The organism is Microbacterium sp. Leaf159, assembly GCF_001423615.1.
In the GTDB taxonomy this organism is placed as follows: Bacteria; Actinomycetota; Actinomycetes; order Actinomycetales; family Microbacteriaceae; genus Microbacterium.
In genome coordinates, this window is record NZ_LMOU01000001.1 from 267,435 (window position 1) to 321,572 (window position 54,138).

The following is a 54,138-nucleotide window of genomic DNA, read 5'->3' on the forward strand; positions in this document are numbered from 1 at the left end:
TCGAGGCGGGCTGCGAGGGTGACGGCTTCGGCGCCGTTCGCCGCCTGACCCGCCACGCGGATGCCCTCGTGAGCGTCGAGGAGAGCCGCGAATCCTGCTCTGACCATGGCCTGGTCGTCGGCGATGAGGACGCTGATGGTCACGGGGTCTCCTCCAGGGATGCAGCGGTGTCGGTGCGTGGATCCGGATCGCGGAGTGGCAGAGTGGCCGCCATCTCCCAGCCGCCGTCGGCGGACGGCCCCGCCGTGAAGGCGCCTCCGAGCAGCTCGACGCGCTCGCGCATACCGCGGAGTCCGTATCCGCCGCCGGTCGGCGCAGGAGGAGCGGCGGCGCGACCGTTGCGCACGCGGATGAGGACCGCGTCCGCATCCGCCTGCACCCGCACGGTCACCGGCGCGCCGGATGCGTGCCGCACCGCGTTGCTCAGAGCCTCCTGTGCGATCCGGAACGCGGCGATCTGCACAGCCTGCGGGGCGTCCGCGACGGCGCCGGTGATCTCGAGCCCGACCGTGACTCCCGCTCGTCGGATGGTGTCGACGAGTGCGGGGATGTCGTCGATGCGCTGTTGCGGAGCGAGCTCGGCAGTCTGATCCTCGGTGCGCAGGACGCCGAGCATCCGTCGCATCTCGGTGAGGGACTCCCGTGCGGTTGCAGCGATGCTGTCGAACTCGGCGGACGCGGCGTCGCCGATCTCGGGAAGCCGGTATCGCGCGGTGGAGGCCTGCACCTGGATCACCGACATGCTGTGTGCGATCACGTCGTGGAGCTCACGGGCGATGCGCGTGCGCTCCTCGACGAGTCCGCGGCGGGATTCCTCGAGGGCGGAGTGCTCGCGCTCACGAGTGAGTTCGGCAGACACGCGCACCCGGCCGGCGACCAGGATGGCGACCAGGAACATCGCCGCGGCCACGGAAGTGGTGACGATCAGGTCGGCGGTCGCGCTCCCGGCCGTGGGTGCGGTGGCGACGATCTCGGGGCGCAGCAGGGGAGCCGTGAGAGCGAGGACGACGCCGATCACGAGCGGGAACGCGCCGAGCCTGGCGCCGTGAATGAAGGTCACGACGCCGACGAAGAGCACGAAGGTCAAGAGTGCAGGCACCGACCACGGCCACGGCGACTCGGTCGCGAGCGTGGGGACGACGAGCAGGGGAAGCGCGAAGGCGGACGCGCAGAACGCCGCGATCGCCCATCGGGGGTGCGTCAGCGCCAACAGCGGCGATCCGCAGAGGGCAGCGCCGAGGATGAACGACAGGGGAAGGGATGTGCCGTAGAGAACGGTCTGGATCGGCACCAGCACGGCGAACAGCACGAGGCACGCAGCGCCGAGAGCCGCCAGACCGGCGGTGCGGCGGCTGATGCGGGGAGCGCGCTCGGTGCGCGGCCGACGACGTGCCATGACTGTCATCCTGCCAGCTGAGCCACGGGTGCACGTCGCCGACGGGCGGCGGTGACCCGGTCGATGACGAGTCCGATGACGAGCGCGACGACGATCCCGATACCGGCGCTGAGCAGCGGCTGCTCCTTGACCCACGAGCCGGCGAGCAGTCCGATGGTGAGGCTCAGCGCACTCCAGCTGATGCCGGCCACGACGCTCAGGGGCAGGAACCGCCGCCACGAGAATCGGAGAGCGCCGGCGGACATGTTCACTGCGACCCGACCGACCGGGATGTAGCGGGCGCCGAGGATGAGGGCGGCGCTGCGCTGGTCGAGTGCGTGTTCTGCATGAGTGAAGGCGGCCGCCACGCGTGGGCGACGCATCCAGGCCCACCGTGTGGTGCCCAGGCGCCGTCCGAGTGCGAAGGCGATGTTGTCGCCGATCGCGGCGCCCAGCGCGGCGATCAGGCCCAGGGGGATCAGTGCCCAGAACTCACCCGTCGACGCCAGCACCGCCGCCGCGGCGACGAGGACGGTCTCGCTCGGCACCGGCGGGAAGAACCCGTCGATGACGGTCACCGCGAGCAGCACGACGTACAGCCAGGGCGATGCGACGGTCTGCATGATGAGCTCGTTGATAACATCCACCCCAGAAGGCTAGGAAGCAGGTGACACGTGGGGCATCACCCTGAGGTATCGACCGCATCCACCCTGAGAGGTAGATCGGCTGACCGTCCGACACGCGTCGGTGAGATCACGGTCCACGGACTCGTGGTCGACGGCGAGACGCGCTGCGAGCACTACCGCGGTGCTCTCGACGTCATCGCGATCGCGTTCGCCTGCTGCGGTGACTGGTACCCGTGCCACCTGTGCCACGAGGAGATCGCCGGTCATGAGGCGCGGCGATGGGGGCGGGACGAGCGGACGACGCAGGCGGTCCTGTGCGGTGTGTGCGGGTCGCTGCTGAGCATCCACGCCTACCTCGATGCACAGGGCTGTCCCGAGTGCTCGGCCGGTTTCAATCCGGGATGCCGGCTGCACCACCATCTCTACTTCGACTGAACACTGCACGTCGACTGAACACACAGCCGATCGATCTATACTGGGAGTTTGGCCGCTCGGCCGATTCCCCTTGAACGAACGGATATCCCGCTGTGCTTGCCGTGCACGAACTCGAGATCCGCGTGGGCGCACGCCTCCTTATGGAGAACGTGTCGTTCCGTGTGAGCGACGGAGACAAGATCGGTCTCGTCGGCCGCAACGGTGCAGGCAAGACCACGCTCACCAAGGTGCTCGCCGGTGACGTCCTCCCCTCGGGCGGCAGCGTGACCCGGTCTGGCGAGCTCGGCTACCTGCCGCAGGATCCCCGTTCGGGCAACCCCGAAGACCTCGCACGCACCCGCATCCTCGACGCGCGCGGACTCGGTCAGCTCAACCTCGGGATGACCGAAGCGGCACTCGCGATGGGATCGGACGACCCCGCGGTAGCCGAGAAGGCGATGAAGCGCTACGCGCGCCTGACCGAGGAGTTCGAAGGGCAGGGTGGGTACGCCGCTGAGGCTGAGGCGGCATCCATCGCGAACAACCTGTCGCTGCCCGACCGCATCCTCGACCAGCCGCTGTCGACGCTGTCCGGTGGTCAGCGCCGTCGCATCGAGCTGGCCCGTATTCTGTTCTCCGATGCCGAGACGATGATCCTCGACGAGCCGACCAACCACCTCGACGCCGACAGCGTGGTGTGGCTGCGTGAGTTCCTCAAGAACTACAAGGGCGGGCTGATCGTGATCAGTCACGATGTCGAGCTCGTCGGCGAGACCGTCAACCGCGTCTTCTACCTCGACGCGAACCGCCAGATCATCGACACCTACAACATGAACTGGAAGAACTACCTGCGTCAGCGGGTGGCCGACGAGGAGCGCCGCAAGAAGGAGCGCGCCAACGCCGAGAAGAAGGCCACGACCCTGCAGCTGCAGGCCGCCCGCTTCGGGGCGAAGGCGTCGAAGGCGGCTGCCGCTCATCAGATGATCGCGCGTGCCGACAAGCTGCTCGCGGGCCTCGATGACGTCCGCCAGGAAGAACGCGTCGCCAAGCTGCGCTTCCCGAAGCCGGCTCCCTGCGGCAAGACTCCGATGATGGCGACCGGACTCTCGAAGTCCTACGGCTCGCTCGAGATCTTCACAGACGTCGACCTCGCGATCGACCGCGGTTCGAAGGTGGTCGTGCTCGGGCTGAACGGCGCGGGCAAGACGACGCTGCTGCGCATGCTCGCGGGGGTCGACCAGCCCGACACCGGCCAGCTCGAGCCGGGACACGGCCTGAAGGTCGGGTACTACGCGCAGGAGCACGAGAACCTCGATGTGAATCGATCGGTCCTCGAGAACATGGTGTCGGCCGCACCGCACATCACCGAGATGGAAGCGCGCAGGGTGCTCGGCTCGTTCCTGTTCACGGGAGATGACGTGCTGAAGCCCGCCGGAGTGCTCTCCGGAGGCGAGAAGACCCGTCTCTCTCTGGCGACGCTCGTGGTGTCGTCGGCCAACCTGCTGCTGCTCGACGAGCCCACGAACAACCTCGACCCCGCCTCGCGCGAGGAGATCCTCGGCGCTCTCGCGCATTACGAGGGCGCCGTCGTGCTCGTCTCGCACGACCCGGGAGCGGTGCAGTCGCTCAATCCCGAGCGCGTGCTGATCCTGCCGGACGGCGTCGAGGATCTCTGGAGCCAGGAGTACCAGGACCTCATCGAGCTCGCCTGACCTGCGCCGTCCGCGGTCGGTGGCATAGTCGATAGCGTGACGGATGAACAGGAACTGGACCTTCTCTCGCTCAACGAGTGGTTGAAGGGCAGGCACGCGCTCACCGGGGTCGCCCCGGTCTGGGACCTCGGTGCGCTGCCCGATGAACCGAGCGCGCTCTTCGCCGGCTGGCTGCGCGAGGCATCCGACGCCGGAGTGGCTGAGCCGCACACCGTCACCCTCGCGACCGTGGACGCGGACGGCGTTCCCGATGCCCGCACGCTCATCCTGAAGAGGATCGACGAGCGCGGGTGGGCGTTCGCGAGCACGAGATCCTCTCGCAAGGGCGCGCAGCTCGCCGCCGTACCCGCGGCGGCGTTGAACTTCTGGTGGCAGCCCCAGGTGCGTGCCGTGAGAGTGCGCGGACGCGTCGAAGAGGCCACGGCGGAGGAGAGCGCCGCCGACCTCGCCGGGCGCTCTGCGGCTGCGCGTGCCGACATAGCGGCCGGTGACTGGACGCTCTGGCGACTGATCCCGACCCGGGTCGAATTCTGGCAGGGATCGAGAGACCGACGTCATACGCGTGTGGTCTACGACGCGGTGGATGAGAGCTGGACCCGAACGCTCATCGGCGGAGCCGCGGAACAGCTGACGCAAGGTCGGGGAGCGTGAAGGGCTTCCAGGTCGTCGAGATCGGTGCGCTCGACGAGTGGCGCGAGCATCATGGCGGGTTCGATGCGGCGCGTTCGCGCGACGGACGCCGGGTCATCGATCACGAGCTGACGATGCAGTACATCGGTCTCACCGCAAATGCTCTGGCCCCTGGCGAGGAAGCCGGCTATTGGCACGTCCACTCGCGCGTCGAGGAACTGTACGTCTTCCTCGACGGTCGAGGACAGATGGCGCTGGACGATGAGGTCGTCGAGGTCGGTCCGGGCACAGTGATCCGCGTCGGACAGGACGTCGCCCGCACCTGGCGCGCTCGACCTGACAGCACCGGCGAACTGCGCTGGCTCTGCGTCCGAGCCGGCGGCACGGAGCTCCCGCACCTCCCCGACGACAGCTCCCGTCTTCCCGAGAAGCCGATGCCGTGGGTGGACTGACCGATGGATGAGGCTCTCGCGCCTCCGCCGCACCGTGCACCGGTTTTCACCGACGACTTCTCTCGAGGGCTCGACGAGGAGAGATGGATCGCTCATTACCTCCCGCAATGGACCGTGCCGGAGCGGTCGCAGGCGCGTTACGCGATCGTCGATGCGGGGCTGGAACTGCGTATCGAAAGCGACCAACTCGATTGGCGGGAAGAGGATGCGCCCCTGCGCGTCTCGAATGTGCAGACCGCGGTCTTCTCCGGAGCCGTCGGGTCGACCCGCGGGACTCATCGGCATCGTCCAGACGGTCTCGAGGTGCGCACAGAGATGCCGTCGCGCCAGCTGTTCGCTCCGCCGCGCGGGCGGATCGATCTGACGGTCGCTGCCACCACCGACGAGGGATGCATGCTCGCCGCCTGGCTCGTGGGCACCGAGCAGCGCTCCGAGGAAGACGCGGGTGAGATCTGCATCTTCGAGATCGATGCCGACGCCATCTCGACGACGACACGAGCGCGGACCGGTATCAAGGCCCACCATGACCCGAGCCTCATGACCGACATGGCCGAGGTGGTGCTCCCGTTCGACGCAAGCGAGTTGCACACCTGGACCGTCATCTGGGGCGACGGCGAGACGGTGATCGGCTGCGAGGGGCGCGTACTGCGACGCATCGCGCAGTCTCCGGACTATCCGATGATGCTTCTGATCGATCTCTTCGAGATCGGCGCTCCGTCTGGTGGATATCCCAAGAGCGCCGTCATCTCTGAGGTGAGGGGCTGGGACTGAGGCGCGTCAGCGCGCGTCGAGGAGCTCGTCCTCGACATCCGCATCCTTGTCGCGGCGCCGAGACTTCTTGACCGGAGCGGGCACGCCCTCGACCTCTTCACGGTGCTTCACGATCTCGGTGCGGATGATGTAGCCGATGAAGATGAATCCCATGAGCGCGAACAGGATCCACTGGATCGCGTACGACAGATGCGGGCCAGGGTCGTCGGTGGGGGAGTCGAATCCGCCCAGCGTGCCTTCTCCTGACGGCTCCTCGCTGACGATCTGCCCGTAAGCGCTCGTGATCACGTCGCCGTCGACCAGCTCGGCGATCGAGGGGAGGTTGATCGTCGGCACCTGGCCTTCGGGTGCGCCTCGTCCGGATGCCGGAAGCTGCTCGCCCGGACGCAGCCGCACGGTGACCTCGACCTCGCCCGCCGGGGGAGCGGGAACCGCATCGGGGGAATCCCCGTCTCCTGGTGGGACCCACCCGCGGTCGACGATGAACACCCGGCCGTCGACGTCGCGGAACGGAACCAGCACCTCGAAGGCGCTCGTGCCGCCGTGCGGGCGGTTGCGCACGAGGAGCTGCTCGTCGGCGACGTACTCGCCGGTGAGCACGACCGGATGCCACACATCACCGGGATCGAGTGATCCGTCGGCGCCGATGAGATCGGCGAGCGGCACGGCATCCGCGTCGTAGTTCTTCTCGACCAGAGCGATCTGCTCGGATCTGGTCTCGTTCCGATCGAACTGCCAGTTGGACAGGAAGGCGCAGGCGATCGCGAAGCCGATCGCGATCAGCACGTACACGGTCCATCGACCCATTCGGGCGCTCATGAGGGGACACCATCTCTCACGGTCACGGGAAAGTCCCTTGCTGCCAGGTAGTCGCGAAGGAAGCCGACGTGCTCAGCGCAGGCGAGCCAGATCTTCTCGCGGTCGGCGGCATGGATGCGCGGATTGCGCCACACCACCTGCATGGTCGCGACATTCCGGCATCCGGCCCGCGAGCACTCCAGTCCAGTCACTCGCGATCCTGGCGGCTTTCGTGGATGGTGAACACGCCGGGGGCTGCCTCCGGCACGACAGGGAGCGTCTCGGCCGGCGCGGGAGCTTCGAGCTCCTGCACGGGCGACTCCGCGATGGTCTCGGTGCTGTCGCTGCCGGCATTCGCGAACACGACCGCGATATAAGGCAGCACGGCTGCAGCGAGAGCGAAGACCCAGGTGTACCAGCCGTAGGGCTGGATGAACATCATCAACGCGAAGCACACGATTCTGATCGCCATCGTGAGGACGTACCGGCGCACGCGATGGTCTGCCTCGTCCTGCGGCGACTGCGGCAGGGAGGTGACAGCAGGAACCGGGTGCTTGCTCTTCACGATGACTCCAGCCTACGCCGGTGCGGGCACGACGGCGCGCCCTGCCGCGCGTCGAGCGAGGGAGTCAGGACGAGAAGATGAACGGCAGCGTGAAGGCGCCGAAGAACACGAAGCTGATGATTGTCATGACGATGGTGATCACCAGCAAGCCGACCATGATGTAGCCCATGATCAGGCCGGCGAAGGCCATGCCGCGACCACCGATCGCCGGATTCGCCTTCGTCTGGCGCAGCGCCATGTGGCCGGTGATGACGGCGACGATCGACGCGAGCAGTGGGATGAGCGCCCAGAAGAGCACGATGCCCGCGATGCCGCAGATGAGCGAGGTGACGGCGAGTCCGCTCGCCGGGCGCGCAGGCGGATAGATCGGAGCGGCGTAGGTCGGGTATCCCGCACCGGGCTGGCCCGGACCGGGCGCGCCGTACTGCTGCGGGGCTGCGCCGTAGGGCTGGATGGCGGCGGCGCCGTAGGGCTGCTGTGCCGGTGCTGCGCCGTAGGGCTGCTGTCCGGGCGCGAACGACGGCGCTGCACCGGGGTAGGACTGCGTCGGTGCTGCACCGGGGTACGACGGTGCGGGAGCGGCGGCGGGGTACGACGGTGCGGGTGCGGCGGCGGGGTACGACGGTGCGGGTGCGGCGGCAGGGTACGACGGACTCTGCGGAGCCGACGGAGCCGACTGGTAGGGCGCTGCCGGCGGCGCCGGGGCGAGCGGCGGCGCCGGGGGCGGCGTCGGCTGCTGTCCGCCCGGAGGGGTGGGGATGCTGTTGTCGCTCACGGTGATGCCTTTCGTCGAGATCAGCGTCCCAGTCGGGGCAGGGGCTGTCAAACGCGGACCCGATCGAGTCACGGCATCATCGGTAGGATCGATGACGACCCGGCCCCGACCCCCACCGGCCAGATCAGGAGTGGAAAATGAGTTCTCGCGTCGTCCTCGTCACCGGCGGCAACCGCGGCATCGGCCGTGCGATCGCCGAACGATTCGTCCGCGACGGATACCGCGTCGCCGTCACGGCGCGCAGCGGTGAAGGTCCCGAAGGGACACTGACCGTCCGCGCCGATGTCACGGACGCCGCTGCGCTCGATGCCGCGTTCACCGAGGTCGAGCAGCAGCTCGGACCGGTCGAGGTCGTCGTCGCGAACGCGGGCATCACCAAGGACACTCTTCTGCTGCGGATGAGCGAGGACGACTTCGACAGCGTCGTCGCGACGAATCTCGGCGGCACCTTCCGCGTCGTCAAGCGTGCCTCGAAGGGGATGCTCCGCGCGCGCTTCGGCCGTGTGATCCTGATCTCCAGCGTCGTCGGCCTGTACGGCTCGGCCGGGCAGGTGAACTACTCGGCGTCGAAGAGCGCGCTCGTGGGCTTCGCCAGATCGCTGACGCGGGAGCTCGGCGGGCGTGGCATCACGGCCAACGTCGTCGCGCCCGGCTTCATCGAGACCGACATGACGGCGGAGCTCCCCGAAGAGACGCAGAAGCAGTACAAGGCGAACATCCCGGCGGGGCGCTTCGCGACTCCCGACGAGGTCGCCGGCGTCGTCACGTGGCTCGCCGGGGACGACGCGGGCTACATCTCCGGCGCCGTCATCCCGGTGGACGGCGGACTCGGGATGGGTCACTGAGTCGAGCGCAGGGCTGAGTCGAGCGCAGGGCTGAGTCGAGCGCAGGGCGCTCCCTCAGCGGCGGGCGACCGCTGCGTCGATGAGGTCGGCCAGCCTGCTCGGCACCGAGAACTGCGGCCAGTGACCTGAGCCGATGCGCACGACCTCGGCGTCGGCGATCGCCCGGAACTCGTCGGCGTACGGGCCCCACTGCTCGAGCTCGGACTCGAGCGTCTCTCGGTCCATGCCGCCCATGAGCAGCGTCACAGGGACGGAATGCCGAGCCCCGGGGCCGAGCGTGATCTCGTCTGTGGGCACTCTGGCGGGCACGCTTCGTGCGAGTGGCGCGGTGCGCGCGCGCGTCACCTCGTCGAGATCGTCGACGTCTTCGGCGGGGAAGTAGTCCCAGCCGGGGAAGGGCACGACGCCATCGACCACTTCGAACTCGCTGATGCCGAAGCCGGAGGGCGGGGGCACGGTGTCGACGAAGACGGCTCGGGTCACGACGTCGGGGCGCGCATCGGCGACGCCCCAGGCGACGTTGCCACCGCCGCTGTGCCCGACCACCACGACGGGCCCGCCGACCGCGTCGACCGCGGCCACGGCGGCGTCGACCCACTCGGAGATGCCGATCTCGGATGAGTCGGCGGCAGTGGCTCCGACGCCGGGCATCGTCAACGGATGCACGGTGTGGCCGGCGCGCTGGAGATCTGCGGCGACGTCGTTCCAGCTGGAGGCATCGAGCCAGAGGCCCGGGATGAGGATGATGTCCATGGCCCGACGATAGACCGGGCCACCGACATGCGCTACGGGAGCAGCGCGATGATCTCTGACAGGTCCTGGGGGCCGACGACCAGGCTCGCGGCGGCGCGTACGGCAGGCTTCGCGTTGAACGCGAGACCGAGTCCGGCGACCGACATCATCTGCAGATCGTTGGCGCCGTCGCCGATCGCGATCGTCGCGTGGCGCGCCACTCCCAGCTCATCAGCCCAGGACAGCAGCGACGAGGCCTTGGCGGCCGCATCGACGATCTCGCCGTCGACTCGGCCGGTGAGGGTGCCGTCTGCGACCTCGAGGCGGTTCGCGCGCCAGCGGTCGACGCCGAGCCCTGGGGCGACGTCGTCGAGGATCTCGTGGAAGCCGCCCGAGACGACGCCGACGACACCGCCGCGCTCATGGACGGCGGACGTGAGCTCGCGCACCCCGGGGGTCGGCTCGATGCGGGCCAGCACCCGGGCGAAACCGGACACAGGAACCCCGGCGAGAGCGGCCACGCGTGAGCGCAGGCTCGTCGCGAAGTCGATCTCGCCGCGCATGGCTGCCTCGGTCGCGGCCTGGACCTCGGCACGGCGTCCGGCCTCGTCGGCGATCAGCTCGATCACCTCGTTGCGGATGAGGGTGGAATCGGCATCGAGTACGACGAGGAAGCGCGCGGAGGTCACGCCTCAGAGCCTATCGACAGCCGCGATGGTCGACGCGCGGCCCGACTCACGACGACGCGGTCACCGTTCGATGAACAGGCCCTTGCCGACCACGGTGATGCCGGACTCCGTGACGGTGAAGCCTCGGGCGAGATCTCGCTCTCGATCGACGCCCACGGTCGCGCCGTCGGCGAGGACCACGTTCTTGTCGAGGATCGCGCGATGCACGCGTGACCCCGCGCCGACTCTCACCCCGTCGAAGACCACCGAGTCGGTGATCGTCGAGCCGCCGCCCGCGAGCGTCCACGGGCCGACGACGCTGCGTTCCAGGTGGGTGCCTGAGAGCACGGATCCGAGCGACACGATCGAGTCGATCGCGTTTCCGATGCGGCCCACCGAATCCCGCACGAACTTGGCGGGCGGCGAGTTCACCGCCTGCGAGTGGATCGGCCATTCCATGTTGTAGAGGTTGAAGATCGGGAGCGTCGAGATCAGGTCCATGTGGGCGTCGAAGAAGGAGTCGATCGTACCCACGTCGCGCCAGTACGAGCGGTCGCGCGGAGAGGACCCCGGGACGTCGTTCTGCTTCATGTCGTAGTAGCCGGCCTCGCCGCGATCGACGAAGTACGGCACGATGTCGCCGCCCATGTCGTGCCCGGAGGTCGGCGATTCGCCGTCGGCCTCGACAGCCGCGATCAGAGCATCGGCGTCGAAGATGTAGTTGCCCATCGATGCGAGCACCTCGTGAGGCGAGTCTTCGAGGCCGGCGATGTCGGTCGGCTTCTCGAGGAACTGCTTGATGCGTCCGGTCTCTGTGTCGGCATCGATCACACCGAACTGCGAGGCCATCGCGAGGGGCTGGCGGATGCCGGCGACGGTGGCCTTCGCGCCTGATTCGATATGCGCCTCGAGCATCTGGCGGAAGTCCATGCGGTAGACGTGATCGGCGCCGATCACGACCACGATGTCGGGCTTCTCGTCGTTGATCAGGTTGAGGCTCTGGAGGATCGCGTCGGCGGAGCCGGAGAACCAGCGCTTGCCGAGTCGCTGCTGCGCCGGGACGGACGTGACGTACGAGTCGAGCAGGGCGGACATGCGCCACGTCTGCGAGATGTGGCGGTCGAGGCTGTGCGACTTGTACTGCGTGAGGACGACGATCTGGCGAAGGCCGGAGTTTATGAGGTTCGAGATCGCGAAATCGATCAATCGGTACTGTCCGCCGAAGGGCACTGCAGGTTTCGCGCGATCAGCCGTGAGAGGCATGAGACGCTTTCCCTCGCCGCCGGCGAGGATGATGCCGAAGATCTTCTTTGGTGCGGACATGCACCAACCATAGAGGCGAATCGGCCCGGCGAACTAGCATCTGGACAAGTGAGTCACTACCGTCTAGACATGCGCGTCGAGATGATCACGAAGGAATACCCGCCGGAGATCTACGGGGGTGCGGGCGTCCACGTCGCCGAGCTCGTCACGGCGCTCCGGCAGAATATCGATGTACAGGTTCGAGCCTTCGGTTCTCCTCGCGACGAGGCGGGCACTTTCGCCTATCGGACGCCCTCCGAACTCGCCTCCGCGAACGCCGCGCTGCAGACGCTCGGCACCGATCTCGAGATCGTCGCGGCGATCTCCGACGCCGACCTCGTGCACAGCCACACCTGGTACGCGAACTTCGCCGGACACATCGCCTCGCAGTTGCATGGGATCCCTCACGTGCTCACCGCGCACAGCCTCGAGCCGCTGCGTCCGTGGAAAGCCGAGCAGCTCGGGGGCGGATACGCGGTGTCGAGCGGCATCGAGAAGCTCGCCTACGAGAACGCGGCAGCGGTCATCGCGGTCAGTGCAGGAATGCGCGCCGACATCCTTCGCAGCTACCCGTCGGTCGACCCGGCCAAGGTGCGCGTGATCCACAACGGGATCGACGTCGAACGCTGGCGCCCGGTGCAGAACCCCGCCTTCCTGGAATCCGTCGGGATCGACCCGGCCCGACCGTCGGTCGTCTTCGTCGGGCGCATCACCCGGCAGAAGGGGCTCCCCTATCTGCTGCAGGCGGCTCGCCTGCTCCCGCCCGAGGTGCAGCTCGTCCTCTGCGCCGGAGCCCCGGACACCCCCGAGATCATGGCGGAGGTGCAGGAGGGCGTGAAGCTCCTCCAGCAGACCCGCGACGGTGTCGTCTGGATCGAGCGGATGCTGCCGCGCGACGAACTCTCGGCGATACTCACCGCCGCCACCACCTTCGTGTGCCCGTCGGTCTACGAGCCGCTCGGCATCGTGAACCTCGAGGCGATGGCCTGCGGGGCCGCAGTCGTCGGCACGGCGACCGGCGGGATCCCCGAGGTCGTGGCCGACGGCGTCACCGGACGACTCGTGCCGATCGAGCAGCTGCAGGACGGCACGGGCACGCCCGTCGATCCCGAGCGCTACATCGCCGATCTGGCGGGGGTGCTGACGGAGGTGACCTCCGACCCGGAGCGCGCGCGGGCATACGGCGAAGCCGGGCGGGAGCGTGCACGGGACGAGTTCAGCTGGGGTGCGATCGCCGACACCACGCGCGCGCTGTACGCGGAGCTGACCTCCTGAGCCGATAGGCTGGAGGCATGTCGAGCGCTCTGGAATTCACCGACGTCGTCGTGCGCCGCGAGGGCCGCAACATCATCGATCACGTGACCTGGCAGGTCGACGACGATCAGCGATGGGTGATCCTCGGACCGAACGGCGCCGGCAAGACCACGCTGCTCCAGCTGGCCGACACGCTCATGCACCCGACCTCCGGGACCGTGACGGTGCTGGGGGAGACCCTCGGCCGAACCGACGTGTTCGAGGTGCGTCCGCGCATCGGCTTCGCGTCCTCGGCGATGGCGAAGCGCGTGCCCCGCGACGAGACTGTGCTGAACACCGTCCTCACCGCCGCGTACTCGGTGCTCGGCCGTTGGAACGAGAACTACGAGGACATCGACGAGCGCCGCGCACTGCGCGTGCTGGGCGACTGGCGTCTCGAGCACCTGGCAGACCGCACGTTCGGCACGCTGAGCGACGGAGAGCAGAAGCGCGTCCAGATCGCCAGGGCAGTCATGACCGACCCCGAGCTGCTCCTTCTCGATGAGCCGACCGCGTCGCTCGACCTGGGGTCGCGCGAAGAGCTGCTGGCCCTGCTCAGCGGCTACGCCTCGTCGCCGACGACCCCCGCGATGCTGATGGTCACCCATCACGTCGAGGAGATCCCCGTGGGCTTCACGCACGTGCTGCTGATGCGTGAGGGGCGCATCGTCGCGGCCGGCCCCGTCGCCGAGACGCTCACGGCCGAGACGCTGACGGAGACATTCGGCATGCCGATCGTGCTCACCAGCGAAGACGGCCGCTACGCCGCGCGCGCGGCATCCTGATCACGATCTGATAGAATCGATCCTTGGTGCTCTCTGCACCGCAGACTTCCCTCGTCCCTGGCACAATCCAGGGCAGCAACTAAGGAATCCCATGAAGACTGACATTCACCCCGAGTACAAGGCTGTCGTGTTCCGCGACCTGGGCTCGGGAGAGACGTTCCTCACCCGTTCGACCGTGACGGGCGACAAGACCATCGAGCTCGACGGCGTCGAGTACCCCGTCATCGACGTCGAGATCTCGTCGGCATCGCACCCGTTCTACACGGGCAAGCAGCGCATCATGGACTCGGCCGGCCGCGTCGAGAAGTTCAACCAGCGCTTCAAGGGCTTCGGCGGATCGACCAAGTAACGATCGCCGCACTCGAAGGCCCCGTGTTCCTCGGAACACGGGGCCTTCGTCGTACCCGTGGCGAGCGTCAGATGTCGATCACGATGCGTTCGCCGTCGATCCTGCTGGGCGGGTCGCCGGCAGAGGGTGCGGGAGCCGTGCGCGTGGTCTGCCGGTCGCGTTCCATGCCGGCCTCATGCGCCGAGGGCATCCAGACCGCCTCGAACGATCCGCCCATCCCGCCGCCGGCACTCTCGTACTTCTTCTCGAGAGGTGCTTTCGCGTAGGTCGCCACGATCACGACGACGATCGCGATCACGACGACGAGCAGGATCGCGATCGTGAGGAGCATCCCGAGGGTGTCGGCCATGAGTCCAGGCTATTCGGCGCGGGCCGTACCGGCATCCGCCTGCAGGATGATTCGGGACGGGGAGTCTCAGCGGATGCGGCGACCGTGCGCGAGGTCGAAGAGGCGGGTCAGCACAGGACCGGAGCGCACACCGTTGTGCTCGTGCTCGCTGGTCACCCAGAGCTTCACGCCCGGCAGCAGCCGGGCAGTCTCGAGAGAGAACTCCATCGGCACGTAGACGTCGTTCACATATACCGCCGCAGCACCCGTCGCACCGGAGGTGGCGATGGCGACGTCGTCGTAGATCCGCGGCCACTCGAACTCCGCCAGTGCGAGTGTGACGTCACGCCATGGCCGGAATGCCGGCACCGTCTCGGTCCACTCGCGTCGGATGTGCTCGCCCGTGAACAGGGTGACGTCGTCGCGGAAGTCCTGGGGCTCGGTGCGTTCCGCCGACCACCGTGTCGCGTGCCCGCTCGCGTAGCTCGACTCGTGGAACGCGAAGTAGAGAGGGTTGCGGCCGCCGTAGGGCATCGCGTGCATCAGGTCGTGGCGGAACGCGTTCGAGTGGGGGTCGCGCTCGAGCAGCGACCACACGGTCTGCCATCCGTCGTTCGTGCCGAGCGCAGAACCCACCGAACGCAGTCGTGACGGGGAGACCACTTCACCGTCCGGGAGCACGATGTCGCCGGCCTCGGCCCGATCGACCAGCCGGCGCATGGCGTCGCGGTGCTCGGGGAAACGACGGTAGTACTGTTCGGAGGCCGAGCGCATCTTGTCGTAGCAGAGCGCGTAGACCTCGTCGGGATGCCGGTCGATGGTGCTGAGCCCACCCGTGATGAAGACGTCGGCGATCGAGTCCGCGTCGGTCGACAGGTACGCCAGGGTCGTGAAGCCACCGAAGGACTGACCCAGCACGCTCCACGTCTCGGCCGCGAGGTGCTCGCGCATCGCCTCGCAGTCGCGGACGATCGAGTCCGCACGCAGATGGGTGAGGTATTCGGCGACCTCGGCCGAGCCGCGTTCGAGGTCGGCGTCGCCGACAGGCGTCGAGAGTCCGGTGCCTCGCTGATCGAGCATCACGACCCGATAATGCGCGAGAGCCTCGTCGAGCCAGGCCGGGGAGGTGGACGAGTGGAACGGGCGCGGCGCCTCGTGCCCGGGGCCTCCCTGCAGGAAGACGAGGTAGGGAAGCCTCTCGCCTCCTTCGCGCGTGACGACACGGGCGAAGATGTCGATCGTACGGGTGTCGGCCGGGTCCCCCCAGACGAGCGGTACGGTGAGCGTGTGCTCCTCGACGGTGAGGTCGAGCAGGCGGCGGATGGTGGTGGTCATGTCACATCACATTCCCGATATAGGAGTACTTGACGAACACCTCGGAGGCGATCCCCGCCTCCTGGAGCACGCCCTGCACCGCGTTCATCATGTAGTTCGAGTCCCACCCCATGTACAGGTGGTGCGAGTCGTCGAGCCGGTCCCACTGGCCCTTCCACGCCATCCCGTCGTAGATCGGTCCGCCGTGGGCGGCGCAGTACGAGACGGCGGCGGGACGGGTGTCGGTCCACGCGCGACGGAAGACGCGATTGAAGAGATACCGGACGTCGAAGACCTCCCACCGCTCGCCGCGGTACTCGACGTACTCGAACTCCCGTTCCCAGCCCGCCGGCCAGCCGCGCCGACGGACGGCATCGAGGATGGGAGTCAGTCCGTCGTCGTCGATCTCTGGCAGGGCCGGGCGCGCCCAGATGCGCAGCAGATCGGCGGTGAGGCGGACCGTGCGCTCCGAGATGGCGGCAGTGCCCCAGGTCTCGATCTGCTCGAGGGCTCTCGTCTCGGAGACCGTGCTGCGCGCATACGCCGAGTCCCGCTTGACCGCGAACGACTCGCCGAACACGCGCTCCGCGAGGTGCTGCTCGAGCAGGGTGAGATTTCCGAGAGTGGGGGCGAGAGCCCTGTGAGCGTTGCGCTCGTCATCCGAGTAGTCGATCCAGGGGCGCACGCCGTCGCCCGACCAGCTGTCGCTCGGGACGGTCGGAACGATGTGCTCGACGTCGAAGTCGGCGGCGTCATGGACACCCTCCAGGCGCCCGAGCACATAGGCGGGATGCGGCAGCTCGCTGTACTTCAGCACCGCGCTCACGCGCTCATCAGACGGAGTGATACGCGCGAAGGCCCTGGCCAGCGCGTCTCGGCCGTCGGAGCGGGCGCGGCAGAGACGCGCGACGAGCCGCTCGTTGGGAAGGTTCACCAGCGTGCGGCGCAGATACATGGTCTGGATCCACTCGAGCGTCTCGATGAGCTCGTCGCGGCCGATGAGTCCGCGCGAGTGGTCGCTGTACACGCTCAGCACCAGCGGATAGGACGCACGGCCGAATGTGTTCACGAACCGCAGCTGCTGCCCGATTTCGGCGTCCTTCTCGAGAGAGGGATCGAGCAGGATGCCGTAGATCTCGGCATAGTGCCGCCACACCTCGGCATCCGCCTGCAAGTGGTCGAGGTCGACACGGGGGAAGGAGTGCCGGAACGCGCTGTACACGCCGTGCTCGCCGTTGGCGGCGACCTCGCGGCCCGTGGTCATGACGAGGTAGTGCCGCCAGAACGCGCCGATGGTCTCACCGGTGTGCTGTTCGATCGGCAGCCAGAATCGTTCTTCGACATCGAGCTGCTCGGTGTGGGTGAGCCCCATCAGGATGTAGTTGTGGATCAGCTCGTGATCACGCAGGGGTTCGCCGGTGGAGTTCAGGCTCTCGAAGATCTGCTGCGCGTTGGCCTCGGCGCCCAGGGTGATCGAGACGTGCTCGAGCTTCTGCAACCCCCGCCAGATCATCGGAGCCTCGTCGGTGTGCACCTGGCTGCGGAAGAAGGCGTAGTTGTCGTCGAAACGCGACTCCCGGTCAGCCTGGTCGCCGCGCTCGAGCACCACCGACTCGTACAGCTCCGCCCAGGCGTCGTGGGGACGCAGCTTGGTACGGGTGGCGTCGTCCGGGCGCACGAGAACACGATCGAGTTCGGCGGCGAGCTCGGGGGAGGAGTCCTGCACCGCGTGCCGCAGCGCCGCGACGAGCAGCATGAGCGTCGTGATGCGCTGCTGCCCGTCGATCAGCACGAGGTCGGTGTCGGCGTCGGAGTCGTCTGCGGCCGACAGGATCGAACCGATGAAGTGCCGATGGGACTCGTCTTCGCGGGCGACGGCTCGAACGTCGGAGAGCAGCTGCTCGCATCCGCCGATGTCCCACCGGTACTGGCGCTGGTACACCGGCACGACGATGGTCGTGGAGTCCTCTGCGAGCCACTCGATCGTGTTGACGGCTGTCGCCTCGACGTTGGTCGCAGTGCTCATGCTGGTGTCTCGTCCTCCCGTAACGCCCGGCGCCGAGGAGTCGCCAGGCGCCCGGTTCAGTCTATTCGCTTATTCACGGCGACCCTCGGCGGCGCTCCAGAGGCGCCCTGTTAGGCTTGCCTTATCAGGGCCTGTTAAAACGTGCTGGCCCCCGATGAAAGGATCTGGTTCAGATCATGGGATACATCAAGTCAGCGGCGCTCGAAGACAAGGGCTTCGTCGTCCTCGACAGCTACGACCAGGAGCTCGACCCCAAGGAGTGGCTCGACATCGAGTACAACGACTGGAAGTCGTCGGGCGACACCCGCTTCGCGCCGCTCGCCAGCGCCAAGGGCGAGATCGAGTGCAACGGCTTCTGGAACCACAAGCCGCCGCGTACCGACAAGGACGGCGTCTGGATCGACGAGCAGACGTCGAAGGCCCCGAACCTCACGCGCCGCGCGCAGGAGCCGGGTGCCAACGTCGGTCGGTGCCGGGTGATCGAGCTGCAGCCGACCCCGTACGGCGAGTGCCTCTACAACCTCCACCAGGACGACAACAACCGTCTGAACCCCGACGGCACCGGCTGGGTCGTCCGCGGCTTCTTCAACCTCAGCGACGACAAGGACAGCTTCTTCGTCCTCCGCGAGAACCGCACCGACCCGAGCATCGAGTACCGCATCGCTCTGCCGGCCGGAGCGCAGCTGATCGTCGACACGCAGCGTCTGTGGCACGCGGCGACCCACGTCGGCACCGAGCCCCGGTACTGCCTCATCACGTCGTGGACGTCGGGCCCCGAGCTCGACGCCTACATCGAGAAGTACAACGGCACCCAGGACGTCCCGAACGTCGAGGTCCCGCAGGACGTGCTCGAGGCCGGATACGCCGAGCAGGCTCGTCGTGACGCCGCCCGCGCCGCCTACTACGCGGCCAAGGGTCAGCAGGTCAAGCAGGCGATGAGCGAGGCCTGAGCCTCATCCGATCGAGGACCGGCGACGGTCCGAAGGCCCCGGTCACGCGACCGGGGCCTTCTTCGTGGAATCACATGCTTGTGATTTCTCCTGGTCTGGGCGAGAATAGCCCCATAACCGCATATTCACGCCAGTTCTCGTTGTTTCAGGTCGTTGGGGAAGACGCACCTGATGAAACGGAGAGATCATGGCGACGGCTTACGCACGCGGAGTGGTTTTCATCCACTCTGCACCCCGCGCGCTCTGCCCGCACCTGGAATGGGCGGTAGGACGCGCCATCGGTCGCGCGGTGAACTTCGACTGGAGTGACCAGCCGGTGCTCGACGGCGCACGCCGTGCCGAGTTCTACTGGGACGGGCCGGTCGGCACCGGTGCGGCTCTCGCCACTGCGATCCGCGGCTGGGAGCACCTCCGCTTCGAGGTGACCGAGGATCCCACCCCCGGCAGCGACGGCGGACGCTGGCTGCACACTCCGGATCTCGGGATCCACTATGCGCAGACCGACATGGCCGGCAACATCGTCATCGGTGAGGACCGCATCCGCTACGCGATGGAGATCGCCGCCGGAAGTGCCGGCGAACTGCAGCGGGAACTCGACATCGCCCTCGGCTCGGCCTGGGATGAGGAGCTCGAGCCCTTCCGTCACGCGAGCGACGACGCCAGGGTCGTCTGGCTGCACAAGGTGGGCTAGTCGACGACACCGCACAGACCTGGAGCGGGAAGGCGTGAGTATCGGATGCCGGTGAGTGATCCCGGACGCTGAGAAGGCGAATCCCTGTTCCACATGACGAGGACCCCGCCCCTGGATCAGGGACGGGGTCCTCGTCTGCACTCAGATGACGGCCGTGCTCGGCATCTCCCGGAGCGCGGACGATCCGCCGGCCATCACATCGTTCCACGCGAGCTGCAGTCGTCCCATCGCCTCGGCCGTCCGCTCCGGAGGAAGCGTGATCGGGATGCGCAGGCGTCGCTCCAGCACCCCTCCGGTCGAGAAACGCGGGCCTGGCGGCAGGATGAGACGGTGGTCGCGAGCCGCGAGGGAGAGCGCCGTCGAGATCGGCGCGCCGAGATCGAGCCAGGTGGAGAGGCCACCGTGCGTCGGTGGCGCCGACAGCCCGCCGATGGATGCGAGGCCGTGCGCGACCGCTTCTCGCCCCGCCCGCAGCCGCGTCGTGACGTGAGCGGTGAGCGACGGCATGTCCTGGAGCAGCTCGACCGCGATGCACTGCTCGAGGAGTGCGGTGCCCAGTTCGAAGGAGGGGCGGGTGGCCAGCAGGCGTGTGATGAGTGAGCGCTCGGCGCGGATCCAGCCGATGCGGAGCCCACCCCAGGCGATCTTGGACATCGACCCGACCGTGATGATCTGCGGACCGTACGCGGCCATCGGCAGGGGCGACCACCCTCGATCGATGTCGAGCTCCGCGGTGGTCTCGTCGACGACGATGTGCGTCCCCGAGTTCCGCGCTGTCGTCGCGATGCGGGATCGCGCGGCGTCGCTCAGAGTCGCACCGGTGGGGTTGTGGAAGTCGGGGATGAGGTACGCGACGTGCGGGCGGCTGCGCAGGAGAGTGTCGCTGAGGTGGCGTTCGTCCCAGCCTGTGACGTCCACAGGCGTGGGGAGCAGCCGGTAACCGTGCCGGTGGAGGGCTTCGAGAGCGTGGGGAAACGTCGGCTGCTCCACCAGGGCTCGTTCTCCCCGTCGGCCGATCGTGGCGAGGACGAGGTGGAACGCATTGAGCGCGCCTGACGTGATGATGATCTCGTCGGCATCCGTCTCGACCCCGCGTTCGGTGAAGCGGCGCGCGACCGCCTCGCGCAGTTCGGGGAGCCCCCGCAGCGAATAGCCGCTCGTGCCTCGGAGGGCGGCGAGTCGGGGGAGTGACCTCACCGTGGCGTCGTAGAGGCCCGGCGTCGAGTCCATCGAGGCGATGGAGAGGTCGATGGCGTCGTCGTCGTCCGTACTCGGGGATGCGGGCGTCGAGTGCGGCAGGGCGACCCGCGTGCTGCCCCCGTGCAGCCGGGACACGTAGCCGTCTTCTTCGAGGAGCCCGTACACCCGGGTCGTGGTCGACCGTGAGCGGCGCAGCTCGAGCGCGAGAGCCCGCTCGCTGGGCAATCGCTCGCCGACGGTGAGTCGACCGTCGAGGATCAGAGCGCGGATCTGCCCGGCGAGCGACGTGGCCGTGGCCCCGGCGACGTTCCGCGCGCCCAGCTGCTCGACCAAACGTGATGTCATCACTCCAGCATGCCGCAAAGTGGACTGGTTGCAGCAGGCCACTTTTCACCGACTGGCCTCGGCGTCGTGCAGAGCAGCGGGGCCACCATGGAACAATGCACCTCCGTTCCGCCTTCCTCCCCATCGCCGCCACCAGCCGGCGCGACATCGTCGAGCGCGTCGTCCAGCTGCTCGTGGGCCTGTTCCTCTACGGCGTCGCTCTCGGACTGATGGTGCGTGGCGGCGTCGGCGTCGCCCCGTGGGACGTGCTCGCGCTGGGGATCTCCGGGAAGGCCGGTATCGGGTACGGCGTCGTCACCGTGCTCGTGTCGGTGCTCGTTCTGGTGCTGTGGATCCCGCTCCGCCAGCGCGTCGGCCTCGGCACGCTGCTGAATGCGCTGCTCGTGGGGCCGAGCGCCGACCTGGCCCTCTTCGTGATCCCCGAACCCTCGTCGATCTGGATCGGCGCGCCGATGTTCGTGGCGGGGCTCCTCCTGCTCGCGTTCGCGACGGGCCTCTACATCGCCGCGGACTTCGGCCCAGGACCGCGGGACGGACTCATGACAGGCCTCGTGGCGCGCTCAGGTCGGCCCGTCTGGCTGGTGCGCACCCTGATCGAGGGCAGCGTGCTGCTGATCGGCTTCCTCCTCGGAGGGCCGGTCGGCGTGGGAACTGTGCTCTTCGCCTTCGGGGTCGGGCCCCTCGTGGGCTGGTTCCTGCCCTGGACCACGCGTCTGCGGGCAGCCCGCTCGCGGCAGCTCGCCCGGGCATAGTCCCACCTGCCGGAAGACGAGAACGGCCCCCGGGATCACCCGGGGGCCGTTCTCTCTGAGGTTGCGAGTCAGTCGACGCTCGCGAAGACCGCGACGGCATTGTGACCGCCGAAGCCGAACGAGTTGCTGATCGCGTAGAGCTTGCCGTCGCCGAGGGGCTGCGCCTCGCCCGAGAGCTTGAACGGCACAGCCGGGTCGGGTTCGGTCATGTTGATCGTCGGCGGAGCGACGCGGTCGCGGAGCGCGAGGAGCGAGAAGATCGCCTCGAGAGCTCCCGTGCCACCGAGCAGGTGCCCCGTCGATGCCTTCGTGGCCGACACCGGGATCTCATCGATCCGGTCGCCGAAGACCTTCTTGAGCGCGACGTACTCGTTGGGGTCGCCGACCGGCGTCGACGTCGCGTGAGCGTTGATGTGAGCGACCTGGTCGGCGGTGATGCCGGCCTCCTCGAGGGCCTGGGTGACAGCGCGTGCCGCCCCGTTGCCCTCGGGGTCGTTGCCCGTGATGTGGTATGCGTCGGCGGTCACTCCACCGCCGAGGACGTAGCCGTAGATCTTGGCGCCGCGAGCCTTGGCGTGCTCCTCGGTCTCGAGGATCAGCACCGCGGCACCCTCGCCCATGACGAAGCCGTCGCGGTCAATCGCGCCGGGGCGGGATGCGGTGGCGGGGTCGTCGTTGCGGCGCGACAGCGCCTGCGCCGAGGCGAAGGAGGCCATGGTGATCGGGTGGATCGCCGATTCGGTGCCACCCGCGATCACGACGTCCGCGAGACCGTCCTGCAGGTGGTGGAACGCGTGGATGATCGATTCGGTGCTGGAGGCGCACGCGCTCACGACGGTCTGGGCGTAGGCGCGAGCCTGGAACTGCAGCGACAGGTTGCCGGCTGCGGCGTTCGGCATCAGCATCGGCACGGTCAGCGGCATCACGCGGCGGGGGCCCTTCTCGCGCAGAGTGTCCCACGCGTCGAGGAGGGTCCAGAGGCCGCCGATTCCGGTGGCGAAGTCGACACCGAGGCGCTCGGGAGCGACCTCGGGGGAACCTGCATCCGCCCAGGCCTCGCGTGCAGCGATGAGGGCGAACTGGGAGGAGGGGTCGAGCCGCTTCGCCTCGTGGCGGGGCAGGACCTCTTCGGGACGGACGATCGCCTCGGCGGCGAAGGTGACGGGCAGCTCGTACTGCTGAACCCAGTCGTGTTCGAGGGTGCGGGTTCCGGACTGTCCTGCGAGCAGGTTGGTCCAGTTGTCGGGAGCTGTCCCGCCGATGGCGGACGTGGCGCCGATGCCGGTGACGACGATGCGCTTGGTCATGTGTGGTTCCTTGTCAGGCGGGTCGAGCAGAAGGCGGGCAAGGCGGAGGATGCCACGCCCCGCATGCGCGGGGGTGGCATCCTGCGTGGATTACTCCTGGCCGGCGACGATGAAGTTGACGGCGTCTCCGACGGTCTTGAGGTTCTTGACCTCGTCGTCGGGGATGGTGACGCCGAACTTCTCCTCGGCGTTGACGACGATCGTCATCATCGAGATCGAGTCGATGTCGAGGTCGTCGGTGAACGACTTCTCGAGGGCGACCTCGGAGGCGTTGATGCCGGTCTCGTCGGTGATCAGCTCTGCGAGGCCAGCGAGGACCTCATCGTTGGTGAAAGCCATGTGGTCTTCCTCTTTCTTACGGGTTGTATATCGGAACCGTGGAACAGTCTAGGGAAGGTCGGCGCGTTCTCAGGGGAGGACGACGACCTGAGCGGCGAACACGAGGCCCGCGCCGAAGCCGATCTGCAGTGCGAGGCCGCCCGAGAGCTCGGGGTGCTCGGCCATGAGGCGATGGCTGGCGAGCGGGATCGACGCAGCAGAGGTGTTGCCGGTGGTCTCGATGTCACGAGCGATGACCGTGGACTCCGGCAGCTTGAGCTGCTTGGCGAACTCGTCGATGATGCGCATGTTCGCCTGGTGCGGGATGAACGCGGCGATGTCGGCGGGCTCGACGCCGGCCTTGTCGAGAGCCTCGCGGGCGACCTTGGCCATCTCCCATACCGCCCAGCGGAAGACCGTCTGGCCCTCCTGGCGCAGCGTCGGCCACGGCACCTCGCCGTCGCGGAACTCGGTGAGAGTGCCGTTCATGCCGACGGCGTCGGCCTTCGATCCGTCGGAACCCCAGACCGCCGGGGCGATGCCCGGCGTGTCGCTCGGGCCGATGAGCGCGGCACCCGCGCCGTCTCCGAGCAGGAACGAGATGCTGCGGTCGGCGGGGTCGACGATGTCCGAGAGCTTCTCGGTGCCGATCACGAGGGCGTAGCGTGCGGCGCCGGACCTGATCAGCGCATCGGCCTGGGTGACCGCGTAGGCGTACCCGGCGCAGGCGGCGTTGATGTCGTAGGCGGCCGCCGGGTTGGCGCCCACGCGGTCGGCGACGATCGCCGAGACCGAGGGCGACTGCTTGGGGTTGCTGATGGTGGCGACGATCACGAGGTCGACCTGGTCGGCCGGGATGCCGGACTTCTCGATCGCCTCGGCGGCAGCGGTGGTCGCGAGATCGATCGCATCCGTGCCCTTGTCTGCCCGGACGCGGGTCACGATGCCGGTGCGCTGGCGGATCCACTCGTCGCTCGAGTCGATCGGGCCGATGAGGTCGTCGTTCGGCACCGCGTTCTCACCACGGGCCGCGCCGTAGGAGTAGATCCGGGTGTACGCGGGACCGGTGACCTGGTTCAGGGTGGGGCTCATGCGGCTTCTCCGTTCAGCAGCGCGACGGCCGCATCGAGGTCATCGGGGGTCTTGACGGCGACTGTCGGCACGCCGCGCAGGCCGCGCTTGGCGAGCCCGGTCAGCGCGCCCGCAGGAGCGAGCTCGATCAGGCCGGTGATGCCCTGATCGGCGAAGGAGGCCATGCACAGGTCCCAGCGCACGGGCGAGGAGACCTGGTCGACGAGGTAGTTCAGAGCCTGCGTTCCCTCGGCGACGACCGAACCGTCGCGGTTCGTCCACAGGGTGATGTCAGGGTCTGAGGGAGTCACGGCCGACACGGCGTCGCGCAGGACGGCGACCGCCGATCCCATGAACGACGTGTGGAACGCGCCGGCCACCTGAAGGGGGATGACGCGGGTGCCCTTGACGGGCTCGGTGGCGAGGGCATCCAGCCCTGCGAGCTCGCCGGCCACCACGAGCTGGCCACCGCCGTTGTAGTTCGCGGGGGAGAGACCGAGCTCACTCAGGCGCGTGAGGATCGTCTCCTCGTCGCCTCCGAGCACCGCGCTCATGCCGGTGGGGGTCTGTGCTGCGGCATCCGCCATCGCACGACCTCGGATGCCGACCAGGCGCATCCCGGTCTCGGCGTCGATCACACCGCTGCCCACGAGCGCCGCGATCTCACCGACCGAGTGGCCGGCTACTCCGTCTGCACGGCGGCCTGCACGGGCCGTCAGGGCGTTCGCGGCGATGAGCGAGGCGGCGACGATCAGCGGCTGGGCGATGCGCGTGTCGCGGATGGTGTCGGCATCCGACACCGTCCCGTGCTGCTGGAGGTCGACCTCCGCGGCTTCGGAATAGGCGGCGAGGGTCTCTGTCACGCCGTCCAGCTCGAGCCAGGGGGAGAGGAAACCGGGGGTCTGCGAGCCCTGTCCTGGGCATACGACGACAATCACCACCCCAGTCTGCCAACGATCTGCCCGAAGTGGTGGATGATCCATCACAAGATTCCGAAGATCCCTTGTGTGTGGCGCACAGCAGATCGGTGTCTGCCGCACTGATCAGCGGGAGGGGCGACGCAGCGGCGGGCGACGGCGGACCTGATCGGCCGCGCCGATGGAGCCGAGGATGAGGGCCGTCTGCAGGATCAGCGCCTCGCGCGGACCTGTGGCATCCCATCCGATGACCTCGCTGACGCGCTTCAGGCGGTAGCGGACGGTGTTGGGGTGCACGAACAGCTCGCGTGCGGTGGCCTCGAGCGATCGGCCGTTGTCGAGGTAACTCCACAGCGTCGTCACGAGGTCGGTCGAGTGTGCCTGCAGCGGGCGATAGATCCGCTCGATCAGCGTTTGCTTCGCGAGGGGATCGCCCGCGAGTGCACGCTCGGGCAGGAGGTCGTCGGCGTCGACAGGTCGTGGAGCGCTGCGCCAGGCGCGCGCGACGGCGAAACCTGCGAGTGCGGCACGCGCGCTCTGGCTCGCGTCCACGAGCGCGGCGACGGCTGGGCCGAGGACGACGTATCCGGGACCGAACGAGGGCTCGAGCCTGGACGCGATCTCCTCGAAGCCGAGCTCCTCCTCTTCGCCCTCGGAAGGCTCCTGGCCCGCGATGCGGGCTCGACCGATGACGAGCACGAGACGCGAGCCCTGCACCCCGATGAGAACGTCCACCGCGAGCTTGCGGGCCGTGCGGCGCACGAGATCGACGTCGAACTGCGGGGGAGTCGTGCCGACCAGCACTGCGACCTCGCCGTGGCCGTGCCAGCCGAGCGCAGCGATCCGGCTCGGCAGCTCTTCGTCGGCTTCACCCGTGAGGATCGAGTCGACCACGAGCGCTTCGAGTCGTGCATCCCACAGACCACGTGCCTCGGCGGCGCGGGCGTAGACGTCGGCGGCGGCGAAGGCGACGTCGCGCGAGTAGAGCAGGATCGCCTCGCGGAGATCTTCGCCTCGTCCGGCGACGCGCTCCTCGGTCACCTCGACCGTGACGCGGATGAGCTGCAGCGTCTGCTGCAGGCTGACGCTGCGCAGAAGCTCGCGTGGTGCCGCGGCGAAGATGTCCGCGGCGATCCAGGGGGTCGAGGTCGGATCCTCGTACCACTGGATGAAGGAGGTGATGCCGGCCTGAGCCACCAGCCCGACCGCAGAGCGGCGGGCTGGTGGCATGTCGGCGTACCAGGGGAGGGTGTCCTCGAGGCGCTTGATCGTCACCGAGGCGATGTCACCGGAGATCCGGCGCAGCCAGGTGAGCGTCGCGGTCTTGTCCATACCGCGCGAAGAGGATCCTGTCACCGATGGCTCAGCTTTCGCCGCCCGCGTTGCCGCTGGTGCCGGCGTTCACGTCGTGCAGGCTGTACTTCTGGATGGCCTGCGCGGCGAGAGAACGGTCGACGACCCCGTCTTCGGCGAGCGACTGCAGCGTGCGGACGACGATCGACGGACCGTCGATCTTGAAGAAGCGACGGGCTGCGGCACGCGTGTCGGAGAATCCGAAACCATCGGCACCGAGCGTCGCGAAACGCTGCGGGACCCAAGGGCGGATCTGGTCCTGCACGGCGTGCATGAAGTCGCTCACGGCGACGACGGGACCTTCGGCGCCCTGCAGCTTCTGCGTGAGGTACGCGGTGCGGGGCTCCTCCTCCGGGTGCAGGAAGTTGTGCTCGTCGGCGGCCAGGCCGTCGCGGCGCAGCTCGGTCCAGGAGGTGACCGACCAGACGTCGGCGATCACACCCCAGTCGTTCTTCAGCAGCTGCTGCGCCTCGAGGGCCCACGGGAGTCCGACGCCCGACGCGAAGAGCTGGGCGCGGGGGCCCTCGCCCTCGCCGACCGACACACGGTGGATGCCGCGCACGATGCCGTCGACGTCCACGTTCTCCGGCTCGGCGGGCATCACCATCGGCTCGTTGTAGAGCGTGATGTAGTACATGACGTTCGGGTCTTCGTGGTTGCCGCCGTACATGCGCTCGAGACCTGAGCGCATGATGTGCGCGATCTCGTAGCCGTAGGCCGGGTCGTACGAGACCGTCGCCGGGTTGGTGGCGGCGAGCAGATGCGAGTGACCGTCGGCGTGCTGCAGGCCCTCACCCGTGAGGGTGGTGCGACCCGCCGTCGCGCCCATGATGAACCCTCGGGCCATCTGGTCGCCGGCGGCCCACTGGGCGTCGCCGGTGCGCTGGAATCCGAACATCGAGTAGAAGAGGTAGATCGGGATCAGCGGCTCGCCGTGCGTGGCGTAGGAGGTGCCCGCCGCGGTGAACGCCGCGAGAGCGCCCGCTTCGTTGATGCCGACGTGCACGATCTGGCCCTGCGGGCTCTCCTTGTACGCGAGGAGGAGCTCACGGTCGACCGACGTGTAGTGCTGGCCGTTCGGGTTGTAGATCTTCGCAGACGGGAAGTACGCGTCCATTCCGAACGTACGGGCCTCGTCCGGGATGATCGGGACGATGCGGTGGCCGAAGTCCTTCGAACGCAGCAGGTCCTTCAGCAGACGGACGAACGCCATGGTCGTGGCGATCTCCTGCGTGCCGGAGCCCTTCTTGGGCAGCGCGTACGCGGTGTCGTCGGGGAGCGAGAGCCCGACGTGCGTGGAACGGCGCTCCGGGAGGTAGCCGCCGAGAGCCTGGCGGCGCTCGAGCATGTACTGGATCGTCTCGTCCTGCGGGCCCGGGTTGTAGTACGGGGGCAGGTACGGGTTCTCCTCGAGCTGCGAATCCGTGATCGGGATGTGCATCGCGTCGCGGAACGTCTTGAGGTTGTCCAGCGTCATCTTCTTCATCTGGTGGGTCGCGTTGCGGCCCTCGAAGTGCGGACCGAGGCCGTAGCCCTTGACGGTCTTCGCCAGGATGACGGTGGGCTTGCCCTTGTGCTCGGTCGCGGCCTTGAACGCGGCGTAGACCTTGCGGTAGTCGTGGCCACCGCGCTTCAGGTTCCAGATGTCGTCGTCGGAGTAGTCCTTGACGAGGGCTGCGGCGCGCTCGTCGCGGCCGAAGAAGTGCTCGCGGACGTACGCACCGGACTCGGCCTTGTACGTCTGGTAGTCACCGTCGGGGGTGACGTTCATGAGGTTGAGCAGCGCGCCCTCGCTGTCGCGGGCGAGCAGGTCGTCCCATTCGCGACCCCAGACGACCTTGATGACGTTCCACCCGGCACCGCGGAAGAACGACTCGAGCTCCTGGACGATCTTGCCGTTGCCGCGCACAGGGCCGTCGAGGCGCTGCAGGTTGCAGTTGACGATGAACGTGAGGTTGTCGAGGCCCTCGTTGGCTGCGACCTGCAGCTGGCCGCGGCTCTCGACCTCGTCCATCTCGCCGTCGCCGAGGAATGCCCAGACGTGCGACTGCGACGTGTCCTTGATACCGCGGTTCTCGAGGTACTTGTTCGACATCGCCTGGTAGATGGCATTGATCGGGCCGAGACCCATCGAGACCGTCGGGAACTGCCAGTACTCCGGCATCAGACGCGGGTGCGGGTACGACGGGATGCCGTGCGGTGCGTGCGACTTCTCCTGACGGAAGCCGTCGAGCTGGTCTTCGCTCAGGCGGCCCTCGAGGAAGGAGCGCGCGTAGGTTCCGGGGGATGCGTGGCCCTGGATGAAGATCTGATCGGCCCCGCCGGGGTTGTCTGCACCCTTGAAGAAGTGGTTGAAGCCGACCTCGTACAGCGCGGCGGACGAGGCGTATGTCGAGATGTGGCCGCCGACACCGATGCCGGGGCGCTGGGCCCGGTGCACCGTGATCGCGGCGTTCCAGCGGATCCACGCCCGGTAGCGGCGCTCGATCTCTTCGTCACCCGGGAACTCGGGCTCGTTCTCGGCAGCGATCGTGTTGATGTAGTCGGTGGTCGGGACCATCGGCACGCCCAGGTGCAGCTCCTTCGAGCGCTTGAGCAGGCTGAGCATGATCTCGCGGCCACGACCGTGGCCCTTGGCGTCGACGAGCTCGTCGAGCGACTGCTGCCACTCGCCCGTCTCTTCCGGATCGCTGTCGAGGGGGCCCTGGGAATACGGATCCTGGTCGTGCACAGTCACGGGGGAGCCTTTCGTCAAGCTGGCAGGTCATGCCATTGAAACGGGAAGCGACGCGGGCAGCCTTGTCGGCTGTGCACAACGCGTGCCTCCCTCACCCTATCCCCCTTCACGGACGGCCGGATGCCGCAGGCGTCATGCGAGTCGTCTGTCACATCCGGAGCGCGGCCGGTGTCTTCATGTCGAAGGTCGGAAACGACAGGACAGGAGCCACGATCATGAGCAGCAGCAGCACGAGTCGCCTCCCGGCGGCGGAGGTCACGGGTGTGTACGGCGCGATCATCAAGGTGTTCGCGAAGAAGATGATGGGCCGAGTGCCGGAGTCGGTCGGCGTCCTCTGGAACAACCCGGCGGTCATGAAGGACGCCATGGGCATCGGGCGGAAGACCGAGGGCTGGAAAGAGCTCGACAGCGACTTCGCGTCGTACGCGGGGATGGCGGCCGCGGCGACCGTCGGCTGCAGTTTCTGCCTCGACTTCAACTACTTCATCGGTCACAACAACGGTCTCGACGCGACGAAGATCCGGCAGGTGCCGCGCTGGCGCGAGGCGACGGTCTTCTCTCCTGTCGAACGTCGGGTGATGGAGTACGCGGAGGCCGCCAGCCAGACCCCGCCGGCGGTGACGGATGAGCTCTCCGACGCGCTGCTCGCAGATCTCGGGGCACCGGCGCTGGTGGAGCTCGCCGCGCGTGTGGCGTTCATGAACATGAGCGCGCGGATGAACGTGGCACTCGGCATCCGTTCCGAGGAGTTCGCCGACGCGTGCGGGCTTCCTCCGCTCGCCCAGCGGTCCGCGACTCCTGACGCGGCGCAGTCCGCCGCGTAGGCTCGCGACATGGACCGCGTCACGCACGCCGACGACGATCCGTTCGTCGTGCACCGCAACCTCCTGTTCACCGTCGCCTACGAGATGCTCGGGTCCGCGGCGGACGCCGAGGACGTGCTGCAGGAGTCGTGGCTCCGGTGGTCCGCTGTCGATCAGGCGGGAATCGGCGCACCCAAGGCATACCTCGTGCGGATCGTGACACGGCAGGCGCTCAACCACATCCGCTCGTCCTCCCGGCGCCGCGAGGACTACGTCGGGGAGTGGCTCCCCGAGCCCCTGCTCACATCCCCTGATGTCGCGGATGACGTCGAGCTGGCAGAGAGTCTCTCGATGGCGATGCTCACCGTGCTCGAGACGCTCAGCCCGGCGGAGCGCGCCGTGTTCGTGCTGCGCGAGGTGTTCGACGTGCCCTACGACGAGATCGCCGATGCCGTCGCGAAGACACCGGCCGCGGTGCGGCAGATCGCGCATCGTGCGAAGGACCACGTCGCGGCGCGGCGTCCGCGGATCCGCGTGATCCCCTCCGAGCACGAGCGGGCGGTCACCCGGCTGCTCGCCGCCCTGGAGACCGGAGACATCCAGGGGCTGATGGACGTGCTCGCCCCGGATGCGGTCTCGGTCGCAGACAGCGGCGGCAAGGTGCGAGGTGCGGCGCGAAGGCCGCTCGTCGGAGCGGACGCCATCGCGCGATACCTCATCGGCAGTCTTGCCAAGTTCAGCCGTGAATTCCGAACCGTGATCACGACGATCAACGCAGAACCCGCGATCCGCGTGGAGATCGACGGACAGCTCGCCGGGATCGTCACGATCGCCGTCGAGGACGGACGGATCACCCGGATCTACTCGATGGCGAACCCGGACAAGCTCGGACGCGTCGACGAGGAGGTTCCGCTCGTGCGGTGACGAACGTGATCGCGTTCACTTGGCTAGAGTGGAACCACCAGGGCCTTTAGCTCAGCTGGTAGAGCGCCACGTTTACACCGTGGATGTCGTCGGTTCGATCCCGGCAGGGCCCACCATCAGTGAATGTCAGACTCTCGGGCATGTCATGCCGCGGGGGACGAGGGCGGGCCGACGAAGGCGGGTATCCTCATGCGCATGGCCACCGCAACGACGCAGACCCCGAAACGCGAGGCATTCGGCTCGCGCAACGTCTTCATCCTCTCGGCGATCGGCTCTGCCGTCGGGTTGGGCAACATCTGGCGCTTCCCTTACGTGGCGTATGAGGGCGGAGGCGGTGCGTTCCTCATCCCGTACCTGTGCGCGCTGCTCACCGCAGGCATCCCGCTCCTCTTCTTCGACTACGCCATCGGCCACCGATTCCGAGGATCCGCTCCGCTGGCGTTCCGCCGGATGCACCGCAGGGCAGAGCCGCTCGGCTGGTGGCAGGTGCTGATCTGCGTGGTGATCGCGGTCTACTACGCGGTGATCATCGCGTGGGCGGCCATGTACACCTGGTTCTCCGCCCAGCTGACCTGGGGCCCCGGCAACGAGAACGACTTCTTCTTCATCGACTTCCTGCGCTCGGCGGACGTCGCCGAGACGGGCATCTCGACCGAGTTCGTGCCGCAGGTCGGCATCCCGCTCGTGGTGGTCTGGCTGATCGTCATCGTGATCATGGCGCTCGGAGTGAAGCGCGGCATCGGCCGGGCGAACATGATCCTGATGCCGCTGCTGACGGTGATGTTCGCGATCCTCGTCGTGCAATCGCTGTTCCTGCCTGGCGCGATGGACGGACTCAACGCCTTCTTCACGCCGAACTGGGAGGCGCTGGGAGACCCCGCCGTCTGGGCCTCGGCCTACGGCCACATCTTCTTCTCGCTGTCGGTCGCCTTCGGCATCATGGTGACCTATTCGTCGTACCTCAAGCGCAAGACCGACCTCACCGGGTCCGGTCTGGTCGTCGCGTTCGCGAACTCCGGGTTCGAGATCCTCGCCGGAATCGGCGTGTTCGCGGCCCTCGGCTTCATGGCGCAGGCGCAGGGCACAGAGGTGGCAGGGGTGGCGTCGTCCGGCATCGGCTTGGCCTTCATCGCCTTCCCGACGATCGTCTCGCAAGCAGCCGGCGGCTCGATCATCGGCGTCCTGTTCTTCGGGGCGCTGGTCTTCGCGGGTATCACGTCTCTCATCTCGATCCTCGAGGTGATCGTCGCCGCACTGCAGGACAAGCTCGGTTGGGCTCGCATCCGCACGACCCTGACGGTCTCGATCCCGCTCGCGATCGTCTCGATGGCGCTGTTCTCGACCACCACGGCTCTGTCGGTGCTCGACACGGCGGATGCGTTCGTGAACGCCTTCGGCATCATGGCGGTCGCGCTCGTCGCCGTGATCGTCGTCGCCTGGCTGCTTCACAAGCTGCCCGCCCTGGTCGAGCATCTCGATCGACGGTCGAGCTTCCGTGTCGGCCGGTTCTGGATGCTGCTCGTCGGCGCGCTCGCGCCGCTGGTGCTCGGCTATCTGCTCGTCACCGAGCTGATCTCGAAGATCTCCGAACCGTACGGCGGTTACCCCGGGTGGTTCCTCGCCGTCTTCGGATGGGGCATGGTCATCGCGCTCGTCGCGATCGCACTGCTGCTGTCGGCCCTGCCCTGGAGCGGCCGCTCGCACGCGAAGGATGACCCCGAGTACGACGAGTTCCTCACCGAGGAAGACTATGAACCGGATGCCGAGACGTCGTCGATCCCGCTGATCGCGACTCCGGAACCGGGCGCGACGGAGAAGGGAGCGGGCGCATGACCACGACAGCGATCGTCATGATGATCATCGCGATGGTGACGATCTGGGGCGGCCTCATCGCCGCGATCGTGAACCTCGCGCGTCACCCGGAGGCTGCGGATTCCGAGCCCGCCCCGCCCGTGGAGCTCTGACCGTCGAGGGAAGGCCAGCGCAGCCGACTCAGAGTGCCGATCGCCAGGGTCTGCGCCCCGTCGAGGGTCAGACAGGTCAGGAGCGTGTGGTGGCATCCGCGGCAGAGGAGGATCCCCCCGGCGTCGTCGAGCTCGGCGACGGCATCGGCCAGCGCTGCCTCATGCGCGCAGTGGCGGCACGTCGCGCGTGCGGCCGTCATGTCTCTGCCGAAGATCTCGAGCAGAAGGCCTCCGGCGGCGTTGCCGTCGACCCTGTGGTGATGACCTGGGTGGGTGGCGTTCATCAGGCACCTCCGAAGCGTTCAGTGCGGATGCGGTCGGGGGAGTGCCCGGCAGCGACGAGCAGGTCGGCGACGGCCTCGACGAAGCCGGTCGGTCCGCACACGTACACCGACGGACGCTCGCTCGGTGGAATCGTGGCGGCGGCGATCGTCGCCGCATCGACCCGCCCGGCCGGTCTCGCGAAGCCCGGCGGTGCCGAACGGGTGTAGGCCCAGTCGACGGTGAAGGCGTCGCTTTCGAGGCCGGTCAGTTCATCGGCGTAGAACGCGTCATCCTGCGAGCGCACCGAATACAGCATCCGCATCGGTGCGCTGCTCGCTGCGAGGGCATGCACGCGCGCCATCGCGACGAGCGGGACGATGCCCGATCCGCCGGCGATGAGCTGCACGGGCTCGGAACGGTCGGGCGTCCACACGAAGTAGGCGCCGATGGGGCCGCGCACCTCCAGCTCGTCGCCGGGGAGAACGTCTTCGACGAGGTAGGGGGAGACCTCGCCGTCGGGAAGCTCGTCGACGGCGAGCTCGAGGATCTCGTCTGCTCCCGACGAGGCGAGGGAATACGAGCGCACGGCCTGGTAGCCGTCTTCGGCCGTGAGGCGCACGTCGACGTGCTGTCCGGCGAGGTTGCCCGGCCAGCCGGCGACTCGGACGTGAAGAACTCGACCGTGCGGCGTCGCCGGTCGGGTCGCGACGACTCGAGCGACCAGCCACGGTGATGAGGTCGTCACCAGTACCGCTCTTCCTTCCAGGGATCGCCGTACATGTTGTAGCCGTTCTGCTCCCAGAACCCGGGTTCGTCGTGCTCCAGCATGTCCAGCCCGTGCACCCACTTCGCGGACTTCCAGAAGTAGAGGTGGGGCACCAGCAGGCGAGCGGGTCCGCCGTGTTCCGGTGCGAGCGGTTCGCCCTCGAACTCGACCGCGATCCACGCCTTCCCGCCTGAGAGGTCTGCCCGCGGAACGTTGGTGGTGTAGCCGCCGTACGAGAAGACCCGGGTGAAGTCGCCGTCGCCAGCATCCTGCAGCAGATGGTCGAGTGAGACGCCGCGCCACCGTGTGCCGAGCTTCGACCAACGGGTCACGCAGTGGATGTCGGTGGTGATGTCATCGATCGGGAGTTCATGGAGCTGCTCCCAGGACCAGGTGAGGCGGATGCCGTCGAGCCCTACTATCGCGAACTCCCACGTGTCTGTCTGCACCCGCGGGGTGGGGCCGGCGGAGAGCACCGGGAAGTCCGCGGTCAGATACTGACCGGGAGGCAGGCGGTCGTCGGACTCTCTGCGCCGTGCGCCGAATCCACGGGAGATCACAGCCATGTTCGTCTTCTTTCGTCGGTCCAGTGAGTCCAGCCCGTCGACGGGGAAGATCCGTCCTACAACTGTCGAAGGTCGGCCCGCGCAGTGACGCACCGATTCTAGTGACGCGCAGCCACGGCGCACGAGGGGTTCGTGCTCATCGGCGTCGGGTCACAGAGGCGGAAGTACGCCGATCCCGCGGGCGAAGGACCGCAGGCGGTCTGCCATGTCCTGTGGAACCTCGGCGATCGTGAAATGTCGGCCCGTGCGACTCGGGAAGGACATGAGATTCGATCCACCATTTTTTACTCATAAACGTGAACTTCGTGCTAGCTTCACTCGTAAAACAGTTGATCAAGACACGGAGTCACATTGCTGAGTAATTCTGCTCTTTCTGCTGATTCCGGCGCCGTCGCCGACGCACCCGCCACACCCGAGCGGCTCGCGCGCGACAACATGCCGCTCGCGACCTTTCTCGCGGTCGAGAAGGCGCGGTCAGCGACTCATGTCGATCTCGATGACCTGCTCTCCGCCGCGCGACTGGGCCTCGCCCGCGCGGCGATGACGTACGACGCATCCCGCGGCATCCCGTTCGGAGCCTTCGCCAGCAGTCAGATCAACTGGGCGATGCTCTCGGAGATGCGACGAGCAGACCCCGCCGGCGAACGCGGTCGCGACAAGATCGAACGAGTGCGCGTGGCCGCCGAGACCGTGCTGGCCCGCACCGGGCGCACGGCGACTCTGGCCGAGCTCGCGAAGGAGTCAGGACTCGAGGTCGACGTCGTCGCCGAGATGACGCAGCTCGACGAGATGGTGCGCACCGCCATCAGCTTCGACGAGCACTTCGATGTCGAGACCGGTCGTCAGGCAGTGGATCTCACCGACAGTGTGATCCTCCCCGAGCACGCGGTCGAGCAGTCCGAGACGCGCGCGATGGTGAATCGCGTGGTCGACGCGCTTCCTGCGGCGATGCAGCAGGTCGTGCGCGGCATCTACCTCGAGGACCGCATGGTCAAGGACATCGCCGAGGAGCTCGAGGTCAGCCACGCCTACGTGTCGAAGCTGCGCTCGCGAGGTCTCGCCCTCGTGCGCGAGGCGATGGAGGCCTGGGAGAACGGCACGACGGGCGACCGCTCGACCAAGGCGAAGAACGAGTTCTTCGAGACGCTGTTCGGCCCCGCCCGCATCGACATGCGTGACCGATCGGGCGAACTCCTCGTCGCGAGCTGAGCCGACGTCAGAATCTTCGCGATCGGTGGTTACGCCGCCGTCGCATGTCGCGAATATCGGTTGTGCAGGTCCACGGATGGACCCGCATTCGGTCCCATAACCACGGAGGAATTCTCATGGGTCTTCAGATCGCAACCAACGTCGGTGCACTCAACGCGTACCGCAACCTGTCCGTCAACCAGAACGACGTCTCGAAGTCGCTCGAGAAGCTCTCGAGCGGTCTGCGCATCAACCGCGCAGCCGATGACGCCGCCGGCCTCGCCATCTCTGAGGGCCTGCGTTCGCAGGTCAACGGCCTGAACGTCGCAGCCCGCAACGCTCAGGACGGCATCTCGGTCATCCAGACCGCAGAAGGCGCCCTGACCGAGGTCCACTCGATCCTGCAGCGCGTCCGCGACCTCGCGGTCCAGGCGGGTTCCGACTCGAACAACGCCGAGTCGCGTGACGCCATCAAGACCGAGATCAACACGCTCGGCGAGGAGCTGACCCGCGTCGCGGCCAGCACGAACTTCAACGGCATCAAGCTGCTCGACAGCGCGAGCACGCTGACGTTCCAGGTCGGCGCCGGCTCGGAGGCCGCAGAGGACCAGATCGCGGTCACCCTGACCGACTTCTCTGGCCTCGGCGCGACGATCAGCGGCCTGACCGTCGACTCCGCAGCCACCGCTCTCGCGGCGATCGCAACGGTCGACACGGAGATCACGGGTGTCTCGACGGCTCGCGCCGGTCTCGGTGCGGTGCAGAACCGCTTCGAGTCGACGATCAACTCGCTGCAGGTCTCGGCCGAGAACCTCGCGGCAGCCAAGAGTCGCATCGCGGACACCGACATGGCCGCCGAGATGGTCAAGTACACCGCTTCGAACATCCTGCAGCAGGCCGGCACCGCCATGCTCGCGCAGGCGAACCAGTCGGGCCAGGGCGTCCTGCAGCTTCTCCGTTGAGTCGCTGCGCCTGAGGCGCATCGGGCGCCCGGGCGGAGTCACCTCCGCTCGGGCGCCTNGACGACCGGGATGAAACTCGACGGACTCGTATCAGGGCTCAAGACCGAAGAGCTCATCAAGGCGCTGATGGACGTCTCGGCGATCCCGAAGACGCTGATCACGAACAAGATCACAGATCGCAACTCGATCATCACGAACCTCCAGTCGCTCAACACCACGTTGCAGGATCTCGTCACGAAGGCGAAGACCGCAGCGGGCGCGACGTCGCTTGCCTCGTTCACCGCCTCCTCCTCATCGGACACCGTCACCGTCACAGCCGGCGAGAAGGCCAGCGCGTTCTCGACCGCGGTCGTCGTCGATGCCGTCGCCACCGCACACTCGGTCGTGACCGCCGCAGGAGGATCCACCGCGTGGGGTGGCACGTTCACGCTCGTCGGCTCCGACGGCGAGTCCGTCGAAGTGACTCCGGTGGGCACCGGCCCGCAGGATCTCGCCAAGGCGATCAATGCCTCGAAGGCGGGCGTCAGCGCGACTGTCGTCCCGGCCGGGACGGATGCCGACGGCAAGCCGCTCTCGCGCATCCAGTTGACGTCGATCGAGACCGGGGCTGCCGGCGGGTTCACCGTGCACCGCGGCACGGCGGCCGACGTCGCCGGCGGAACCTCGACGGAGCTCGGCGCCGAACCTGGGGCCGCGATCATCACTCAGGGCACTGACGCCCGCATCCGTCTGTTCGCGGGCACGGCCGCCGAACAGACGCTGAACAGCGCCAGCAACACGATCAGCGTGGGCGAGGGCATCGAGGTCACCGTGACGACCGCGAGCGCCGACCCCGTGACGGTGACCGTGGCGCGGGATGCCAAGAAGCAGACCACGACGGCTGAGGCGTTCGTCAAAGAGATCGCGGCGCTCCTGACCCGCATCGACAAAGGATCGACGGCGACGGTCGGAGCGGTCGGGGAGGCCACCACGCTGGGCGTCTTCACGGGCGACAGCACGGTCCGAAACCTTCGCGGTGCACTCACGAGCGCGATGCAGCATCCGGTCGACGGCGTCTCGCCCTCGACGATCGGCATCTCGATCAGCGACAAGGGCGTGCTCTCCTTCGATGCCGAGAAGTTCGCGAAAGCGCTGGCCGAGGATCCCGAGAAGACGCAGGAGCTGTTCTCGTCGATCGCCGGACGTGTGGAGGGCGTGACCACGCAGTACTCCGACAAGTACGACGGTCTGCTCACCCAGCGGATCACGGGCCAGGAGGCCGAGGTCAAGACGCTCAAGACCCAGGTCGAGCGGTGGGACATCCGACTCGAGCAGCGCCAGGCCACTCTCGAGCGCACGTACGCGCAGCTGGAGGTCCAGCTCTCGAAGCTGCAGTCGCAGTCGTCATGGCTGACCAGCCAGCTCGCAGGTCTCTCGTCGTCCTCGGATTCCTGACACCCTCCGGCACCCAGATCCCGTCTTCCCCACACCGCACCGCATCGGAGCTCGCACTCATGGCACTCACCTCCCTCGACCGGGCCAAGCAGCAGTACCTGGAGCAGCAGGTGGCATCGGCCACTCCTGAGCGTCTGCTCACCCTGCTCTACGATCGGCTGCTGGTCGACATCGACCGCGCGGCATCGGCGCAGGATGCCGAGGACTGGCCGGGCGCGGGCCCGCACCTCACGCACGCGCAGTGGATCGTGTCCGAGCTCAACGGCTCGCTCACCGACGTCTGGGACGGTGCGGAGGAGCTGCGCGGCGTGTACACCTACCTCACCGGTCGCCTGATCACGGCGAACATCTCGCGCGATCGAGCCGCGACCGCGGAGTGCCGGGACCTCGTCGCACCCCTGCGTGACGCCTGGCACGCTGCCGCCGAGATGACGAGCGCGGCCGCGCCCCGCGTCTCGGCTCTGGGCTGAGGCGACGTGCCCGACAACCTGACCGAGTGGCTCGCGGTCCTCGAGCAGTTCGAGCGTGCGCTCGACGCCGCAGACGAGACGATGGACCCCCGGGCCTTCGAGCCGCCCTCCGGCCCGATCCCCGATGAGCTCAGGGCTCGAGCAGAAGCGGTGCTCACCCGACAGCAGCTCATGATCAGCGGACTCACCGCGTCGCGCGCCCACGTGGCACGCGAGATCGCTGCGCTGCGCCGCGTCCCCAGCGGACGAGATGACGTCCCCATCTATCTCGACGTCGAGGGGTGAGCATTCGCGGTTACGGCGAGCGCCGACTGTCGCGATAGTCCCCACAGAGCACGGATCGCTCGACGATTGGCCAAGGATCGGCCTCTCCACCAACATCCGGAGTGCCCCCGTGCTCGAATCCGTCACCTCCTCCGCGCTGATCAGCGCTCTCGACGGGCTGGCGTTGCGCCAACGCTCGATCGCCGAGAACATCGCCAACATCAACACCCCCGACTATCAGTCCAAGCGCGTCCAGTTCGAGGACGAGCTGCGATCCGCTGTCGAGAGCGGCTCCGGCACGGTCGCCGCCACCGTCGAGCGATCGCTCGAGCCGACCAGGCTGAACGGCAACAACGTCAACCTCGACACCGAGACGCTGTCGAACATCGACACGGTGCTGCGATTCCAGTTCGCCAGCCAGGCGATCGGCGGCCAGGCCGCATCGATCACCAAGGCGATCGGGCAGGCCTCCGCATGACCTTCGACGCCATCGGCATCGCCGGCACGGGACTGACAGCGCACCGCAAGTGGCTCGATGCGCTCAGCGACAACATCGCCAACGTCAACACCGCGACCCCCGCAGGCCAGGAGGCCTTCCGCGAGAAGTTCGTCACGGTGCAGGCGGGCACCGACAGCCCCGGTGTCTACGTCGCAGGCGTCGTCGAGTCGGATGCCGAGGGCAAGCTCGTCTACGACCCCGAGCACCCGTACGCGAACGAGGACGGATACGTGCAGTACCCCAACGTCGAGCTCGGAGACCAGATGAGCATGCTGATCCTCGCCCAGCGCGGGTACGAGGCGAACGCCGCCGTCGTGGATCGCGCCAAGACGACCTACGAGGCCGCACTGCAGATCGGACGCAACTGATGAGCGGCGCTGTCGAGGCGGTCTCCGCCGCAGGCGTCACCCCGCTCGCAGCCCTGAGCTTCGAGACCGGCCCCGAGGCCGTAGGCGCGTCGTCGTCGGCGGGCGCCTTCGCGACCTCCCTCACGGGTGCCGTCGAGAACCTCCAACAGCTGCAGTCGACATCGAACGAACTCGCCGTGCAGGCCGTCACGGGCGATCTGCAGGACATCCACCAGGCGATGATCGCCTCTACCCGCGCCTCGGTGACACTCGACCTCGTGGTCGCCGTCCGTGACCGCAGCGTGTCGGCGTTCAACGAGATCATGAGGATGCAGGCCTGATGCCGAAGATGCTCACGGGATACTACGACCGCGCGAAGCAGGTCGTGGGAGGATTCTCGCTCGCTCAGCGCACGATCGCCATCATCGGCGTCGCGCTGCTCGTCATGGGCGCGATCGCGCTGGGATCGTGGCTGACCAAGCCGCAGATGAGCCCGCTGTTCACCGGTCTGAGCGCGGGCGACGCCTCGGCCGTCGTCGAGCAGCTGAAGTCCGCCGGTGTCGGCTACGAGCTCACCGAGGGCGGCGCGACCATCCTCGTCCCTGACGACCAGGTCTACGCGCAGCGGCTCGCTGCGGCATCCGCCGGTCTTCCCGGTGACACCAGTGAGGGATACACGCTGCTCGACAAGATGGGCGTGACCGCGAGCGAGTTCCAGCAGTCGGTCACCTACAAGCGGGCGATCGAGGGGGAGCTGGCCGGCACGATCGGTGCGATGGAGGGGATCTCCACCGCATCCGTGCAGCTGGCGATCCCGGAGGAGAGCGTCTTCGTGTCGGAGCGGCAGAGCCCGACGGCATCCGTCTTCGTGAAGACCCGCAGCGGGGCGACTCTCAGCGACGAGAAGATCGAGGCGATCGTGCACCTGACCAGCGCCGCGGTGCCGGGCATGACGCCCGAAGACGTGGCGGTCACCGATCAGGACGGCAGGGTGCTCTCGGCCGTCGGGACAGGGCTCACGGGCTCCTCGTCGAAGCAGGCCACCGAGCACGAGGCGAAGGTCGCCGCATCCGTCAGCAAGATGCTCGAGACGATCGTCGGTGCCGGCAACGCGACGGTCACGGTGTCGGCCGACGTCGCGAACTCGACCTCCGAGCGCATGGATGAGACCTACTCCGCGCCCGAGGGAGATCTGAGCGCGTCCGAGCAGACCAAGACCGAGACGTACACGGGCGGTCAGGGCGGTGGCACCGGTGTGCTCGGCCCCGACAACATCGCGGTACCGAACGGTGCGGACGGGAACGGCGCGTACGAGTTCGAGGAGACCTCGCGCAGCAACGCCGTCAACAAGTCGACCGAGAAGACGATCACCCCGGCCGGCGAGGTCACGCGGCAGACGGTCAGCATCGCACTGAACCGCGGAACCGTCACGGGTGTGACCGCGAACCAGATCGAGTCGCTCGTCGCATCGGCCGCCGGGATCGACGTCGAGCGCGGCGACGAGATCGCCGTAGAGTTCGTCGAGTTCAACGAGTCGGGAGCCACGGCTGCGCAGACCGCTCTGGCGGCAGCGGAGGCCGAGCGCGATTCGCAGTTCCAGCAGGAGCTGCTGAAGTCCGCGATCATCGGCGGCTCGATACTCCTCGCGGTGATCATCCTGATCGTCTTCCTGGTCGTGCGTCGTCGGATGAAGCGCCGGGTGCTGTACACCGACGAAGGTCCGATCGAGTACTTCGCCACCGTGACCGAGAGCGAGGAGCAGAAGCTCAAGTCGCTTCGCGGTCTGAAGGACGCCGATGCGATCGCTCCGACGGCACCGACCAAGCTGCTCCCGTCGGCGATGGTGGACCTCGACGACGAGCCGGAGCCCGACAAGGTGCTCGTCGAACGTCGGCGTCGTGAGATCGACGACCTCGCCAAGCGCGAGCCCGACTCGATCGCCAGCGCCCTGGCCGAGCTGATGGATGAGGCGAGGGTATGAGCCTGCTCACCGATGTGCTGGACGCCCAGGTCGACACCGTCGAGGTGTCGACCTCTGCCGACACCGTCGCCGCACCGGTCCCCGAGATGAGCGGCCTGCGCAAGGCCGCGATCGTGCTGATGAACATGGACCGCGCCGCGAGCGCCGAGGTGCTGCGTCATCTCGGTGAGGAGCGCTCCGAGATGCTGGCCGCGGAGCTCACCCAGCTCGGCGGGGTCGACGTCGCCTCGACCGCGCGCGCACTCGGCGAGTTCCGCCGCATCGCCATCGGCGGGGCGGTGCCGTCTCGCGGCGGACAGGAGTTCGCCACCGGCCTCCTCGAGACCGCCTTCGGGCGCGAGAAGGCCGTCGGGATGGTCGGACGCGTGATGTCGCAGGGCTCGGTCTCGTTCGACTTCCTGAACGCCGCCGACCCCGCGCAGCTCGCCACGATCATCGAGGGGGAGCTCCCCACGACGGTCGCGGTCGTGCTGGCGAACCTCCGCGCCGATCGTGCGGCGGCCGTGCTCGCGGCCCTGCAGGATCCGCTGCGCACCGACGTCGCCCAGGCGATCGCCACGATGGGCACGGCCACCCAGGAGGCGATCTCGATCGTGGCGGACTCGCTGCGTTCGCGCACCGGCGTGTTCGCGATGCGCGACAACCACGAGTCGATCGGGGGAGTGCAGCCGCTGGTCGAGATCATCAACCGTTCGGACACCGCTCTCGAGAAGTCTCTGCTCGCGAGCCTGGAGGGGCGGGACCTGGCGCTGGCCGAGGACATCCGCAGCCGCATGGTGACGTTCGCCGACATCGCCCGCCTCGAGGATCGCGACGCCCAGCGGGTGCTGCGCGGTATCGACCTGCGCATGCTCGCCCTGGCGCTGAAGGGCGCGGACGAGCAGATCACCGACAAGGTGAAGGGCAACATGACTGAGCGCAACCAGGAGAACCTGGCGGAGGAGACGCGCGTGCTCGGTCCCGTGCGGATGCGCCAGGTCGACGAGGCCCGCGCAGAGATCGTGCGCATCATCCGTGAGCTGGAGGCCGCCGAGGAGATCACGATCTCTCGCGAGGACGAGGATGAGCTCATCGAGTGACCGTGCGGCCTTGAGCGATTCAGCGCACATGGTTACCGCCGCGGAGCACTGTCGCGATAGTCCGCAGCGAGCACGGATAGCTCGCCCTTCGGGCCACGGACAGGCCTCGTCATCTGATCCCGAGGTGTCCACCGTGCTCGATTCCGCCTTCACACCCCTGGTGGTGCCGCGCGTGGGCGAGACGCCGATCGACATCCGCAGCGAGGCCGATCGCGCACGCACCCGCGGATACGCCGACGGATTCGCCGAGGGGCGCCGCCTCGCGCTCGACGAGGCCGAGATGGCGCAGCACGCGCATCAACAGCGGATGCAGGAGCTCCAGGAGCTCTACCTGCACGAGCGAGGCTCCGCGTTGCGCGCGCTGGAGGCCGCGCAGGCACTCCTGAATCACCGGATCGACGAGCTGAGCCTGCTCACAGCGGATCGGATCGAGGAACTCGCCGTCGGCCTCGCGACGGGCATCCTCGCGGCAGAGCTCTCGGATCCGGCGCGATCGGCCGCCCACGCTGTGCGACGCGCGATCACGGAGATGCCCGTCGACAGATGGACGCGTGTGTCGTTCAGCGAGCAGGACCTGCAGACCCTCCGGTCGGACCCGCCGGTGATCGAGCCGTTGCGGGGGATCGACATCGTCGGCTCACCTGCGGTGGATCCGGGAGGCGCGATCGTCGAGATCGAGGACGGCGCCGTCGACACGAGGATCGCCGAGGCCCTCGCCCGTGCCGCGGCGGCGCATCGCGGCGCTGATGAGCTCGGTGACGAGCTCGGCGGCGAGGTGATCACGTGACTGCCGCGACGAGGTCATGGCAGCGGGTCCTCGACGCCGCGAAGGCCGAACGCTCAGGCACGGTGAAGGCCGTGCGAGGGCTCGGCGTCGAGGTGCTCGGCATCGATGCCGCCGTCGGCGACCGCATCCGCATCGATGCGGCGCACGGCAGATCGGTCGATGCGGAGATCGTCGCCGTCGATGGAGCCTCCGCAAGATGCATGCCGCTCGGCCGTCTCGACGGCATCACGGCCCGCGCCCGCGTGCGTCACGGGGGAGCGCCGCTGCAGGTGCCGACCGGACGGACTCTGCTCGGTCGTGTGCTGGACGGTCTCGGTCGCCCCATCGACGGCAAGGGGCCGCTCGAGCGGACCACGACGCTCGTGTCGCTCGACCACGACGCTCCGAGCATCATGGATCGTCAGCGCATCGACAGCCAGCTCGGCCTGGGCGTGCGGGTGCTCGACACCATGACGCCGGTGGGCACCGGACAGCGTCTCGGCCTCTTCGCCGGCTCCGGGGTGGGAAAGTCGTCGCTCATGTCGATGATCGCCCGCGGCTCGACCGCAGACGTCAACGTCATCGCTCTCGTCGGCGAGCGCGGGCGCGAGGTGCGGGAGTTCCTCGAAGACGATCTGGGACCTGAAGGTCTTGCCCGCTCGGTCTTGGTGGTCGCGACGTCTGACCAGCCGGCCATGGCGCGACTGCGGTCCGCGTTCGTCGCGACGCGTATCGCCGAGGCGTTCCGAGACGACGGCCTCGACGTCGTGCTCATGATGGATTCGCTGACCCGCGTCGCGATGGCGCAGCGCGAGATCGGCCTGAGCGCCGGCGAACCGCCTGCCACACGCGGCTACCCGCCATCGACGTTCTCGGTTCTCGCCCGCCTGCTGGAGCGCGCCGGAACAGGGCAGGTCGGATCGATCACGGGTCTCTACACGGTGCTCGTCGACGGCGACGACCACAACGAACCGATCGCGGATGCCGCGAGGGGAATCCTCGACGGACACGTCGTGCTCGACCGAGCGCTGGCCATCCGCGGACACTTCCCGGCCGTCGACGTGCTCGGCTCGGTATCGCGTGTGGTGTCGAAGATCACCACCGCCGAGCAGAGACAGAACGCCGTGACCCTGCGGAGCGTGCTGGCCGCTCGTCGCAGCGCGAACGACCTGATCGACATCGGCGCCTATCGGCCGGGGGCGAATCCGCTGGTGGATGCCGCACTCACGCATGAAGCCGCCATCTCGCGTTTCCTCATGCAGCGGATGGACGATCTCACGGCATCCGACGACTCTTGGCGGCAGCTCGCCGCCCTCACCACCGATTTCGGAGGACTCACCCCATGACCTTCCCCCTGGCCGGTCTTCTCCGGGTGCGAGGCGCCCAGGAGCGTGTCGCCGCCGAGCGGCTCTCCCGCGCGAGCGCCGAGCGTGCGCATGCCGAAGCCGCCGAGCAGAGCGCGATCTCGAGCCTCGCCGACATCAGCGCGCAGATCGACGACCCCCGCGCGCTGATGGCCATGGCGGCTGCCCGGTCCGCGGGTCGCAGCACTCTCAGCGACCTGCAGGCACTCGTCGACATGCGGCGAGGCGCCGAGTCGGAGGCGAAGTCCGCCCATGTCGATGCCCGCCGCGAGCTCAAGGGTCTCGAGCGCCTCGAGAGCACTCACCGGGTCGAATCCGCCAAGGCGGAGCTCGCCGCGGAGCAGACGGCTCTCGACGAGATCGCCGTGGTGCGCACCTCACGCCGAGAGGGGAGCGCCGCATGAGCGGCCTCGCGTCCGTGATCGCGCGCGTCGACGCGATCGAGAGCCAGATCGTCTCACTCGATCCGGCGGCTCGGGCAGCGGCTGCGACAGCGACCGAGTCGACCGCTGAGGCGGGCGCGACGAGTGCGGCCAGCGCGGCGACGTTCTCGGGCGTGCTCGAGGCGGCGAAGGCGGCCGCCTCCACCGAGACGACGACCCTCACGTCAGCGGCGGGTGCGGCGACGGATGCCACGTCGAGCGCGAACAACGCCGAGCTCGTCTCGGCTCTGCAGACGCTGTTCTCGGCGAACACATCGGGCTCGGCAGGATCTGCTGCGTCGATGCAGAAGCTCATCGAGATGCTCGGATGACCGCGGTGAGCCTGTTCGCGGTCTCGCTCGCCACCCCGACCGACGGTGAGGGCGCTGGGCGCGCGGCCGGCGACTCGGGATCACGGTTCGGAGACGCGCTGACCGCCGCGGGCCAGATGCTCGTCGGTGCTGACGGCGAGTCCGCGATGTCTCCCGGTACGGAGGGGGAGAGCGACGCGGTTGCCGGTGACGGACGGCCGGGCGCCTCATCCGACACCTCGCTCGAGGGGGATGCCGCCTCCACCGCCCTGCTCGAGCTCGCGGCCCCGCTGCGTCCCGTCGCACCGGACGCACAGGCGGTGGTGGACTCGGATGAGCACGAGGGCGGCTCCGAGCAGTCGCTGCTCGCAGCGGTCGCAGGCGTCGAGACGTCTACGGAACCGGCGCCGGCGCCGTCGGTCGTCGAGGTGCAGCTGGAGGGCGAGCCCGTGCCGGCGAACGCGGGCGCGACACCACCCGTAGCCGCAGCCGCAGCCGCAGCCGCCCCAGCCGCCGGAGCCGCAGCCGCACCGGTCGACGGTGGGGCCGGCGACGCAGCATCCTCTGCTCCGGCACTCGCATCCTCCACGTCAGCGCCCGACGCACCCGGGGCGCAGCCCTCGCCCGGAGTGCAGTCCCCGGGCGCATCCGCGGGACGGACTGCTCCGGCTCCCACTCCTGACCTCGCGGTGGCGTCGTCCGGGTTCACCGGAGCCGGGAATGCGTCAGGGGCGAACGCGCCGTTGAGCGAGACATCCGCGCGGATGGATTCCGGTGAACGTGCACCGTCGAGCCAGCCCGCTCCGAGCATCGCACCCCTCGCTCCACCCCAGACCTCCGTGACGGCTGCGACCCCCGTGTCGACCCCGGAGACCGCGTCCGCGAACCGCGCCGTCGCCGCCCAGGTGTCGCCGGTGGTCGTGAGCGTCGCCCAGCGACCGATGGGAACCCACCACCTCACCATGACGGTGAACCCCGACAGCCTCGGACCGGTCACCGTGCGTGCGCACATCAGCGCGAGCGGTGAGGTGCAGGTCGAGCTCAGCGGTGCCACGGATGCGGGGCGCGATGCCCTGCGCGGCATCCTCGTCGATCTGCGCCGGGACCTGGCCGCAGCGATGCCGCACGCCACGCTGAGCCTCACCCAGACCTCCGCAGCGGACGCGAACGGCGACCGCAGCGGCCAGGGCGCGGGCGACACCGCCGGAGACCGGGGCAGCGCCGACCGCGACGCGAGTCGCGGACGTTCGGAACAGCGCCCCGGTGCCGAGCGAGCGCCTGACCTTCCCCGCATCATCCAGACCACACCCCACGCCGGCGTCGGCGCGGGTCTCGACATCTTCGCCTGAGAGGACGACCGCATGACCGTCGACGCAGTGAGCGCTCCGAGCTCGATCTACACAGGAGGCACGACCGACCCCGCCGCGCGCAAGCAGGTGCTGGACGGCGAGGTGTTCCTGAAGCTCCTGGTGACCCAGCTGACCCACCAGGATCCGTCGAGTCCGATGGACACCAACGAGATGATCTCGCAGACGACCCAGCTCGCCATGATGGAGCAGCTCACCGCCCTCGCGGACAACGGCGCCGAGGCCTTCGCCCTGAACATGCGTCAGGCCGCGAGCGCGCTCATCGGCCAGGAGGCGAGCTACAAGGATGCCGACGGCAAGACGCTCTCGGGCGTCGTCACCAAGGTGTCGTTCGACGGGCCCATTCCGCAGGTGACGATCGGCGACAAGACCGTCGCCCTCGATGCCATCACCGGCGTCACCTCCAAGACCACCCCTGCCGTGCCGAACCCGGCCGCAGCCTGACCTCCGTCTCACACAGGAAGAGAGAATCACATGCTTCGCTCGCTCTACTCCGGCATCTCCGGACTCCGCTCGCACCAGACCATGCTCGACGTGACCGGCAACAACATCGCCAACGTCAACACGGCGGGCTTCAAGGGCTCGTCCGTGCTGTTCCAGGACTCGCTGTCTCAGCTCATCGGCAACCCGGGCATCCCCGACGACGAGGTCGGCGGCCGCAACCCCGCGCAGGTCGGCCTCGGTGTGCAGGTCGCCGGAGTGCGCACGAACTTCGCGCAGGGTTCGGCCCAGGCCACAGGGCGCGGGGGAGACCTGATGATCTCGGGCGACGGGTTCTTCGCCGTCCGCTCGGGCGGAGAGACGCTGTACACCCGTGCGGGCGGCTTCTCGTTCGACCCGACGGGCAAGATGGTCACCGCCGACGGCGCCGTCGTCCAGGGGTGGTCGGCGCAGAACGGCGTCGTCAACACCGGTCAGGCGACGGGGAACATCGTGCTTCCGCTCGACGCGGTCTCACCGGCGAAGGCGACGACCGGCGCCACCGTGACCGGCAACGTCCCCTCGACCGCGGCAGACGGTGACGAGCTCGTCCGCGACGTGACCGTCTATGACGCGCAGGGCACTCCGTCGACGCTGAGCCTGACGTTCACGAAGACCGCGACCGGTTGGGATGTCACGGAGCCCGTCAGCGGAGCGACCGGCTCGCTGACGTTCACCGACGGCAAGCAGGCGGGAGCCGGTCTCACGTTGACGGCGGGCACCGTGAGCGTCGACCTCGGCGCGGTCACCGGCTACGCGAACATGTCGACCGTCGCCGTCTCGGAGCAGAACGGCTCGGCGGCCGGTTCGCTGAAGTCGTACAGCATCACAGGTGACGGATCGATCGTCGGCACGTTCAGCAACGGCGCCACCCAGACGCTCGGAAAGATCGCGATGGCGACCTTCGCGAACCCCGAGGGGCTCGAGAAGGCCGGAGGCACGGCATACCGGGTCTCGGTGAACTCGGGAGCCGCGCGCATGGGGGAGCCGGGGCAGGCGGGCTTCGGCAACCTGGTATCCGGCGCGCTGGAGATGAGCAACGTCGATCTCTCGCAGGAGTTCACCAACCTCATCGTCGCGCAGCGCGGGTTCCAGGCCAACGCGCGCATCATCACCACGAGCGATGAGGTCCTGCAGGAGCTCACCCAGCTGAAGCGCTGATCAGACGCTCGAGTTCGAGCGCCTCCGCCCGTCGGACGCGGCCCGCCCTGGTTACCGGGGGCGGGCCGCGTCGCGATAGTCGGGGCAGACTTCCCCTCTCGTCCGAAGCCCGGAGACCCCGCGATGATCATCGTCACCCGCCTCGACCGCACCCGGTTCGCGGTGAACCCCGACCTGATCGAGCGCATCCACTCGTCGCCGGACACGACTCTGCACATGGTCGACGGCAAGGTCTACGTCATCGAGGAGACGCTCGACGCCGTGATCGACCTGATCGTCGCCTACCGGGCACGCGTCCTCGGTGCGGCCCACGCGCTGACCCCGCAGACGGGGGCGTGACGGTGGATCCCGCGTTCATCATCGGCGTCATCCTGGCGTTCGGCGCTCTCGTCGCGATGATCACGATGGAGGGCGCGAGCTTCGAGGCGCTGCTCATCCCCGCCCCGATGATCCTGGTGCTCGGTTCGACCATCGGCGTGGGTATCGCGAGCCACACGCTGCGCGACACCATCCTCGCGGTGCAGAGCCTCGGGCGCATGGTGCGCGGGCCGAAGATGACTCCGGAGGCGGTGATCCCGTTCCTGGTCGGCTACGCCGAGAAGGCGCGTGGCGAGGGCCTTCTCGCGCTCGAGCAGGAGCTCGACGGCGCACCGGACGCGTTCACCCGGCAGGCGCTTCAGGCGCTCGCAGACGGCACGGACGCCGAGGACCTGCAGATGGTGATGGACGACGAGATCGCGGCCACCTCGTCTCGCAACCGCGTCGCCTCGAAGTTCTTCGGCTCTCTGGGCGGCTACGCGCCGACGATCGGCATCGTCGGCACGGTCGTCTCCCTCACCCACGTGCTCGAGAAGCTCGACGAGCCCGACCACCTCGGCCCCATGATCGCCGCCGCGTTCGTGGCCACGCTGTGGGGTCTGCTGTCGGCCAACTTCATCTGGAACCCGATCGCCGGTCGACTCAATCGCATCGGTGCGGTCGAGCTCGAGCGGATGACACTGGTGTCCGAGGGCATGCTCGCGATCCAGGCGGGGAGCGCACCGCACCTGCTGCAGGAGCGTCTCGAGGCGCTGTCGAGCGTCAAGCCGAAGGCCAAGAAGCAGAAGCGGGAGCAGGAGTCTTCCGTGGAGGACATCCTGTGAGCCCGGCCCGCCGCGCGCGCGGCCGCGGGCATGAGGACGACTCGCACGACGAGCCGGACGAGCGCTGGGCCGTGTCGTACGCCGACATGGTGACGGTCCTGATGTGCCTGTTCATCGTGCTGTTCGCCGTGTCGAACGTCGACAAGACGAAGTTCGAGCTGCTCGCCAACAGTCTCGCGACGGGATTCGGCCAGGAGAGCACCGAGGGCGGGGCCGACAGTGCTGAGGGACTGATCGTCCCGCCCGAGCTGCAGGATGATGACGGAGTGGTCGATCTCGCCGCCCGCGCAGCGGCCGAGTACGAGTCGCTGGAGGAGCTGCGTGATCGCATGAGCGCGGCCCTGGCCGCCCAGGGGCTCCAGGACACCGTCTCGTTCGTCATCGACGACCGCGGGCTGCAGGTCGGGCTTGTCGGCGCCGAGACGTTCTTCGCCGACAACAGCACCGAGCTCTCGGCGAAGGCGGATGCCGTGCTCAACGCGATCGGCGACGTGCTCGTCACTGTCGACAACCAGGTCAGCGTGGAAGGGCACGCCGACCACCGCGTGTCGGCCGCACCGTTCGCCACCAACTGGGAGCTCTCCGGAGGGCGTGCCACACAGGTGGCGAGATTCCTCGTCGAGCACGAGGGCGTCGGCGGGCCGCGGGTGAAGGCGACCGCGTTCTCGGACACACGACCGATCGTGCAGGGAGACAGCCCGCAGGCCCTGGCCAGCAACAGACGCGTCGACATCGTCGTCGAGTCCACAGAAGAAGAGCAGGTGCGAGCGCTGATCCCGGCCCTCGCAGCCGCCGCAGCGGCGAGCTGAGCACACGTGAACACCACCGTCGAGGAGACCCCCATGACCGCAGCCGCCGTGCTCGAGGACCCGGCCGCGCGCTACCCCGCCTACGACTTCGGCCGCCCCGCCCAGCTCGGACGCGAGAGCACGCGGCATCTGGAGGCGGCATTCGAGTCGTTCGCGCGCCTGTGGTCGTCGCAGCTGACGGCGAAGATCCGCGTGCGCGCCCACCTGACGCTCGAGTCCGTCGATCTGGTGTCGTACGAGGAGTACGCCGACACTCTGCCCGGCACGACCGCCATGGTGGCGGGCGCCTTCGCGGATCGCGAAGAGCCCTGTGTGGTGCAGTTCGGTCTCGACAGTGCGCTCCTGTGGGTCGTGCAGATGATGGGTGGTCGCAGCACCTCGCTGCCCGAAGCACGGACGTTCACGCCGATCGAGCTCGCGCTCGTGCGCAACCTGATGGAAGGCACGTTCGAGCACCTCCACGCGAGCCTCGACGCGCTGCTCCCCGGGGCGCCGCGGTTCAGCGCCGTGCACTACAACCCGCAGTACATGCAGGTGATCGCAGCGACTGCGGCGGTCATCGTCGCGCGGTACACGATGCGGCTCGGAGACGCCGAGACGACGGCGACTGTCATGCTCCCGGCGTCCGCTGTCGTCGACAGGCTCGCCGCGACGGGCTCGGATGCGGGGTCCGCACACACGGCAGAGCAGACGCTGGAGCAGCTGCGCAGCACGCCGATGGAGATCACACTGCGCCTGGCACCCATCACGATCGGCACGGGTGAGGTGCTCGACCTCGCCCCCGGCGATCTGCTGCGGCTGCCGCACCCCGAGACCAGACCGTACGAACTCGTGGCAGGGGATACACCCATCGCCCTCGCCACCCCCGGGAGCAGAGGCTCGCGCCTCACCTGCAAGATCACGACCACCCCTGAGGAGACCCACTGATGAGCACCTTCCACGAGACCGCCATCGCCGCGGCTATCGCCGGCAAGCTGCCGTTCGGCTACCCCGTCATCCCCGCACCCTCGACCGATCCCGGCGCCTCCGGCGAGGCGGTCGCTGTCACCTTCGCAGGCAGCCCCGGGGCCCGCCTCGCGATCCAGGTCGTCGATCCGTCGCAGCTCGAGGACGGCTCGAAGAACGCACCCCTGGCCGATCGACTGCATCCGATCTTCGAGGCGGCAGTCGCCGTGCTCGGCAGCGGTGCCCTCGGCGACGGTGAGCTGGTCGCCGCCGCAGAGGTCTTCACCGACGCGGGCACCCAGGTGTTCGACATGATCGACGCCGCGGGCAGCGTCGTCGCACGGGCCGCGGTGAGAATCGACGGAGCACGGGCCGCCGCCGCGTCCTCCGGACCGCAGCGTCTGAGCCGCATCGCCGGCGTCGAGATGGAGCTCGTGGTCGAGATCGGTCGCACACGGATGCCGGTGCGCGACGTGCTGTCCCTCGAACCCGGCCGTGTCGTCGAGCTCGACCGTGCGGCGGGATCACCTGCCGACATCAAGCTCAACGGCCGTCTGATCGGGCACGGCACCGTCGTGGTCGCGGAGGGCGACTTCGCCATCCGCGTCGAGCGCATCCTCGACGGCGCAGAGGCCGTCTGACCCATGGACGACATCCTCGTCGCGCTGCGTGCGATCGTCGCCCTGGGGGCGGTGCTCGGGCTGCTGCTGTTCCTCAGTCGTCGACTGCAGAAGTCGCAGGCGAAGGGCGTGAGCCCGCTCGCGGGGCTGATGCCGAAGAAGCTTGCACGACTCACCGAGCTCAGGCCGTCTCGCCCGGCGGCGGGCCCGAAGCCGCGGCCCGAGAAGATCACGGTCGTCGCGCGGTCGGGCATCGGCGGGAAGGCGCAGCTCGTGGTCGCCGAGTTCGGGGGCATCCGCTACGTCCTCGGTGTGACCGAGCACGGGATCAACGTCGTCGACACGCAGGAGGCGCCTCCCGTCGAGGAGGAATCGACGACGGAGCAGTCACCTGTCGTCGACGACATGTCGAACGACATCGTCGACAGGGCACTGAAGTCCGTCGCCTGACGCCGACCGGCCCTGCGCGACCGCCCTACGGTTACGCGCACGCCGTCGTGTCGCGATAGTCGTCTGCGAGCACGGATCGCTCGACCCCCTGGCTACGGATCGGCCACGTCACCCATCTTCGGAGTGCCGCCGTGCCCGTATCCGCCGCCGCTGCCACCGCGCCGCTCGCGCGTGCACCGCACCTGCCGCGACGCGCGTGGATTCTGATCGCGGCAGCCCTCGGTGTCGCGGCCGTCCTGGTGGTTCTCGACGCGACGGGCGCGCACGCGGCATCCGCTCTGGTCCCCATGGAGACCGGTGACGGTGAGGGCGTGACGATCAACGGCATCAACGGCACGCCGTCCGACAGCATCATCACGCTGCTCGGGATCACGGTTCTCAGCGTCGCCCCCGCGCTGCTGCTGATGATGTCGAGCTTCACCAAGATCTTCGTGGTGCTGGCTCTCACCCGCAACGCGCTCTCGCTGCCCTCGATCCCCCCGAACCAGGTGCTGGCGGGTCTCAGCCTGTTCCTGACCCTGTTCATCATGTGGCCGGTGCTGACCGACATCAACGCCGTCGCCGTCAGCCCGTTCACGGAAGGGCAGATCGATTTCGGCCGCGCGTTCGAGCTCGCCCAGGAACCGCTGCGCGAGTGGATGCTCTCCTACACGCGTGAAGAGGACATTGCCCTGATGTACCGGGCCGCGCAGATGGACAACCCGACCGACCCCGCCAGCATCCCGCTGCAGACCCTCGTGCCGGCCTTCATGATCAGCGAGCTGCGGGCCGCCTTCCTGATCGGGTTCATCATCTTCGTCCCGTTCCTCGTCATCGACCTGGTCGTCGCCAGTGCGCTGATGTCGATGGGAATGATGATGCTCCCGCCGGTGATGATCTCGCTGCCGTTCAAGATCCTGCTGTTCCTGCTCATCGACGGCTGGGGCATGGTCATCACCGCGCTCGTGCAGTCGTACAACGGGGGTGGCTGATGAACCCGGAAGCAGTCATCGACATCGGACAGGCGGCGCTCATCGTCGGCGCGAAGCTCTGTGCCCCGCTTCTGATCACGGCGCTCGTGGTCGGCTTCGCGATCTCGCTGCTGCAGTCGATCACCCAGGTGCAGGAGATGACCATCTCGTTCGTGCCCAAGCTCGTCGCCGTGGGCATCGCGCTGTTGATCAGCGGGCACTGGATGATCGCCGAGATGATCGCCTTCTCGAACGAGATGTTCGCGCGGATACCGTCGCTGCTGAACGGCGGCTGATGAACATCCCCATCGACTTCACCTGGCTCGAGGCCACGTCGCTCGCGTGCGTGCGCATCACGGCCTTCCTGGTGCTCGCGCCACCGTTCAGCCACGGCACGATCCCGATGAGAGTCAGGGCGATGCTGGGCGTCGGGCTCGCC

65 protein-coding genes and 1 tRNA gene (2 of these 66 running past the window's edge) are annotated in these 54,138 nt (G+C 68.1%); 43 read left to right on the forward strand and 23 right to left on the reverse strand.

The window, feature by feature from the left end; all coding sequences use genetic code 11:
* The 3 genes in view from ASF80_RS01310 to ASF80_RS01320 are tightly spaced (at most 5 nt apart) and all read right to left on the reverse strand, a layout consistent with a single transcriptional unit that may run on beyond the window.
* Positions 1-143, reverse strand: the 5' end (the start) of a protein-coding gene (locus ASF80_RS01310) for a response regulator (protein WP_056307306.1). Its footprint begins 529 nt before the window's first position; only the first 143 of its 672 coding nucleotides appear in the window; its start codon is at positions 141-143; its stop codon lies beyond the left edge, outside the window.
* The gene (locus ASF80_RS01315) at positions 140-1,396 is read right to left on the reverse strand and encodes a sensor histidine kinase (RefSeq protein WP_056307309.1); all 1,257 of its coding nucleotides are present in this window, start codon (positions 1,394-1,396) and stop codon (positions 140-142) included. Before ASF80_RS01315 ends, ASF80_RS01310 begins: the two co-directional genes overlap by 4 nt.
* Positions 1,397-1,401: 5 nt before the next feature.
* On the reverse strand, positions 1,402-2,022 hold the full coding sequence (locus tag ASF80_RS01320; protein ID WP_056307311.1) for a DedA family protein: 621 nt from the start codon (positions 2,020-2,022) through the stop codon (positions 1,402-1,404).
* Positions 2,023-2,049: 27 nt separating this feature from the next.
* Here ASF80_RS01320 and ASF80_RS01325 point away from each other — a divergent pair, with 27 nt between their 5' ends.
* The 5 genes from ASF80_RS01325 to ASF80_RS01345 all read left to right on the forward strand — a co-directional run bounded on the left by ASF80_RS01325 (position 2,050) and on the right by ASF80_RS01345 (position 5,980).
* Positions 2,050-2,436 carry a CHY zinc finger protein gene (locus ASF80_RS01325; RefSeq protein ID WP_082488141.1) on the forward strand — a complete coding sequence of 129 codons (387 nt, stop codon included), beginning with the start codon at positions 2,050-2,052 and terminating at the stop codon, positions 2,434-2,436.
* A 92-nt stretch (positions 2,437-2,528) separates the two neighbouring features.
* Positions 2,529-4,127, forward strand: coding sequence for an ABC-F family ATP-binding cassette domain-containing protein (locus ASF80_RS01330; RefSeq protein ID WP_056307313.1), 1,599 nt, complete (start codon positions 2,529-2,531; stop codon positions 4,125-4,127).
* 36 nt (positions 4,128-4,163) lie between these two features.
* The gene (locus ASF80_RS01335; RefSeq protein WP_235559846.1) at positions 4,164-4,778 is read left to right on the forward strand and encodes a pyridoxamine 5'-phosphate oxidase family protein; all 615 of its coding nucleotides are present in this window, start codon (positions 4,164-4,166) and stop codon (positions 4,776-4,778) included.
* Positions 4,775-5,209 carry a cupin domain-containing protein gene (locus ASF80_RS01340; RefSeq protein ID WP_056307315.1) on the forward strand — a complete coding sequence of 145 codons (435 nt, stop codon included), beginning with the start codon at positions 4,775-4,777 and terminating at the stop codon, positions 5,207-5,209. The genes ASF80_RS01335 and ASF80_RS01340 overlap by 4 nt, the downstream gene beginning before the upstream one ends.
* Positions 5,210-5,212: 3 nt before the next feature.
* Complete coding sequence (locus ASF80_RS01345) at positions 5,213-5,980, forward strand: hypothetical protein (RefSeq protein WP_056307317.1); 768 nt, start codon at positions 5,213-5,215, stop codon at positions 5,978-5,980.
* A 6-nt stretch (positions 5,981-5,986) separates the two neighbouring features.
* On the opposite strand, the gene ASF80_RS01350 is transcribed toward ASF80_RS01345, so the two are convergent.
* The 4 genes from ASF80_RS01350 to ASF80_RS01365 all read right to left on the reverse strand — a co-directional run bounded on the left by ASF80_RS01350 (position 5,987) and on the right by ASF80_RS01365 (position 8,118).
* Positions 5,987-6,799, reverse strand: a complete 813-nt coding sequence (locus tag ASF80_RS01350) for an SURF1 family protein (protein WP_056307319.1) — start codon at positions 6,797-6,799, stop codon at positions 5,987-5,989.
* Complete coding sequence (locus tag ASF80_RS01355; RefSeq protein ID WP_056307321.1) at positions 6,796-6,990, reverse strand: hypothetical protein; 195 nt, start codon at positions 6,988-6,990, stop codon at positions 6,796-6,798. Before ASF80_RS01355 ends, ASF80_RS01350 begins: the two co-directional genes overlap by 4 nt.
* Positions 6,987-7,343 (reverse strand): DUF3099 domain-containing protein, encoded by a 357-nt coding sequence (locus ASF80_RS01360; RefSeq protein ID WP_056307322.1) that lies wholly within the window; start codon positions 7,341-7,343, stop codon positions 6,987-6,989. The genes ASF80_RS01355 and ASF80_RS01360 overlap by 4 nt, the downstream gene beginning before the upstream one ends.
* 64 nt (positions 7,344-7,407) lie before the next feature.
* Positions 7,408-8,118 (reverse strand): DUF4190 domain-containing protein, encoded by a 711-nt coding sequence (locus ASF80_RS01365; RefSeq protein WP_056307324.1) that lies wholly within the window; start codon positions 8,116-8,118, stop codon positions 7,408-7,410.
* Between the two features lie 137 nt (positions 8,119-8,255).
* Between ASF80_RS01365 and ASF80_RS01370 the strand changes: the two genes are divergently transcribed.
* Positions 8,256-8,963, forward strand: a complete 708-nt coding sequence (locus tag ASF80_RS01370) for a beta-ketoacyl-ACP reductase (protein WP_042537549.1) — start codon at positions 8,256-8,258, stop codon at positions 8,961-8,963.
* A 54-nt stretch (positions 8,964-9,017) separates the two neighbouring features.
* Here ASF80_RS01370 and ASF80_RS01375 read toward each other — a convergent pair whose 3' ends face one another.
* From ASF80_RS01375 to glgC, 3 genes are read right to left on the reverse strand one after another with little or no spacing between them, the layout of a single operon-like run.
* A complete protein-coding gene (locus ASF80_RS01375; protein WP_056307326.1) occupies positions 9,018-9,716 on the reverse strand; it encodes an alpha/beta fold hydrolase in 699 nt (232 codons plus the stop codon).
* A gap of 32 nt (positions 9,717-9,748) precedes the next feature.
* Complete coding sequence (serB, locus tag ASF80_RS01380; protein WP_056307329.1) at positions 9,749-10,384, reverse strand: phosphoserine phosphatase SerB; 636 nt, start codon at positions 10,382-10,384, stop codon at positions 9,749-9,751.
* Positions 10,385-10,444: 60 nt separating this feature from the next.
* Positions 10,445-11,686, reverse strand: a complete 1,242-nt coding sequence (gene glgC, locus ASF80_RS01385; RefSeq protein WP_056307331.1) for a glucose-1-phosphate adenylyltransferase — start codon at positions 11,684-11,686, stop codon at positions 10,445-10,447.
* 69 nt (positions 11,687-11,755) lie between these two features.
* Here glgC and glgA point away from each other — a divergent pair, with 69 nt between their 5' ends.
* The 3 genes from glgA (at position 11,756) to ASF80_RS01400 (ending at position 14,092) form a co-directional block, all read left to right on the forward strand.
* Positions 11,756-12,940 (forward strand): glycogen synthase, encoded by a 1,185-nt coding sequence (glgA, locus tag ASF80_RS01390; RefSeq protein WP_056307333.1) that lies wholly within the window; start codon positions 11,756-11,758, stop codon positions 12,938-12,940.
* A gap of 17 nt (positions 12,941-12,957) precedes the next feature.
* Complete coding sequence (locus ASF80_RS01395) at positions 12,958-13,743, forward strand: ABC transporter ATP-binding protein (RefSeq protein WP_056307335.1); 786 nt, start codon at positions 12,958-12,960, stop codon at positions 13,741-13,743.
* Between the two features lie 91 nt (positions 13,744-13,834).
* On the forward strand, positions 13,835-14,092 hold the full coding sequence (locus ASF80_RS01400; protein ID WP_056307337.1) for a type B 50S ribosomal protein L31: 258 nt from the start codon (positions 13,835-13,837) through the stop codon (positions 14,090-14,092).
* 67 nt (positions 14,093-14,159) lie between these two features.
* On the opposite strand, the gene ASF80_RS01405 is transcribed toward ASF80_RS01400, so the two are convergent.
* The 3 genes from ASF80_RS01405 to ASF80_RS01415 all read right to left on the reverse strand — a co-directional run bounded on the left by ASF80_RS01405 (position 14,160) and on the right by ASF80_RS01415 (position 17,760).
* On the reverse strand, positions 14,160-14,441 hold the full coding sequence (locus ASF80_RS01405; RefSeq protein WP_056307339.1) for a hypothetical protein: 282 nt from the start codon (positions 14,439-14,441) through the stop codon (positions 14,160-14,162).
* A gap of 66 nt (positions 14,442-14,507) precedes the next feature.
* Positions 14,508-15,755 (reverse strand): alpha/beta fold hydrolase, encoded by a 1,248-nt coding sequence (locus ASF80_RS01410; RefSeq protein WP_056307342.1) that lies wholly within the window; start codon positions 15,753-15,755, stop codon positions 14,508-14,510.
* Position 15,756: 1 nt separating this feature from the next.
* The gene (locus ASF80_RS01415; RefSeq protein WP_056307344.1) at positions 15,757-17,760 is read right to left on the reverse strand and encodes a DUF262 domain-containing protein; all 2,004 of its coding nucleotides are present in this window, start codon (positions 17,758-17,760) and stop codon (positions 15,757-15,759) included.
* A gap of 176 nt (positions 17,761-17,936) precedes the next feature.
* Here ASF80_RS01415 and ASF80_RS01420 point away from each other — a divergent pair, with 176 nt between their 5' ends.
* The gene (locus ASF80_RS01420; protein WP_056307346.1) at positions 17,937-18,710 is read left to right on the forward strand and encodes a hypothetical protein; all 774 of its coding nucleotides are present in this window, start codon (positions 17,937-17,939) and stop codon (positions 18,708-18,710) included.
* Between the two features lie 187 nt (positions 18,711-18,897).
* Positions 18,898-19,401 carry a DUF3145 domain-containing protein gene (locus ASF80_RS01425; RefSeq protein WP_056307348.1) on the forward strand — a complete coding sequence of 168 codons (504 nt, stop codon included), beginning with the start codon at positions 18,898-18,900 and terminating at the stop codon, positions 19,399-19,401.
* A gap of 141 nt (positions 19,402-19,542) precedes the next feature.
* Here the strand turns inward: ASF80_RS01425 and ASF80_RS01430 are convergent, their stop codons facing one another.
* Entirely contained in the window at positions 19,543-20,946 is a 1,404-nt protein-coding gene (locus ASF80_RS01430) for a PLP-dependent aminotransferase family protein (protein ID WP_056307350.1), read from the reverse strand.
* A 95-nt stretch (positions 20,947-21,041) separates the two neighbouring features.
* Between ASF80_RS01430 and ASF80_RS01435 the strand changes: the two genes are divergently transcribed.
* A complete protein-coding gene (locus tag ASF80_RS01435) occupies positions 21,042-21,698 on the forward strand; it encodes a YczE/YyaS/YitT family protein (protein ID WP_056307352.1) in 657 nt (218 codons plus the stop codon).
* A 68-nt stretch (positions 21,699-21,766) separates the two neighbouring features.
* On the opposite strand, the gene ASF80_RS01440 is transcribed toward ASF80_RS01435, so the two are convergent.
* The 6 genes from ASF80_RS01440 to aceE all read right to left on the reverse strand — a co-directional run bounded on the left by ASF80_RS01440 (position 21,767) and on the right by aceE (position 29,401).
* Positions 21,767-23,005: a beta-ketoacyl-[acyl-carrier-protein] synthase family protein gene (locus tag ASF80_RS01440; protein ID WP_056307355.1), complete on the reverse strand. Its 1,239-nt coding sequence runs from the start codon at positions 23,003-23,005 to the stop codon at positions 21,767-21,769.
* 90 nt (positions 23,006-23,095) lie between these two features.
* A complete protein-coding gene (locus ASF80_RS01445) occupies positions 23,096-23,344 on the reverse strand; it encodes an acyl carrier protein (protein ID WP_017202249.1) in 249 nt (82 codons plus the stop codon).
* Positions 23,345-23,413: 69 nt separating this feature from the next.
* A complete protein-coding gene (locus ASF80_RS01450; RefSeq protein WP_056307357.1) occupies positions 23,414-24,415 on the reverse strand; it encodes a beta-ketoacyl-ACP synthase III in 1,002 nt (333 codons plus the stop codon).
* The gene (locus tag ASF80_RS01455) at positions 24,412-25,332 is read right to left on the reverse strand and encodes an ACP S-malonyltransferase (protein WP_056311606.1); all 921 of its coding nucleotides are present in this window, start codon (positions 25,330-25,332) and stop codon (positions 24,412-24,414) included. Before ASF80_RS01455 ends, ASF80_RS01450 begins: the two co-directional genes overlap by 4 nt.
* Positions 25,333-25,437: 105 nt before the next feature.
* Positions 25,438-26,643 (reverse strand): PucR family transcriptional regulator, encoded by a 1,206-nt coding sequence (locus ASF80_RS01460; RefSeq protein ID WP_056307359.1) that lies wholly within the window; start codon positions 26,641-26,643, stop codon positions 25,438-25,440.
* Positions 26,644-26,674: 31 nt separating this feature from the next.
* Positions 26,675-29,401, reverse strand: a complete 2,727-nt coding sequence (aceE, locus tag ASF80_RS01465; protein WP_056307361.1) for a pyruvate dehydrogenase (acetyl-transferring), homodimeric type — start codon at positions 29,399-29,401, stop codon at positions 26,675-26,677.
* A gap of 215 nt (positions 29,402-29,616) precedes the next feature.
* Here aceE and ASF80_RS01470 point away from each other — a divergent pair, with 215 nt between their 5' ends.
* The 5 genes from ASF80_RS01470 (at position 29,617) to ASF80_RS18605 (ending at position 33,092) form a co-directional block, all read left to right on the forward strand.
* Complete coding sequence (locus tag ASF80_RS01470) at positions 29,617-30,225, forward strand: carboxymuconolactone decarboxylase family protein (RefSeq protein WP_056311608.1); 609 nt, start codon at positions 29,617-29,619, stop codon at positions 30,223-30,225.
* 9 nt (positions 30,226-30,234) lie between these two features.
* Positions 30,235-31,128 carry an RNA polymerase sigma-70 factor gene (locus ASF80_RS01475; protein ID WP_056307362.1) on the forward strand — a complete coding sequence of 298 codons (894 nt, stop codon included), beginning with the start codon at positions 30,235-30,237 and terminating at the stop codon, positions 31,126-31,128.
* A gap of 40 nt (positions 31,129-31,168) precedes the next feature.
* A tRNA-Val gene (locus ASF80_RS01480) sits at positions 31,169-31,244 on the forward strand.
* Positions 31,245-31,323: 79 nt separating this feature from the next.
* The gene (locus ASF80_RS01485) at positions 31,324-32,961 is read left to right on the forward strand and encodes a sodium-dependent transporter (RefSeq protein WP_056311610.1); all 1,638 of its coding nucleotides are present in this window, start codon (positions 31,324-31,326) and stop codon (positions 32,959-32,961) included.
* The gene (locus ASF80_RS18605; protein ID WP_082478305.1) at positions 32,958-33,092 is read left to right on the forward strand and encodes a methionine/alanine import family NSS transporter small subunit; all 135 of its coding nucleotides are present in this window, start codon (positions 32,958-32,960) and stop codon (positions 33,090-33,092) included. Before ASF80_RS01485 ends, ASF80_RS18605 begins: the two co-directional genes overlap by 4 nt.
* Here ASF80_RS18605 and ASF80_RS01490 read toward each other — a convergent pair.
* From ASF80_RS01490 to ASF80_RS01500, 3 genes are read right to left on the reverse strand one after another with little or no spacing between them, the layout of a single operon-like run.
* Positions 33,044-33,376 carry a DUF6510 family protein gene (locus ASF80_RS01490; protein WP_056307364.1) on the reverse strand — a complete coding sequence of 111 codons (333 nt, stop codon included), beginning with the start codon at positions 33,374-33,376 and terminating at the stop codon, positions 33,044-33,046. The two genes, ASF80_RS18605 and ASF80_RS01490, sit on opposite strands and share 49 nt — an antisense overlap.
* Positions 33,376-34,101 (reverse strand): ferredoxin reductase, encoded by a 726-nt coding sequence (locus tag ASF80_RS01495; protein ID WP_056307366.1) that lies wholly within the window; start codon positions 34,099-34,101, stop codon positions 33,376-33,378. Before ASF80_RS01495 ends, ASF80_RS01490 begins: the two co-directional genes overlap by 1 nt.
* Positions 34,098-34,688 carry a molybdopterin-dependent oxidoreductase gene (locus tag ASF80_RS01500; RefSeq protein WP_056307368.1) on the reverse strand — a complete coding sequence of 197 codons (591 nt, stop codon included), beginning with the start codon at positions 34,686-34,688 and terminating at the stop codon, positions 34,098-34,100. The genes ASF80_RS01495 and ASF80_RS01500 overlap by 4 nt, the downstream gene beginning before the upstream one ends.
* Positions 34,689-35,039: 351 nt before the next feature.
* On the opposite strand from ASF80_RS01500, the gene ASF80_RS01505 reads away from it, so the two are divergent.
* The 26 genes from ASF80_RS01505 to ASF80_RS01630 form a co-directional block, all read left to right on the forward strand.
* Positions 35,040-35,897 carry a sigma-70 family RNA polymerase sigma factor gene (locus tag ASF80_RS01505; protein ID WP_157520961.1) on the forward strand — a complete coding sequence of 286 codons (858 nt, stop codon included), beginning with the start codon at positions 35,040-35,042 and terminating at the stop codon, positions 35,895-35,897.
* Positions 35,898-36,013: 116 nt separating this feature from the next.
* The gene (locus ASF80_RS01510; RefSeq protein WP_056307372.1) at positions 36,014-36,838 is read left to right on the forward strand and encodes a flagellin; all 825 of its coding nucleotides are present in this window, start codon (positions 36,014-36,016) and stop codon (positions 36,836-36,838) included.
* 69 nt (positions 36,839-36,907) lie between these two features.
* Entirely contained in the window at positions 36,908-38,272 is a 1,365-nt protein-coding gene (gene fliD / locus ASF80_RS01515) for a flagellar filament capping protein FliD (protein ID WP_056307373.1), read from the forward strand.
* Positions 38,273-38,331: 59 nt separating this feature from the next.
* Entirely contained in the window at positions 38,332-38,742 is a 411-nt protein-coding gene (gene fliS / locus ASF80_RS01520; protein WP_056307375.1) for a flagellar export chaperone FliS, read from the forward strand.
* A 6-nt stretch (positions 38,743-38,748) separates the two neighbouring features.
* Positions 38,749-39,027 (forward strand): hypothetical protein, encoded by a 279-nt coding sequence (locus ASF80_RS01525; protein ID WP_056307377.1) that lies wholly within the window; start codon positions 38,749-38,751, stop codon positions 39,025-39,027.
* Between the two features lie 109 nt (positions 39,028-39,136).
* On the forward strand, positions 39,137-39,484 hold the full coding sequence (locus tag ASF80_RS01530) for a flagellar basal body rod protein FlgB (protein ID WP_056307379.1): 348 nt from the start codon (positions 39,137-39,139) through the stop codon (positions 39,482-39,484).
* Complete coding sequence (gene flgC, locus ASF80_RS01535; protein ID WP_056307381.1) at positions 39,481-39,873, forward strand: flagellar basal body rod protein FlgC; 393 nt, start codon at positions 39,481-39,483, stop codon at positions 39,871-39,873. The genes ASF80_RS01530 and flgC overlap by 4 nt, the downstream gene beginning before the upstream one ends.
* Complete coding sequence (gene fliE, locus ASF80_RS01540) at positions 39,873-40,193, forward strand: flagellar hook-basal body complex protein FliE (RefSeq protein ID WP_056307383.1); 321 nt, start codon at positions 39,873-39,875, stop codon at positions 40,191-40,193. Before flgC ends, fliE begins: the two co-directional genes overlap by 1 nt.
* Positions 40,193-41,833: a flagellar basal-body MS-ring/collar protein FliF gene (gene fliF / locus ASF80_RS01545; RefSeq protein ID WP_056307385.1), complete on the forward strand. Its 1,641-nt coding sequence runs from the start codon at positions 40,193-40,195 to the stop codon at positions 41,831-41,833. The genes fliE and fliF overlap by 1 nt, the downstream gene beginning before the upstream one ends.
* Positions 41,830-42,912 carry a flagellar motor switch protein FliG gene (gene fliG, locus ASF80_RS01550; RefSeq protein WP_235559847.1) on the forward strand — a complete coding sequence of 361 codons (1,083 nt, stop codon included), beginning with the start codon at positions 41,830-41,832 and terminating at the stop codon, positions 42,910-42,912. Before fliF ends, fliG begins: the two co-directional genes overlap by 4 nt.
* Before the next feature lie 133 nt (positions 42,913-43,045).
* On the forward strand, positions 43,046-43,699 hold the full coding sequence (locus tag ASF80_RS01555; protein ID WP_200934729.1) for a FliH/SctL family protein: 654 nt from the start codon (positions 43,046-43,048) through the stop codon (positions 43,697-43,699).
* Positions 43,696-45,024: a FliI/YscN family ATPase gene (locus tag ASF80_RS01560; protein WP_056307389.1), complete on the forward strand. Its 1,329-nt coding sequence runs from the start codon at positions 43,696-43,698 to the stop codon at positions 45,022-45,024. Before ASF80_RS01555 ends, ASF80_RS01560 begins: the two co-directional genes overlap by 4 nt.
* Entirely contained in the window at positions 45,021-45,446 is a 426-nt protein-coding gene (locus tag ASF80_RS01565; protein ID WP_056307391.1) for a hypothetical protein, read from the forward strand. Before ASF80_RS01560 ends, ASF80_RS01565 begins: the two co-directional genes overlap by 4 nt.
* Positions 45,443-45,796, forward strand: coding sequence for a hypothetical protein (locus ASF80_RS01570; protein ID WP_056307393.1), 354 nt, complete (start codon positions 45,443-45,445; stop codon positions 45,794-45,796). The genes ASF80_RS01565 and ASF80_RS01570 overlap by 4 nt, the downstream gene beginning before the upstream one ends.
* Positions 45,793-47,124: a flagellar hook-length control protein FliK gene (locus ASF80_RS01575; protein WP_056307395.1), complete on the forward strand. Its 1,332-nt coding sequence runs from the start codon at positions 45,793-45,795 to the stop codon at positions 47,122-47,124. Before ASF80_RS01570 ends, ASF80_RS01575 begins: the two co-directional genes overlap by 4 nt.
* 12 nt (positions 47,125-47,136) lie before the next feature.
* Positions 47,137-47,586 (forward strand): flagellar hook capping FlgD N-terminal domain-containing protein, encoded by a 450-nt coding sequence (locus tag ASF80_RS01580; protein WP_056307397.1) that lies wholly within the window; start codon positions 47,137-47,139, stop codon positions 47,584-47,586.
* Between the two features lie 30 nt (positions 47,587-47,616).
* The gene (locus ASF80_RS01585) at positions 47,617-48,783 is read left to right on the forward strand and encodes a flagellar hook protein FlgE (protein WP_056307399.1); all 1,167 of its coding nucleotides are present in this window, start codon (positions 47,617-47,619) and stop codon (positions 48,781-48,783) included.
* A 123-nt stretch (positions 48,784-48,906) separates the two neighbouring features.
* A complete protein-coding gene (locus ASF80_RS01590) occupies positions 48,907-49,122 on the forward strand; it encodes a flagellar FlbD family protein (protein ID WP_056307401.1) in 216 nt (71 codons plus the stop codon).
* The gene (locus ASF80_RS01595) at positions 49,119-49,925 is read left to right on the forward strand and encodes a motility protein A (protein WP_321163950.1); all 807 of its coding nucleotides are present in this window, start codon (positions 49,119-49,121) and stop codon (positions 49,923-49,925) included. The genes ASF80_RS01590 and ASF80_RS01595 overlap by 4 nt, the downstream gene beginning before the upstream one ends.
* Positions 49,922-50,734, forward strand: a complete 813-nt coding sequence (locus tag ASF80_RS01600; RefSeq protein ID WP_056307405.1) for a flagellar motor protein MotB — start codon at positions 49,922-49,924, stop codon at positions 50,732-50,734. The genes ASF80_RS01595 and ASF80_RS01600 overlap by 4 nt, the downstream gene beginning before the upstream one ends.
* A gap of 33 nt (positions 50,735-50,767) precedes the next feature.
* Positions 50,768-51,661 (forward strand): flagellar motor switch protein FliM, encoded by an 894-nt coding sequence (locus tag ASF80_RS01605; RefSeq protein WP_145985656.1) that lies wholly within the window; start codon positions 50,768-50,770, stop codon positions 51,659-51,661.
* Positions 51,661-52,320: a FliM/FliN family flagellar motor switch protein gene (locus ASF80_RS01610; RefSeq protein ID WP_056307409.1), complete on the forward strand. Its 660-nt coding sequence runs from the start codon at positions 51,661-51,663 to the stop codon at positions 52,318-52,320. Before ASF80_RS01605 ends, ASF80_RS01610 begins: the two co-directional genes overlap by 1 nt.
* Positions 52,321-52,323: 3 nt before the next feature.
* Positions 52,324-52,749, forward strand: a complete 426-nt coding sequence (locus tag ASF80_RS01615; protein WP_056307411.1) for a flagellar biosynthetic protein FliO — start codon at positions 52,324-52,326, stop codon at positions 52,747-52,749.
* 131 nt (positions 52,750-52,880) lie between these two features.
* Entirely contained in the window at positions 52,881-53,720 is an 840-nt protein-coding gene (fliP, locus tag ASF80_RS01620; protein ID WP_056307413.1) for a flagellar type III secretion system pore protein FliP, read from the forward strand.
* Positions 53,720-53,995 carry a flagellar biosynthesis protein FliQ gene (gene fliQ / locus ASF80_RS01625; RefSeq protein WP_056307414.1) on the forward strand — a complete coding sequence of 92 codons (276 nt, stop codon included), beginning with the start codon at positions 53,720-53,722 and terminating at the stop codon, positions 53,993-53,995. The genes fliP and fliQ overlap by 1 nt, the downstream gene beginning before the upstream one ends.
* Positions 53,995-54,138 carry the start of a flagellar biosynthetic protein FliR gene (locus ASF80_RS01630; protein ID WP_056307416.1) on the forward strand. The gene runs 618 nt beyond the window's last position, so only the first 144 of its 762 coding nucleotides appear in the window; the start codon lies at positions 53,995-53,997; its stop codon lies beyond the right edge, outside the window. The genes fliQ and ASF80_RS01630 overlap by 1 nt, the downstream gene beginning before the upstream one ends.

Excerpts from the sequence above, each read along its gene's own strand:
- ASF80_RS01395 (WP_056307335.1), top strand. The coding sequence starts at position 12,958 with ATGTCGAGCGCTCTGGAATTCACCGACGTCGTCGTGCGCCGCGAGGGC.
- ASF80_RS01420 (WP_056307346.1), top strand. The coding sequence starts at position 17,937 with ATGGGATACATCAAGTCAGCGGCGCTCGAAGACAAGGGCTTCGTCGTC.
- ASF80_RS01615 (WP_056307411.1), top strand. The coding sequence starts at position 52,324 with ATGGACGACATCCTCGTCGCGCTGCGTGCGATCGTCGCCCTGGGGGCG.
- ASF80_RS01370 (WP_042537549.1), top strand. The coding sequence starts at position 8,256 with ATGAGTTCTCGCGTCGTCCTCGTCACCGGCGGCAACCGCGGCATCGGC.
- ASF80_RS01580 (WP_056307397.1), top strand. The coding sequence starts at position 47,137 with ATGACCGTCGACGCAGTGAGCGCTCCGAGCTCGATCTACACAGGAGGC.
- ASF80_RS01400 (WP_056307337.1), top strand. The coding sequence starts at position 13,835 with ATGAAGACTGACATTCACCCCGAGTACAAGGCTGTCGTGTTCCGCGAC.
- ASF80_RS01585 (WP_056307399.1), top strand. The coding sequence starts at position 47,617 with ATGCTTCGCTCGCTCTACTCCGGCATCTCCGGACTCCGCTCGCACCAG.
- ASF80_RS01345 (WP_056307317.1), top strand. The coding sequence starts at position 5,213 with ATGGATGAGGCTCTCGCGCCTCCGCCGCACCGTGCACCGGTTTTCACC.
- ASF80_RS01425 (WP_056307348.1), top strand. The coding sequence starts at position 18,898 with ATGGCGACGGCTTACGCACGCGGAGTGGTTTTCATCCACTCTGCACCC.
- fliE (WP_056307383.1), top strand. The coding sequence starts at position 39,873 with ATGAGCGGCGCTGTCGAGGCGGTCTCCGCCGCAGGCGTCACCCCGCTC.
- fliD (WP_056307373.1), top strand. The coding sequence starts at position 36,908 with ATGAAACTCGACGGACTCGTATCAGGGCTCAAGACCGAAGAGCTCATC.
- ASF80_RS01475 (WP_056307362.1), top strand. The coding sequence starts at position 30,235 with ATGGACCGCGTCACGCACGCCGACGACGATCCGTTCGTCGTGCACCGC.
- ASF80_RS01410 (WP_056307342.1), bottom strand. The coding sequence starts at position 15,755 with ATGACCACCACCATCCGCCGCCTGCTCGACCTCACCGTCGAGGAGCAC.
- fliS (WP_056307375.1), top strand. The coding sequence starts at position 38,332 with ATGGCACTCACCTCCCTCGACCGGGCCAAGCAGCAGTACCTGGAGCAG.
- ASF80_RS01405 (WP_056307339.1), bottom strand. The coding sequence starts at position 14,441 with ATGGCCGACACCCTCGGGATGCTCCTCACGATCGCGATCCTGCTCGTC.
- fliF (WP_056307385.1), top strand. The coding sequence starts at position 40,193 with ATGCCGAAGATGCTCACGGGATACTACGACCGCGCGAAGCAGGTCGTG.
- ASF80_RS01570 (WP_056307393.1), top strand. The coding sequence starts at position 45,443 with ATGAGCGGCCTCGCGTCCGTGATCGCGCGCGTCGACGCGATCGAGAGC.
- ASF80_RS01350 (WP_056307319.1), bottom strand. The coding sequence starts at position 6,799 with ATGAGCGCCCGAATGGGTCGATGGACCGTGTACGTGCTGATCGCGATC.
- ASF80_RS01510 (WP_056307372.1), top strand. The coding sequence starts at position 36,014 with ATGGGTCTTCAGATCGCAACCAACGTCGGTGCACTCAACGCGTACCGC.
- ASF80_RS01590 (WP_056307401.1), top strand. The coding sequence starts at position 48,907 with ATGATCATCGTCACCCGCCTCGACCGCACCCGGTTCGCGGTGAACCCC.
- ASF80_RS01610 (WP_056307409.1), top strand. The coding sequence starts at position 51,661 with ATGAGCACCTTCCACGAGACCGCCATCGCCGCGGCTATCGCCGGCAAG.
- fliQ (WP_056307414.1), top strand. The coding sequence starts at position 53,720 with ATGAACCCGGAAGCAGTCATCGACATCGGACAGGCGGCGCTCATCGTC.
- ASF80_RS01605 (WP_145985656.1), top strand. The coding sequence starts at position 50,768 with ATGACCGCAGCCGCCGTGCTCGAGGACCCGGCCGCGCGCTACCCCGCC.
- ASF80_RS01470 (WP_056311608.1), top strand. The coding sequence starts at position 29,617 with ATGAGCAGCAGCAGCACGAGTCGCCTCCCGGCGGCGGAGGTCACGGGT.
- ASF80_RS18605 (WP_082478305.1), top strand. The coding sequence starts at position 32,958 with ATGACCACGACAGCGATCGTCATGATGATCATCGCGATGGTGACGATC.
- ASF80_RS01435 (WP_056307352.1), top strand. The coding sequence starts at position 21,042 with ATGCACCTCCGTTCCGCCTTCCTCCCCATCGCCGCCACCAGCCGGCGC.
- glgC (WP_056307331.1), bottom strand. The coding sequence starts at position 11,686 with ATGTCCGCACCAAAGAAGATCTTCGGCATCATCCTCGCCGGCGGCGAG.
- ASF80_RS01450 (WP_056307357.1), bottom strand. The coding sequence starts at position 24,415 with ATGAGCCCCACCCTGAACCAGGTCACCGGTCCCGCGTACACCCGGATC.
- ASF80_RS01485 (WP_056311610.1), top strand. The coding sequence starts at position 31,324 with ATGGCCACCGCAACGACGCAGACCCCGAAACGCGAGGCATTCGGCTCG.
- glgA (WP_056307333.1), top strand. The coding sequence starts at position 11,756 with ATGCGCGTCGAGATGATCACGAAGGAATACCCGCCGGAGATCTACGGG.
- ASF80_RS01490 (WP_056307364.1), bottom strand. The coding sequence starts at position 33,376 with ATGAACGCCACCCACCCAGGTCATCACCACAGGGTCGACGGCAACGCC.
- ASF80_RS01375 (WP_056307326.1), bottom strand. The coding sequence starts at position 9,716 with ATGGACATCATCCTCATCCCGGGCCTCTGGCTCGATGCCTCCAGCTGG.
- fliG (WP_235559847.1), top strand. The coding sequence starts at position 41,830 with ATGAGCCTGCTCACCGATGTGCTGGACGCCCAGGTCGACACCGTCGAG.
- flgC (WP_056307381.1), top strand. The coding sequence starts at position 39,481 with ATGACCTTCGACGCCATCGGCATCGCCGGCACGGGACTGACAGCGCAC.
- ASF80_RS01460 (WP_056307359.1), bottom strand. The coding sequence starts at position 26,643 with ATGGACAAGACCGCGACGCTCACCTGGCTGCGCCGGATCTCCGGTGAC.
- ASF80_RS01430 (WP_056307350.1), bottom strand. The coding sequence starts at position 20,946 with ATGACATCACGTTTGGTCGAGCAGCTGGGCGCGCGGAACGTCGCCGGG.
- ASF80_RS01575 (WP_056307395.1), top strand. The coding sequence starts at position 45,793 with ATGACCGCGGTGAGCCTGTTCGCGGTCTCGCTCGCCACCCCGACCGAC.
- ASF80_RS01565 (WP_056307391.1), top strand. The coding sequence starts at position 45,021 with ATGACCTTCCCCCTGGCCGGTCTTCTCCGGGTGCGAGGCGCCCAGGAG.
- ASF80_RS01315 (WP_056307309.1), bottom strand. The coding sequence starts at position 1,396 with ATGGCACGTCGTCGGCCGCGCACCGAGCGCGCTCCCCGCATCAGCCGC.
- ASF80_RS01415 (WP_056307344.1), bottom strand. The coding sequence starts at position 17,760 with ATGAGCACTGCGACCAACGTCGAGGCGACAGCCGTCAACACGATCGAG.
- ASF80_RS01440 (WP_056307355.1), bottom strand. The coding sequence starts at position 23,005 with ATGACCAAGCGCATCGTCGTCACCGGCATCGGCGCCACGTCCGCCATC.
- ASF80_RS01500 (WP_056307368.1), bottom strand. The coding sequence starts at position 34,688 with ATGGCTGTGATCTCCCGTGGATTCGGCGCACGGCGCAGAGAGTCCGAC.
- ASF80_RS01445 (WP_017202249.1), bottom strand. The coding sequence starts at position 23,344 with ATGGCTTTCACCAACGATGAGGTCCTCGCTGGCCTCGCAGAGCTGATC.